This is a genomic window from Nocardia sp. NBC_01329, from assembly GCF_035956715.1.
Lineage (GTDB): Bacteria > Actinomycetota > Actinomycetes > Mycobacteriales > Mycobacteriaceae > Nocardia.
Genome location: NZ_CP108381.1, coordinates 3,860,848 through 3,918,518, shown reverse-complemented (window position 1 = coordinate 3,918,518; position 57,671 = coordinate 3,860,848). Strand labels below are relative to the sequence as shown.

At 68.1% G+C, this 57,671-nt stretch carries 51 protein-coding genes (2 of these 51 only partly in view); 37 read left to right on the top strand and 14 right to left on the bottom strand.

Going from position 1 to position 57,671, the window contains the following annotated elements; all coding sequences use genetic code 11:
• Both OG405_RS17800 and OG405_RS17795 read left to right on the top strand, forming a co-directional pair.
• Positions 1 to 18: the final stretch of a DEDD exonuclease domain-containing protein gene (locus OG405_RS17800; RefSeq protein WP_327147600.1), read on the top strand. The gene continues 1,779 nt to the left of window position 1, outside the view; 18 of the gene's 1,797 nt are visible here — the last part of the coding sequence; its start codon lies beyond the left edge, outside the window; its stop codon occupies positions 16 to 18.
• Positions 19 to 87: 69 nt separating this feature from the next.
• Positions 88 to 363, top strand: a complete 276-nt coding sequence (locus OG405_RS17795; protein WP_327147599.1) for an Lrp/AsnC family transcriptional regulator — start codon at positions 88 to 90, stop codon at positions 361 to 363.
• Between the two features lie 14 nt (positions 364 to 377).
• Here OG405_RS17795 and trpD read toward each other — a convergent pair whose 3' ends face one another.
• Positions 378 to 1,436: an anthranilate phosphoribosyltransferase gene (trpD, locus tag OG405_RS17790; protein WP_327147598.1), complete on the bottom strand. Its 1,059-nt coding sequence runs from the start codon at positions 1,434 to 1,436 to the stop codon at positions 378 to 380.
• 238 nt (positions 1,437 to 1,674) lie between these two features.
• On the opposite strand from trpD, the gene ctaE reads away from it, so the two are divergent.
• Genes ctaE through qcrB form a run of 4 tightly spaced genes read left to right on the top strand, consistent with a single transcriptional unit; the run spans position 1,675 to position 6,018 of the window.
• The gene (ctaE, locus tag OG405_RS17785; RefSeq protein ID WP_327147597.1) at positions 1,675 to 2,283 is read left to right on the top strand and encodes an aa3-type cytochrome oxidase subunit III; all 609 of its coding nucleotides are present in this window, start codon (positions 1,675 to 1,677) and stop codon (positions 2,281 to 2,283) included.
• Positions 2,284 to 2,335: 52 nt separating this feature from the next.
• Entirely contained in the window at positions 2,336 to 3,199 is an 864-nt protein-coding gene (qcrC, locus tag OG405_RS17780; protein WP_327147596.1) for a cytochrome bc1 complex diheme cytochrome c subunit, read from the top strand.
• 27 nt (positions 3,200 to 3,226) lie between these two features.
• A complete protein-coding gene (gene qcrA, locus OG405_RS17775; protein ID WP_327152386.1) occupies positions 3,227 to 4,375 on the top strand; it encodes a cytochrome bc1 complex Rieske iron-sulfur subunit in 1,149 nt (382 codons plus the stop codon).
• Complete coding sequence (gene qcrB, locus OG405_RS17770; protein ID WP_327147595.1) at positions 4,372 to 6,018, top strand: cytochrome bc1 complex cytochrome b subunit; 1,647 nt, start codon at positions 4,372 to 4,374, stop codon at positions 6,016 to 6,018. Before qcrA ends, qcrB begins: the two co-directional genes overlap by 4 nt.
• A 93-nt stretch (positions 6,019 to 6,111) precedes the next feature.
• On the opposite strand, the gene OG405_RS17765 is transcribed toward qcrB, so the two are convergent.
• Positions 6,112 to 6,606, bottom strand: coding sequence for a polyadenylate-specific 3'-exoribonuclease AS (locus tag OG405_RS17765; protein ID WP_327147594.1), 495 nt, complete (start codon positions 6,604 to 6,606; stop codon positions 6,112 to 6,114).
• A 270-nt stretch (positions 6,607 to 6,876) separates the two neighbouring features.
• Between OG405_RS17765 and OG405_RS17760 the strand changes: the two genes are divergently transcribed.
• Positions 6,877 to 8,262 carry a class II 3-deoxy-7-phosphoheptulonate synthase gene (locus OG405_RS17760; RefSeq protein ID WP_327147593.1) on the top strand — a complete coding sequence of 462 codons (1,386 nt, stop codon included), beginning with the start codon at positions 6,877 to 6,879 and terminating at the stop codon, positions 8,260 to 8,262.
• A gap of 896 nt (positions 8,263 to 9,158) precedes the next feature.
• On the opposite strand, the gene pknB is transcribed toward OG405_RS17760, so the two are convergent.
• Positions 9,159 to 11,072 (bottom strand): Stk1 family PASTA domain-containing Ser/Thr kinase, encoded by a 1,914-nt coding sequence (pknB, locus tag OG405_RS17755; protein WP_442790766.1) that lies wholly within the window; start codon positions 11,070 to 11,072, stop codon positions 9,159 to 9,161.
• 144 nt (positions 11,073 to 11,216) lie between these two features.
• Between pknB and OG405_RS17750 the strand changes: the two genes are divergently transcribed.
• Positions 11,217 to 11,585 (top strand): Rv2175c family DNA-binding protein, encoded by a 369-nt coding sequence (locus tag OG405_RS17750; protein WP_327147591.1) that lies wholly within the window; start codon positions 11,217 to 11,219, stop codon positions 11,583 to 11,585.
• A gap of 5 nt (positions 11,586 to 11,590) precedes the next feature.
• On the opposite strand, the gene OG405_RS17745 is transcribed toward OG405_RS17750, so the two are convergent.
• From OG405_RS17745 to OG405_RS17730, 4 genes are read right to left on the bottom strand one after another with little or no spacing between them, the layout of a single operon-like run.
• A complete protein-coding gene (locus OG405_RS17745) occupies positions 11,591 to 12,577 on the bottom strand; it encodes a phytoene/squalene synthase family protein (RefSeq protein ID WP_327147590.1) in 987 nt (328 codons plus the stop codon).
• The gene (locus OG405_RS17740) at positions 12,574 to 14,262 is read right to left on the bottom strand and encodes an alpha-(1->6)-mannopyranosyltransferase A (RefSeq protein ID WP_327147589.1); all 1,689 of its coding nucleotides are present in this window, start codon (positions 14,260 to 14,262) and stop codon (positions 12,574 to 12,576) included. The genes OG405_RS17745 and OG405_RS17740 overlap by 4 nt, the downstream gene beginning before the upstream one ends.
• A gap of 59 nt (positions 14,263 to 14,321) precedes the next feature.
• Positions 14,322 to 15,953: a phytoene desaturase family protein gene (crtI, locus tag OG405_RS17735; RefSeq protein WP_327147588.1), complete on the bottom strand. Its 1,632-nt coding sequence runs from the start codon at positions 15,951 to 15,953 to the stop codon at positions 14,322 to 14,324.
• A gap of 19 nt (positions 15,954 to 15,972) precedes the next feature.
• Entirely contained in the window at positions 15,973 to 17,058 is a 1,086-nt protein-coding gene (locus tag OG405_RS17730; RefSeq protein WP_327152385.1) for a polyprenyl synthetase family protein, read from the bottom strand.
• Positions 17,059 to 17,301: 243 nt separating this feature from the next.
• On the opposite strand from OG405_RS17730, the gene OG405_RS17725 reads away from it, so the two are divergent.
• Positions 17,302 to 18,303 carry a methylenetetrahydrofolate reductase gene (locus tag OG405_RS17725; protein ID WP_442790577.1) on the top strand — a complete coding sequence of 334 codons (1,002 nt, stop codon included), beginning with the start codon at positions 17,302 to 17,304 and terminating at the stop codon, positions 18,301 to 18,303.
• 16 nt (positions 18,304 to 18,319) lie between these two features.
• On the opposite strand, the gene OG405_RS17720 is transcribed toward OG405_RS17725, so the two are convergent.
• From OG405_RS17720 to OG405_RS17695, 6 genes are all read right to left on the bottom strand, one after another.
• Positions 18,320 to 18,679 carry a hypothetical protein gene (locus OG405_RS17720; protein ID WP_327147587.1) on the bottom strand — a complete coding sequence of 120 codons (360 nt, stop codon included), beginning with the start codon at positions 18,677 to 18,679 and terminating at the stop codon, positions 18,320 to 18,322.
• A 101-nt stretch (positions 18,680 to 18,780) separates the two neighbouring features.
• Complete coding sequence (locus OG405_RS17715; RefSeq protein WP_327147586.1) at positions 18,781 to 19,983, bottom strand: glycosyltransferase; 1,203 nt, start codon at positions 19,981 to 19,983, stop codon at positions 18,781 to 18,783.
• Positions 19,980 to 20,759 (bottom strand): LppM family (lipo)protein, encoded by a 780-nt coding sequence (locus OG405_RS17710; protein ID WP_442790576.1) that lies wholly within the window; start codon positions 20,757 to 20,759, stop codon positions 19,980 to 19,982. The genes OG405_RS17715 and OG405_RS17710 overlap by 4 nt, the downstream gene beginning before the upstream one ends.
• A gap of 16 nt (positions 20,760 to 20,775) precedes the next feature.
• A complete protein-coding gene (locus OG405_RS17705; protein ID WP_327147585.1) occupies positions 20,776 to 21,624 on the bottom strand; it encodes a carotenoid biosynthesis protein in 849 nt (282 codons plus the stop codon).
• Positions 21,609 to 23,174, bottom strand: a complete 1,566-nt coding sequence (locus tag OG405_RS17700; RefSeq protein ID WP_327147584.1) for a phytoene desaturase family protein — start codon at positions 23,172 to 23,174, stop codon at positions 21,609 to 21,611. Before OG405_RS17700 ends, OG405_RS17705 begins: the two co-directional genes overlap by 16 nt.
• Complete coding sequence (locus OG405_RS17695; RefSeq protein WP_327147583.1) at positions 23,171 to 23,785, bottom strand: GNAT family N-acetyltransferase; 615 nt, start codon at positions 23,783 to 23,785, stop codon at positions 23,171 to 23,173. The genes OG405_RS17700 and OG405_RS17695 overlap by 4 nt, the downstream gene beginning before the upstream one ends.
• Positions 23,786 to 24,028: 243 nt before the next feature.
• On the opposite strand from OG405_RS17695, the gene OG405_RS17690 reads away from it, so the two are divergent.
• From OG405_RS17690 to OG405_RS17570, 25 genes are all read left to right on the top strand, one after another.
• Positions 24,029 to 24,421, top strand: a complete 393-nt coding sequence (locus tag OG405_RS17690) for an SAV_6107 family HEPN domain-containing protein (protein ID WP_442790765.1) — start codon at positions 24,029 to 24,031, stop codon at positions 24,419 to 24,421.
• A gap of 194 nt (positions 24,422 to 24,615) precedes the next feature.
• The gene (locus OG405_RS17685) at positions 24,616 to 25,044 is read left to right on the top strand and encodes a DUF3040 domain-containing protein (RefSeq protein ID WP_327147581.1); all 429 of its coding nucleotides are present in this window, start codon (positions 24,616 to 24,618) and stop codon (positions 25,042 to 25,044) included.
• A gap of 483 nt (positions 25,045 to 25,527) precedes the next feature.
• Positions 25,528 to 25,959: a division/cell wall cluster transcriptional repressor MraZ gene (gene mraZ / locus OG405_RS17680; protein WP_327147580.1), complete on the top strand. Its 432-nt coding sequence runs from the start codon at positions 25,528 to 25,530 to the stop codon at positions 25,957 to 25,959.
• A gap of 283 nt (positions 25,960 to 26,242) precedes the next feature.
• Positions 26,243 to 27,235, top strand: coding sequence for a 16S rRNA (cytosine(1402)-N(4))-methyltransferase RsmH (rsmH, locus tag OG405_RS17675; protein WP_442790763.1), 993 nt, complete (start codon positions 26,243 to 26,245; stop codon positions 27,233 to 27,235).
• A 220-nt stretch (positions 27,236 to 27,455) separates the two neighbouring features.
• A complete protein-coding gene (locus tag OG405_RS17670) occupies positions 27,456 to 28,346 on the top strand; it encodes a hypothetical protein (RefSeq protein WP_327147578.1) in 891 nt (296 codons plus the stop codon).
• A complete protein-coding gene (locus OG405_RS17665) occupies positions 28,343 to 30,307 on the top strand; it encodes a peptidoglycan D,D-transpeptidase FtsI family protein (protein WP_442790575.1) in 1,965 nt (654 codons plus the stop codon). Before OG405_RS17670 ends, OG405_RS17665 begins: the two co-directional genes overlap by 4 nt.
• Positions 30,308 to 30,396: 89 nt before the next feature.
• Positions 30,397 to 32,013, top strand: coding sequence for a UDP-N-acetylmuramoyl-L-alanyl-D-glutamate--2,6-diaminopimelate ligase (locus OG405_RS17660; protein ID WP_327147577.1), 1,617 nt, complete (start codon positions 30,397 to 30,399; stop codon positions 32,011 to 32,013).
• Positions 32,010 to 33,560 carry a UDP-N-acetylmuramoyl-tripeptide--D-alanyl-D-alanine ligase gene (locus OG405_RS17655; RefSeq protein WP_327147576.1) on the top strand — a complete coding sequence of 517 codons (1,551 nt, stop codon included), beginning with the start codon at positions 32,010 to 32,012 and terminating at the stop codon, positions 33,558 to 33,560. Before OG405_RS17660 ends, OG405_RS17655 begins: the two co-directional genes overlap by 4 nt.
• The gene (mraY, locus tag OG405_RS17650) at positions 33,557 to 34,633 is read left to right on the top strand and encodes a phospho-N-acetylmuramoyl-pentapeptide-transferase (protein WP_030523849.1); all 1,077 of its coding nucleotides are present in this window, start codon (positions 33,557 to 33,559) and stop codon (positions 34,631 to 34,633) included. Before OG405_RS17655 ends, mraY begins: the two co-directional genes overlap by 4 nt.
• Positions 34,634 to 34,682: 49 nt before the next feature.
• A complete protein-coding gene (gene murD, locus OG405_RS17645) occupies positions 34,683 to 36,149 on the top strand; it encodes a UDP-N-acetylmuramoyl-L-alanine--D-glutamate ligase (RefSeq protein ID WP_327152381.1) in 1,467 nt (488 codons plus the stop codon).
• The gene (gene ftsW / locus OG405_RS17640) at positions 36,146 to 37,582 is read left to right on the top strand and encodes a putative lipid II flippase FtsW (RefSeq protein ID WP_327147575.1); all 1,437 of its coding nucleotides are present in this window, start codon (positions 36,146 to 36,148) and stop codon (positions 37,580 to 37,582) included. Before murD ends, ftsW begins: the two co-directional genes overlap by 4 nt.
• On the top strand, positions 37,579 to 38,724 hold the full coding sequence (murG, locus tag OG405_RS17635) for an undecaprenyldiphospho-muramoylpentapeptide beta-N-acetylglucosaminyltransferase (protein ID WP_327147574.1): 1,146 nt from the start codon (positions 37,579 to 37,581) through the stop codon (positions 38,722 to 38,724). Before ftsW ends, murG begins: the two co-directional genes overlap by 4 nt.
• Before the next feature lie 11 nt (positions 38,725 to 38,735).
• Entirely contained in the window at positions 38,736 to 40,232 is a 1,497-nt protein-coding gene (gene murC, locus OG405_RS17630) for a UDP-N-acetylmuramate--L-alanine ligase (protein WP_327152380.1), read from the top strand.
• Positions 40,233 to 40,265: 33 nt separating this feature from the next.
• On the top strand, positions 40,266 to 40,931 hold the full coding sequence (locus tag OG405_RS17625; protein WP_327147573.1) for a cell division protein FtsQ/DivIB: 666 nt from the start codon (positions 40,266 to 40,268) through the stop codon (positions 40,929 to 40,931).
• A 385-nt stretch (positions 40,932 to 41,316) separates the two neighbouring features.
• Entirely contained in the window at positions 41,317 to 42,612 is a 1,296-nt protein-coding gene (gene ftsZ, locus OG405_RS17620) for a cell division protein FtsZ (RefSeq protein ID WP_327147572.1), read from the top strand.
• A 226-nt stretch (positions 42,613 to 42,838) separates the two neighbouring features.
• Positions 42,839 to 43,570 carry a peptidoglycan editing factor PgeF gene (pgeF, locus tag OG405_RS17615; RefSeq protein ID WP_327147571.1) on the top strand — a complete coding sequence of 244 codons (732 nt, stop codon included), beginning with the start codon at positions 42,839 to 42,841 and terminating at the stop codon, positions 43,568 to 43,570.
• 234 nt (positions 43,571 to 43,804) lie between these two features.
• On the top strand, positions 43,805 to 44,560 hold the full coding sequence (locus tag OG405_RS17610) for a YggS family pyridoxal phosphate-dependent enzyme (RefSeq protein WP_442790762.1): 756 nt from the start codon (positions 43,805 to 43,807) through the stop codon (positions 44,558 to 44,560).
• A gap of 107 nt (positions 44,561 to 44,667) precedes the next feature.
• Entirely contained in the window at positions 44,668 to 44,832 is a 165-nt protein-coding gene (locus tag OG405_RS17605; RefSeq protein ID WP_327147570.1) for a hypothetical protein, read from the top strand.
• Positions 44,829 to 45,605 carry a cell division protein SepF gene (locus OG405_RS17600; RefSeq protein ID WP_327147569.1) on the top strand — a complete coding sequence of 259 codons (777 nt, stop codon included), beginning with the start codon at positions 44,829 to 44,831 and terminating at the stop codon, positions 45,603 to 45,605. The genes OG405_RS17605 and OG405_RS17600 overlap by 4 nt, the downstream gene beginning before the upstream one ends.
• A gap of 90 nt (positions 45,606 to 45,695) precedes the next feature.
• Positions 45,696 to 45,998: a YggT family protein gene (locus OG405_RS17595; RefSeq protein WP_327147568.1), complete on the top strand. Its 303-nt coding sequence runs from the start codon at positions 45,696 to 45,698 to the stop codon at positions 45,996 to 45,998.
• 63 nt (positions 45,999 to 46,061) lie between these two features.
• Entirely contained in the window at positions 46,062 to 46,907 is an 846-nt protein-coding gene (wag31, locus tag OG405_RS17590) for a DivIVA-like cell division protein Wag31 (RefSeq protein WP_327147567.1), read from the top strand.
• A 56-nt stretch (positions 46,908 to 46,963) separates the two neighbouring features.
• The gene (locus tag OG405_RS17585) at positions 46,964 to 47,161 is read left to right on the top strand and encodes a hypothetical protein (RefSeq protein ID WP_327147566.1); all 198 of its coding nucleotides are present in this window, start codon (positions 46,964 to 46,966) and stop codon (positions 47,159 to 47,161) included.
• A 361-nt stretch (positions 47,162 to 47,522) separates the two neighbouring features.
• The gene (gene ileS, locus OG405_RS17580) at positions 47,523 to 50,657 is read left to right on the top strand and encodes an isoleucine--tRNA ligase (protein ID WP_327147565.1); all 3,135 of its coding nucleotides are present in this window, start codon (positions 47,523 to 47,525) and stop codon (positions 50,655 to 50,657) included.
• A 210-nt stretch (positions 50,658 to 50,867) separates the two neighbouring features.
• On the top strand, positions 50,868 to 51,812 hold the full coding sequence (locus OG405_RS17575) for a hypothetical protein (protein ID WP_327147564.1): 945 nt from the start codon (positions 50,868 to 50,870) through the stop codon (positions 51,810 to 51,812).
• Between the two features lie 316 nt (positions 51,813 to 52,128).
• Entirely contained in the window at positions 52,129 to 52,608 is a 480-nt protein-coding gene (locus OG405_RS17570) for an NlpC/P60 family protein (protein WP_327152378.1), read from the top strand.
• A gap of 34 nt (positions 52,609 to 52,642) precedes the next feature.
• On the opposite strand, the gene OG405_RS17565 is transcribed toward OG405_RS17570, so the two are convergent.
• Positions 52,643 to 53,518, bottom strand: coding sequence for a UTP--glucose-1-phosphate uridylyltransferase (locus OG405_RS17565; RefSeq protein ID WP_327147563.1), 876 nt, complete (start codon positions 53,516 to 53,518; stop codon positions 52,643 to 52,645).
• 393 nt (positions 53,519 to 53,911) lie between these two features.
• Here OG405_RS17565 and OG405_RS17560 point away from each other — a divergent pair, with 393 nt between their 5' ends.
• From OG405_RS17560 to OG405_RS17550, 3 genes are all read left to right on the top strand, one after another.
• Positions 53,912 to 55,366: a DNA polymerase IV gene (locus tag OG405_RS17560; protein WP_327152377.1), complete on the top strand. Its 1,455-nt coding sequence runs from the start codon at positions 53,912 to 53,914 to the stop codon at positions 55,364 to 55,366.
• 96 nt (positions 55,367 to 55,462) lie between these two features.
• Positions 55,463 to 55,972: a hypothetical protein gene (locus tag OG405_RS17555; RefSeq protein WP_327147562.1), complete on the top strand. Its 510-nt coding sequence runs from the start codon at positions 55,463 to 55,465 to the stop codon at positions 55,970 to 55,972.
• Between the two features lie 135 nt (positions 55,973 to 56,107).
• Positions 56,108 to 57,671: the start of an arabinosyltransferase domain-containing protein gene (locus OG405_RS17550; protein WP_442790761.1), read on the top strand. The gene runs 1,649 nt beyond the window's last position; 1,564 of the gene's 3,213 nt are visible here — the first part of the coding sequence; it begins with the start codon at positions 56,108 to 56,110; the stop codon falls past the right edge of the window.

Genomic DNA, 57,671 nt, shown 5'->3' with positions numbered 1-57,671 from the left:
GACGAACAACGCGGCTGAGCGCCCGGTCACCGGACCGGACCGCGTGGGCCCACGATCCGGGGGCGTGCAGATGCTTAGGCTGTCCCCATGATTACCGCCATCGTTCTGATCCAGGCCGACAACGGGCGCATTCCGGAGACCGCCCAGGGGGTGGCCGATACCCAGGGCGTCGCCGAGGTCTATTCGTGTGCCGGGGACGTCGACCTGATCGCGCTGGTGCGCGTCCGCGACCACGAGGAGGTCGCCGAGGTCGTGACGGGACGAATCGACAAGGTCGCCGGTGTGCAGCGCACAGTCACGCATATCGCGTTCAAATCGTATTCGCGTGCCGACGTGGAGGCCGGGTTCTCCATCGGCGAATGAACCCGCCCCGGGGGTCAGTCGTCGCCGAGTGTCCGGGTGAGTGCGGCCCAGCGGTCCAGCAGGGCGGCGGCCGCACCGCTGTCGATCGCGGCGGCCGCGCGTTCGATCCCGGCCACCAGATGATCGTCCAGATCGGCCGCGCCGTCCGCGCCACGGGACAAATCGTAAGCCGTGATGGCGGCGGCGGAGTTCACCAATACAGCGTCGCGCACCGCCCCGGGATTGCCCGCGAATACGTCCAAGGCCACCTGTGCGTTCACCCGGGCATCGCCGCCGCGCAATTCGTCCAGATCGACGCGGGGGATACCGAGCCGCGTCGGATCGATCACCGTTTTGCGGACCACGCCGTCGGCGACCACATGGACATCGGTGACATCGGAGGTGGTGATCTCGTCCAGGCCGTCGCGGCCACGCACCACCAGTGCGCCGGCGCCCCGGTCGGCGAACACTCCGGCGATGGTTTCCAGCAGATCCTCGAACGCGCACCCCACCAGGCCCGCCCGCGGCTGGGCCGGATTTGTGAGCGGACCCAGCACATTGAAAACCGTCGGGATCCCGATCTCCTTACGGGCCGGCCCGGCGAAACGCAGGCCGGAATGGAACAGCGGAGCGAAGCAGAATCCGATACCCATCTCGCGTACACAGCGCGCCACCGATGCGGGTCCGAGCGCGAGTTCCACGCCCAGCGCCTCGAGAACATCCGCCCCGCCGGCCTTGGAGGAAGCAGCCCGGTTACCGTGCTTGACGACAGGCACGCCGGCTGCCGCGACCACGATCGAGGACATGGTGGAGATGTTCACCGATCCCGAGCGGTCGCCGCCGGTGCCGACGATGTCCACCGCGTCACCGTCGACCTTCACCAGCCGCGCGTGTCCGAGCATGCCGCGGGCCATCCCCGCCAGTTCGGCCGGAGTGGGGCCCTTGATCTTCATCGCGACCCCGAAAGCGGCGATCTGCGCCGAGGTGGAGTTGTCGGTGAAGATCTCGTCGATCACCCAGGCCGTATCATCCGCGGTGAGGTCCTGTCCGTCGGCGAGCGCCCCGAGCATCAGGGGCCAGCTGCGCACGCTCATCTCAAACTCCTCGTCGCACCGATATCTGTGACCGAACGGTTGTGCACACCCTAAACCGCGCGCCGTCGCGGGCGCGGCACCACGTCATCCGCGCTGTTCGCGGGGGCTGCTCACGAGGGGGTCGGCCGACACGCCGAACCGCTGCGAGAGACGTACGGCGCGGGTCGATCACGACACGAGTGATCGAGTTTGGAACCCGACTTCGACTGTCGTACTACGAAGAGTCATACTTACCCCCGTGACGACCGCAGTAGGGACCTCAGGATCGGCCATAACCCAGCGTGTGCATTCGCTGAACCGGCCCAACATGGTCAGCGTCGGTACCATCATCTGGCTGTCCAGCGAGCTGATGTTCTTCGCCGGCCTGTTCGCGATGTACTTCGTCGCGCGAAGTCAGGCGCCCGAGTGGCCGATGCCGCCGACCGAGCTGAACATGACGCTGGCCATCCCGGTCACCGCGGTACTGATCGCCTCGTCGTTCACCTGCCAGATGGGTGTGTTCGCGGCCGAGCGCGGTGATGTGTTCGGGCTGCGCCGCTGGTACGTCGTCACCTTCCTCATGGGCACGTTCTTCGTGTTCGGGCAGGGTTACGAGTACTACCACCTGGTGGCGGAGGGGACCTCGATCTCCGGCAGCTCCTATGGGTCGGTGTTCTACATCACCACCGGTTTCCACGGTCTGCACGTCATCGGTGGTCTGATCGCCTTCCTGTTCCTGCTCGCGCGGACCGCGATGAGCAAGTTCACCCCTGCCCAGGCGACCGCCGCGATCGTCGTCTCCTACTACTGGCACTTCGTCGACATCGTCTGGGTCGGGCTCTTCGCCACGATCTATTTCGTCCGGTGACACCGGAGCCCAATACAGCCCACCAGGTTCCGTCTACTCCAAAGGGACACAGATGAGTTCATCGCCCCCGACAGCGCCAGCGCCCGCCAGCGGTGGGCACGGCGAGGCCAGCAAGAAGCGCAGGCAGCGGCGGCTACGCCGACGGATAGCAGGCGGCCTCGCACTCATGGTGGGTCTCGTCGGAGCCGGTTTCCTGGCCTCGGCGCTCACCCCTGAGCCGCAGATCGCTACGGCGAACGAGGATTCGGTGGCGCTGATCCGCGAGGGTCAGCAGCTCTACGAGACCTCCTGCGTCACCTGCCACGGCGCGAACCTGCAGGGTGTCACCGACCGCGGTCCCAGCCTGATCGGCGTCGGTGAGGCGGCCGTGTACTTCCAGGTGTCCTCCGGGCGTATGCCGATGACCCGCAACGAAGCGCAGGCCGAGCGCAAACCCGCGAAGTTCGACGCGCACCAGACCGACGCCCTCGGCGCCTATGTGGCCGCCAACGGCGGTGGCCCGACGGTGCCGCGCGACGCGAACGGCGAGGTCGCGGCGGCATCGCTGCGCGGTGGTGACATCGGCCGCGGTAGCGAGCTGTTCCGCATGAACTGCGCGTCCTGCCACAACTTCACCGGCCGCGGCGGCGCGCTGTCCTCGGGCAAGTTCGCTCCGCCGCTGGAGCCGGCCACCGAGGCGCAGATCTGGACCGCCATGGTCACCGGCCCGCAGAACATGCCGAAATTCTCCGACCGGCAGCTCTCGGCGGAGGAGAAGAGCGACATCATCGCCTACGTCAAGGACTCGGCCGAGGCGAAATCGCCGGGCGGCTGGGGTCTGGGTGGTTTCGGTCCCGCCACCGAAGGCCTGGCCATATGGACCATCGGCATCGTGGCGGTTGTGGGTGCGGCGATCTGGATCGGTTCGAGGACCTAAGTCATGAGCGAACAGGAGCAAAACGAGATGGGTGGCCTGGACAAGCATTCCGCGGCCGCGACCCCGGCTGAACCGACCGAGGCCGAACTGGACGCGATGTCGCGGGAAGAGCTGGTCGCGCTCGGTACCGCCCGTGACGGTGTGGATGTGGCCTACCGGCGCGAACGCTGGCCGGTGCCGGGCACCCGGGCGGAGAAACGCGCCGAACGGCAGGTCGCACTGTGGTTCGCGATCTCCGGGCTGGCCGCGGCCGCCCTGGTGGGCGTGTTCCTGTTCTGGCCCTGGGAGTACAAGGGCAAGGACGACGACGGGCACGGCCTGTACTCGCTCACCACCCCGCTCTACGGTCTGACCTTCGGTATCTCGATTCTGGCCATCGGCATCGCCGTGGTACTGATCCGCAAGAAGTTCATCCCCGCGGAACTGTCGGTCCAGGACCGTCACGACGGTAAGTCCAGCGAGGTCGACCGGCGCACGCTGGTAGCCCAGCTGAGTGACGCCGGGGAAACCTCCACCCTGGGCCGCCGCAAGCTCATCACCCGCACCGCGGGCGCGGGTATCGGCCTGCTCGGCATCGGCGCACTGCTGGTGTTCGTGGGCGGCATGGTGAAGAACCCGTGGGCCCAGCGCGAGAAGTCGCCGCTGTGGGTATCGGGCTGGACTCCGGACTATCAGGGCGAGACCATCTACATCCGCCGCGATACCGGCCGCCCGCAGGACATCGTCCTGGTCCGTCCGGAAGACCTGGACGCGGGCGCCATGGAGACCGTCTTCCCGTGGAAGGAATCCTGGCGCGGGGACGAGCACGCCACCCTCCAGTCGCTGCGCGGCATCCGCAATTCCGTGATGCTCATCCGGCTGCGGTCCGAGGACGCGAAGAACGCGATCAAACGCAAGGGTCAGGAAAGCTTCAACTTCGGCGACTACTTCGCCTACTCGAAGATCTGCACCCACCTCGGTTGCCCGACCTCGCTGTTCGAACAGCAGACCAACCGGATCCTGTGCCCCTGCCATCAGTCGCAGTTCTCCGCGACCGAATGGGGTAAGCCGATCTTCGGTCCTGCCGCCCGAGCGCTGCCGCAGCTGCCGATCACCGTAAACTCAGAGGGGTACCTGGTCGCCAACGGTGACTTCATCGAACCCCTCGGCCCCGCCTTCTGGGAGCGTCGATCATGAGTTCTGGAGCTGTAGGCCGCAAAGTCGCGGCACAATTCAACGAAATGGACGAGCGGTATCGCGGCGCCGCCTTCGTGAAACGATCGATCAACAAGGTGTTCCCCACCCATTGGTCGTTCCTGCTGGGTGAGATCGCGCTCTACGCGTTCATCATCCTGCTGCTGTCGGGCGTGTACCTGACGCTGTACTTCGACCCGTCGATGACGCACGTCACCTACGACGGCGCCTACCAGCCGCTCCGCGGCGTCGGTATGTCGCGGGCCTACGAGACCGCCCTCAACATCTCCTTCGAGGTGCGCGGCGGCCTGTTCGTCCGGCAGGTGCACCACTGGGCGGCGCTGCTGTTCGCGGCATCGATCATCATCCACCTGTTCCGCATCTTCTTCACCGGCGCGTTCCGCAAGCCGCGTGAGGCGAACTGGGTGATCGGCTCACTGCTGCTGATCCTGGCCATGTTCGAGGGCTTCTTCGGGTACTCGCTGCCCGACGACCTGCTCTCCGGCACCGGTCTGCGAGCCGCTTTCGGTGGTATCACCATGGGCATCCCGGTGATCGGCACCTGGATGCACTGGCTGCTGTTCGGCGGCGACTTCCCCGGCGACATCATCATCCCGCGCCTCTACATCGCGCATGTGCTGCTGTTCCCGGGCATCATGCTGGCGCTCATCGCCGCCCACGTCGCCATCGTCTGGTACCAGAAGCACACCCAGTTCCCCGGCCCGGGCCGCACCGAGAACAATGTGGTCGGCTCCCGGATCGTCCCGGTGTTCGCCGCCGACCAGGGCGCGTTCTTCGCGTTCACCCTCGGCTTCGTGGCCATCATGGGTGGCGTACTCCAGATCAACCCGATCTGGAACCTGGGCCCGTACAACCCGTCGCAGGTATCGGCCGGCTCCCAGCCCGACTTCTACATGATGTGGACCGACGGCCTGGCGCGTCTGATGCCGCCGTGGGAGCTGTACCTGGGCCGGTACACCGTGCCCGCGGTGTTCTGGGTCGCGCTGATCATGGGCCTGGTGTTCATGGTGCTGATCGCCTACCCGTGGATCGAGAAGAGGCTCACCGGCGATTACGCGCGGCACAACCTGCTGCAGCGTCCGCGCGATGTCCCGGTGCGTACCGCGATCGGTGCGATGGCCATCACCTTCTACGTGGTGTTGACGCTGTCCTGCGTCAACGACATCCTGGCGCTCAAGTTCGACATCTCGTTGAACGCGACCACCTGGATCGGCCGGATCGGCCTGCTCGTCGGGCCGCCGGTGGCGTACTTCCTCGCCTACCGGTTCTGCATCGGGCTGCAGCGCAGCGATCGCGCCGTACTCGAGCACGGTATCGAAACGGGTGTGATCAAGCGGCTGCCGCACGGTGAGTACATCGAGGTGCACCAGCCGCTGGGGCCGGTGGACAGCCACGGCCACCCGATCCCGCTGGAGTACCAGGGCGCTGTGGTGCCCAAGAAGATGAACCAGCTCGGTTCGGCGGGACAGCCGGGCACCGGCAGCTTCCTGCGGCCCGATCCGCGCGCGGAGAGCGAACAGCATTTCGCGGCCGAACTGGAAGAGGAACACCGGCAGCTGGCCGTACTCAAGCGGGTACAGGACGAAGCCGGTTCCAACGGACAGAACGGACGCGGCGGGCACTGACCCGTCCCGCACCAACGACAGGCCCCCTGGTCATCGGACCGGGGGGCCTGTTCGTGTTCCGGCCGATGATCGATCACCCGCCGCGGCGCACCGTCAGTGCGCGCGCCGGCGCGCGACTTCGATGGCCTCGAACTTGGCGAGATTGTGCCGCGCATCGGCCAGCGCGTTGTGCGCGTCGCGCGGCGGTGGCGGCAGATCCGGCCGGCCGTGCGCATCCCAGTGCTGCCGCAACTCGTTGGTGTAGCGGGGCAGCGTCGGCGGCAGGTCCACCATCGAACCCCACAGTTGGCACAGCACCACATGGTCGTAGGCGCTCACCCACGCCCACAGCTCCGGTTGCACAGTGGGCCGGGGGACCAGGAATCGATACAGATCGTCCCGGATCTGTTCCCGGGTCCGCCACAGCGGAGAAGTCCTCGGGGGCAGCTTCGGCAGCACGTTCTTGCATACCCAAGGCCCCGCGCGGCCCGCGTCGAACTCCGTGGACACGGCATAGAACTCACGCCCGTCCTCGCAGACGACGCCCATCGACACCAGGTCGATCACATGGCCGTCCTCGATGAACTCCGCATCGTAGAAATATCTCAAAAGGTGGGTCTCCTCGGCCGCGAACAGAACGCGCTGAGTTTATTGGCGCCGCCTCCGGCGCCGCGGGGCCGGGCCCTCTTAACCCCGAGTCTTCACCCCGACGCTCCAGAACCGGGCGGGCCCGACTTTCGGGTGGTGACCACCCGTAGTAACTCGTACGGATGAACCTACCGGCCCGGTCGACGACTCCGACAGCGCCCGATGGTTTCCCTTATCCTGGTCCGCCCCGCCGGAGACGTGGCCGGAACCGCAGCAACGTATCCTGAAAGGGTGAACTGGACCGTCGACGTTCCCATCGACCGTTTGCCCGAACTCCCGCCGTTGCCCAATGACCTGCGGAAACGGCTCGACGACGCGCTGTCGCGCCCGGCGCTGCAGCAGCCGTCCTGGGATCCCGAGCAGGCGGAGAACATGCGCACGGTGCTGGAGAGCGTGCCGCCGATCTGTGTTCCCGCCGAGGTCGACGAACTGCGGGCGCGGCTCGCCGAGGTCGCGCGCGGTGAGGCGTTCCTCATGCAAGGAGGCGACTGCGCGGAAACATTCGCAGACAACACCGAACCGCATATTCGCGGCAACATCCGCACCCTTCTGCAGATGGCCGTGGTCCTCACCTACGGTGCCAGCCTGCCGGTGGTGAAGGTCGCACGGATCGCGGGCCAGTACGCGAAACCGCGGTCCTCGGATACCGACGCGCTCGGATTGAAGTCCTACCGCGGCGATATGGTCAACTCCCTGGTCGCCGATGCCGCCCTGCGTCAGCACGACCCGTCCCGACTGGTTCGCGCCTACGCGAACGCCAGCGCCGCCATGAACCTGGTCCGGGCGCTGACCAACGCCGGAATGGCCGATCTGCACAAGGTGCACGACTGGAACCGAGACTTCGTCGCCCAATCCCCGGCCGGAGCGCGCTATGAAGCACTCGCCGGGGAGATCGACCGCGGGTTGCGGTTCATGACCGCCTGCCGGGTCAACGACCCCAGCCTCCAGTCCGCCCGGATCTACGCTTCCCACGAAGCGCTGGTCCTGGACTACGAACGCGCCATGCTGCGGCTCGCGCACAACTCGGCCGGCGACCCCGCCCTCTACGATCTGTCCGCGCACTTCCTGTGGATCGGGGAACGCACCCGGCAGCTGGACGGCGCGCACATCGCCTTCGCCGAACTGCTGGCCAACCCGATCGGCCTCAAGATCGGGCCCTCGACCACCCCGGAACAGGCGGTGGAATATGTGGAGCGGCTCGATCCGAACAACGAACCCGGCCGACTGACTCTGGTTTCCCGGATGGGCAACACCAAAGTCCGCGAGACCCTCCCGGCGATCGTGCAGAAGGTCCAGTCCACCGGGCACCAGGTCATCTGGCAGTGCGACCCGATGCACGGCAACACCCACGAATCCTCGACCGGATTCAAAACCCGGCACTTCGACCGCATCGTCGACGAGGTCCAGGGCTTCTTCGAGGTCCACCACGCACTGGGCACCCACCCGGGCGGGCTACACATCGAACTCACCGGTGAAGATGTCACGGAATGCCTGGGTGGGGCCCAGGACATCTCCGACCTGGACCTCTCCGGCCGGTACGAGACGGCCTGTGATCCCCGGTTGAACACACAACAGTCGCTGGAGCTGTCGTTCCTGGTCGCGGAGATGCTGCGGTAGCGCGGGTTCCGGACGAATCGAACTGCTGGCTGGTGAGGGTGGGAAGTGAGCTGGCTGGTGAGGGTGGGAAGTGAGCTGGCTGGTGAAGGTGGGAAGTGAGCTGGCTGGTGAAGGTGGGAAGTGAGCTGGCTGGTGAAGGTGGGAAGTGAGCTGGCTGGTGAAGGTGAGAGGTGAGCTGGCTGGTGAAGGTGAGAGGTGAGCTGGCTGGTGAAGGTGAGAGGTGAGCTGGCTGGTGAAGGTGAGAGGTGAGCTGGCTGGTGAAGGTGAGAGGTGAGAGGTGAGCTTGCTCGTGAAGGTGCTGTGTTTTTCGGCGCGCTGGCGCGCGCGGGGGTTGAGGCCCTGAAGTCTCGCCGTTCAGGCCTCGAGACTCGCGCCTTCGGCGCATGCGCTTCGAGGCCTGAACGGCGAGACGGCCTCAACCCATTGGGTGTCTCGTAAAACTCGACTCATGCGGTTGCGCCGGGATTCGCGGTCGCGGTCGGCATGCGGACCCGGAGCATTGCGCGGGTCGGTGGAGGGTGCCCGTGCCTCAGTCGGTCGCACGATGCTGGTCGGGGTTGTGTCTGTGTGTTTGTCTGTCACTCGGTTTTGGTGGCTGTTCGCCGGTGAGCTCGCCTTTGTTCCGGCGGGTTCCTCGGTTTCGTATCGCCGGCAACCTCGTGTGTCGCTTTCGTGGACGGTCGCGCTCGCCCGGTGCCGAGTTTTACGAGGCCCACGAAGGTCGAGGCCCGTCCCGCCCTTGGCCGGAGGTGCTCAGCAGGTCACATTCCACGGATGGCCGACCGCACGTCGCATGCGCCGAAGGCGCGAGTCTCGAGGGCGCAGCGGCGGGACTTCCAGGGGCCTCGACCCGCGGCGCCGCAGGCGCCGCAAATAAACACAGCTCAGGTGAGCTGTCAGGGGAAGGCCACGATAGTGACCGTCGCCCCCGGTTCGACATTGGCGTTCGCCGGAGGGTTCTGGGATACCACCGCCGAGGAATCCAGGGGGGCCAGCTGCCGCACCTGAACCGTCAGTCCCAGCGATTCCAGGGTCCGGCGGGCTTCGGACACTTTTTTGCCCATGACCGACGGCATGGTGACGGCTTCGCAGACCAGCAGGGTGACCGAGGATCCGGCGTCGACGGTGGTGCCGACGGTCGGATCCGTGCCGACCACGCGGCCTACTTCGACGAGTTTGTCGTAGACGGGGCTTTCGCCACCGACCGTGAGGCCGAGGTCGGTGAGTTTCTGCCTGGCTTGCTCGGGTGTCGCGGCACGCAGGTCCGGGAGCTGGACGGGTTTGGATCCGTTGCTCTTCCAGATCTGTACGCGGCCGCCCGCGGGCAGGACGGTGCCCGGGCCGGGATCGATCCGAGCCAGGGTTCCTTCGGGGGCTGTGCTCGCTACTTCGCCGCCGTCGACCGGTTGCAGACCCTGATCGCGGATCAACTGCTGGACCTCGTCCCAGTTGTCGCCGGGAGCGGCTGCGGGTACCTGAGGTTTCCCGCTGGAGACCAGGACGGCGATCGTGGAGCCCTTGGTTTCACGGGCGCCCGGTCCGGGGTCGGTACCCACCACGCCGCCGACGGGGACGGTATCGGAGGCCTTGTCCCGGGTGCCGGTCTCGAACCCGGTCTCCTGCAGTTCGGCGGTGGCGTTCTCCAGTGTCATACCGGCGACCGAGGGGACTGTGGCGTAGCGGCCCATCCCGAGCCACCAGCCTCCGATTCCGACGAGCAGTGTCAGCACTACGACCAGGGCCGCCCAGATCATGCCGTTGCGCCGGTGGTTGGCCCGGCTCTCCTGATAGGCGCTGTACTGGGTGGGTTGCTGCGGCGGAATGTAGGCGGGGGGCGGTGGTTCGTTTCGGGGGTGGGCGGTGGTCACCATCCGCGTAGCCTGCGGTCCGGCTACAGCGGCGGATTCGGGAGCGGGCCGGGTGATCGGATGCCGGGCACTGGTGTGTTCGGCCGATTCGCTGGGTGCGGGCACCCGGTAGGCGGGCAGATCCAGGCGTGCGGCGATGGCCCGCAATTCGGCGACCATTTCGCCGGCGTCGGCGAATCGGTGCCCGGGTTCCCGGGCGGTGGCGCGGGCGACCAGCCGATCGAATTCGGGCGGCACCCCGGCGATGAACTCGCTGGGGCTCGGTACGTCGTTCTCCACCCGCTGGTAGGCCACCGACAGCGAGTTGTCGCCGGTGAACGGCACCCGCCCGGTGAGCAGTTCGAAGATCAGGATCCCGAACGCGTACACATCGCTGCGGGCGTCGGCGCTTCCGGAGGTCACCTGTTCCGGTGACAGGTAGGCCGCGGTACCCAGGATGACGCTGGCCGACGTGGTGTTGGCGGCCGCGACCGCGCGAACCAGTCCGAAGTCGGCGATCTTGACGTCCCCGGAGTCGGAGATGAGCACGTTCTCCGGTTTCACGTCACGATGTACCAGTCCGGCGGCGTGCGCGACGCCGATCGCGGCCAGTACCGGTTCGGCTACCGCGCGCACCGCGTGCGGGGGCATGGGGCCGCGCTCGCGCAGCAGCTCGCGCAGTGTGCCGCCCTGGACCAGTTCCATGACGAGGAACGGGTACTCACCGTCTATACCCTGGTCGTAGACCTCGACCAGGGAGGAGTGTTTGAGTCCGGCGACCGCGCGGGCCTCGAATTCGAACCGGCTCAGGAACTGAGGGTCGCCCGCGAACTTCGGGTCCATGACCTTGATGGCGACCTGACGGCCCAGGCGGGTGTCCACGCCGCGGAATACCATCGACATTCCACCGCGGGCGATCGGTGCGTCGATCCGGTAGCGCCGGTCGAGTACGGCACCGATCAATTCTGTTCCGGCTGTCACGAACCTCTCCACTTTCTCACCGCGTCCACATGGTGGCCGCCCCGCGCGGCTGGTGTCGATGGTATCGGCCGGGTCGAAGTGGGTGTGTCACGGCGGGGATGTGGGCAGCGTCTACGGTTGTCTTCCGTGAGTGCCTTTCCCTGTAGTGCCGATGTCCTGCCCGCCTCGGTACCCCTGCTCGCGCTGCCCGAAGTCGCGAAACAATTGGGCATCGTGGTGACCCGGGTGCATCAGATGCTGCGCGACAACCAGCTGCTGGCCCTCCGGCGTGACGGTGTGGTCGGGGTCCCGGAGATCTTCTTCGACGAGACGGGTGCCGTGCTGAGATGGTTGCCCGGGTTGATCACGGTGATGCGCGACGCGAAGTACACCGACGAGGAGATCCTGGAATGGATTTTCACCGACGACGACACGCTGCCGGGTAAGCCGGTGGAAGCGCTGCACGGGCCGCTGGCGCGTGAGGTGCTGCGCCGCGCCGCGGCCGACCCGATCTGATCGGCTCAGCTACCCAGTACCGCGCCGGCGGCGAGTCGCAGTCGAGCGCGCCGCGGTACCACGGCGCGCTGCGCGAACACGGCGTAGCCGCTGTCCTCTATGCGGTCGAGGATGGCCGCGTAGAGGACAGCGGCCGTGCGGATGGCGGGGCGCACCCGGGGGTTCAGCATGTCGATACCCGGCTGCGCGCCTCGGTACAGATCGCGGTTGATCGCGATCAGATGTGCCAGTGCCCGGCGCAGCCGCCGGTCGGTACGTCCGGTGCGCCGGCCGGTGGCGAGCAGGTCCTCGTCCACTCCGAACGCGGCGAGGTCGGCCGCCGGTAGATAGATCCGGTCGCGGTCGAGGTCCTCACCGATATCGCGCAGGAAATTGGTGAGCTGGAAGGCGTTGCCGAGCGCGGCCGCCGCAGGTTCGGCTTCGGTCAACGGGCAGACGGTGCCGAGTACGGGCAGGAGTTGCAGACCGATGGCCGCGGCCGACCCGCGCATGTACTCGTGCAGGGCCGCCATCGTCGGATATCGGTTGCGGAACAGGGGAGAGCCCGGAATGTCCATGCGCATGGAGTCCAAGAAGGTCCAGAAATGCCGCGACTCGATCGCGAATCGGGTGACGGTATCGGTGAGTGGTGGCACGACCCGGTCGAACTCCAGGGGGAGTTCGGCACCCGGGGCCGGTGACGGCGGAGCGAGCGTGGGCCGGGACCAAGCGGCCCGGAGCCGAGATTCGACGGTGTCCAGTGCGGCCACTGCGTTGTGTGGACTGTGGTCAGGGCGGCGCGGATCATCGACGATATCGTCCACCGTCCGCGCGAAGGCGTACAGCGCGTGCACCGCCGGTCGGCGGTCGGCCGACAGGAGCCGGGTCGCCAGATGGTACGTGCGACCGTGCGCCGCGGCGATCCGGCGGCAGTGCCGGTAGTCGACCCGCAGCGCATCGTGACCGGCCGGCGGGGTGTATCCGCCGCGACCGCCACCACTCGGGTCGTTCACCGACCGCCGGTGACCGCGGGCGTGGGAACGGGGACCGCCGCGCGGGGAGTGCCGCGCAGCCGTAGCGGGTCGATGGTGCGCAGCGAGAGCGCGGCGACAACAGAGGCGAAGGTCGCGGCCGCGACATGCCAGAAGTTGTACAGGCCGATCGAACCGTCGGGCTGGAATACCAGCATCAGCCAGGTACAGACACCGACCAGCGTCATGAGTGTGGTGGTGGACAGCGCGAAGCCGGCGGCGAGCGCCAGCGGCCACGAGTAATACCAGGGCAGCGCGGCCGGCGACAGGATCACGATCGCGACGAAGGCGATCAGGATACCCAGTACCGCATCGCGTTCGGTGAGCTTGAACCGCCACCATGTCCACACCAGCAGCACCACCAGGGCCAGCATGCACAGCCAGCGGGTCACTTCGAGCGCCGAGTCCAGGCCGAACGGGGTGATCCAGGTGACGACGTGCGCCATAACGGTGGGCAGCGACAACCAATTGATGATCTTGCGTGACCCCGACAGCGCGGTGAGCCAGCCGATTCCGACACCGGCGATCGCCGAGGCCGCCACGAAAACCGCCGCGAACACCGCGAGACCGAGACCTGCGATCTTGGCGAACATCTTCCAGTGGTGGGCCAGGAACTCCCGGCTACTGGTGGACAGGGCGGCGCGCTGGCCGTCCTCGGCGCGGCGATCGCGTTCGTGCAGCATCCAGATCCACACCAGGAAAGGCAGCGCTACGCCGGCGGTCGCCTTGATGGCGACCCCGATCGCCACCACCACGATGCCCGCCACGTGATGGCGTTCCAGGACCAGGGCGATTCCGGCGCACATCAGCCCGACCATCAGCATTTCGTTGTGCACGCCGCCGATCAGGTGGATCAGGACCAGCGGGTTGAGCACCGCCAGCCACAGAGCGACGGCGGGGCGACCGCCGAGGTGTTTGGTCAGGTACGGCACCGCCCACATCATCAGCACCAGGCCGGGCAGCATGACGAAGCGCAACGCGATCGTGCCGCCGACCACACTGTCCCCGGTGACCGCCGTGATCGCACGGCCCATCAGCAGGAACACCGGACCATAGGGTGCGGTGGTGGTTGTCCAGACGGTGCTCACGTTGTCCAGCAGGATGCCGGGATTGGCGACCGGGCCCACCTGATACGGGTCGAAGCCGTCGCGCAGCAGCGCGCCCTGGGCGAGATAGGAGTAGGCGTCGCGGCTGAACATGGGCACCGCGAACATCAACGGGGCGATCCAGATACCGACGATGGCGCGCAGTTCGTTGAGCCGTACCTCACCGGTGTGGCCGCCGAATCCGAGAGTTATCCGGCCCAGCCGCACCCAGCCGGCCACCATCATCAGCACCCCGGCCCAGACGCAGATCATCGACAACGCGTAGCCGTGCCCGAATCGGAGCCAGGACAGGTGCACCGCCTCGAGCAGCGGATCGCGTTTCCGCACACCACCGGCGCCGAAACCGCCGAAGGTGATCATCACGGCGCCGGCGAAGCCGAACAGTGCCGCATGACCTTCCGGGCTGCGCAGGAAGTCGCCGCAGAAACGCAGCCAGCCCCAGAACCCGGGCGCGAATCCGGCACGTCCTGCCGTCCGCGCGGTCAGCGGGTCCGAGATGGCCGCGCCGGGGTCGGCGACGGGAACAGTGGTGGTCGTGGTGTGCATATGGGGGGCTGGCATCCGGTGTCGGTCCCCCCTGGATGGTCGGCGGTCGCAACCGCGGGCGAATAGGTCGGCGCTCAGTTTACGGCTTCCGTCCCGGAAGGCCGCCGGACGGTGGCGGGGGCGCGCGTCCGGACCCCGCGATTCTCGCCCACAACGCGCTGTGCCGCGAGTTTTCCCGACAGCAGCGCGGTCGGCACACCGACCCCGGGGGTGGTACCGCATCCGGCCAGGACCACGTTCTCCCTGCCACGTACGAGATTACGGGTGCGGAAGGGTCCGGTCTGACGGAACAGGTGCGCGGCGGAGAACGGAGTCCCGGCGAGCATGCCCTGATCCAGCCATGTCGCGGGCGTGTCGAGCCGGTCGACGGTGAACTGCGCGGCGACGCCGTGATATCCGCGCTCCTCGAGCACCGCGAGCAGTTCCCGCAGGTAGGCCGAGCCGAGCCGGTCCCAGTCCAGCGGAGCCGAATCCAGGTTGGGGCAGGGCGCCAGCAGGGAGAACGGTTCGTACCGGGTCTCGCCGCGGGTGAGGTAGAGGCCGGGATCGCTCAGCGCCGGCCGGGTCAGCAGCAGCGATGGATCGCTCATGAGGCGACCGCCGCGCCACGGAGTGATCTCGGCGAAGGTCCGGTCCCAGGCCTCGCCGAAATCGATGGTGTGATGTGCCTGCACCGGCCAACTCTGGGCGATCTCGGCGGGTACGGTGCCGTGGGCCACGACCGCGGACGGGGAGGCCCGCAGGCCTCGGCGCGGGCGCGCGCCGAATCGATCCAGCGAACCCAGATCGGCGGTGAGGACCACCGCATCGCAGGGCAGGGCCCTACCGTCGGCCAGCAGCACCCGGCGGGCCCGGTTACGGCGATAGTCGAGCCCGGTGACCTCGGTTCCGAGTTCGAGGCGACCACCCGCGTCGGTGAAAGCGCCCGCCAGGGTTTCGGCGACGGACCGCATTCCGCCGTCGGGGAAGTAGACGCCCAGCGCGGTATCCATGTAGGGGATCGCCCCGTACACGCCCAGCGCTTGCTCGGGTGCTGTCCCCGCGTACAGTGCCTGGAAGGTGAACAGCCGGGTCAGCCGGGGATCGCGCAGCGTCCGGGTGACCCGGGTACCGAGGCGGCCGAAGGCGCCGAGCCGGATCAGTTCGATCAGGGCGGCTCGTTTGTCCCGGTACCGCACCATATCCAGCGGTGAATCGAAGTTCGCGGCCAGGAACTCGTCGTATTCGGCCCGGAACACACGACCCAGCCAGTCCCGCAGCCGCCGGTACCGCACGGCTGCGTCCGGTCCGCAGGCCCGGGCCACCTCCGCGCTCATCCGGTCGGCGTCGGCGAACACCCGGAGTTCGGATCCGTCTGCGAAGCGAGCGTGGTACGCCGGATCCAGCGGCCGGATCCGCAGCGGCGGCGTGGTGTTCGAGGCGTCGGCCCCCACGGCAGCCAGCGCGTCGTCGATGAGCGCGGGCAAGGTGAGCACGGTCGCCCCGGAATCGATCTCGTAGTCGGCGAACCGGTACCGTCCGACCCGGCCACCGACGTCGTCGGCGCGTTCCACCAGCGTGACCGAACATCCGGCGCCGGTCAGGTACAGCGCGGCCGCAAGCCCGGACAATCCGGCGCCTACCACGACCACCTCTTCCGCAGGCCCGGTCACCGATTTCACGAGCGGCCCGCCCGTACATCCCGGCCCGCCGGGGCGGTGGCCCATCCGTCGCGGTCGTCGCGCGTCATGCCGCGCGCCGTGTGGCAGCCAGGGCCATTTCACGAAGTCGTGTCTTGGCTTCCGGTGCGGCGGAACTCGCGTCGACAGCGGTGAGACCCTGATCGGTCAGTGTGGTGATCCGGGCCTCCACCGCGTCGACCGCGCCGAGTTCGATGAGCAGGGCGCGCAATTCACCCACCTGCGCGTCGGTGAGGTCGGTGCCGATCGTGGTACGCAGTGTCCGGGCTGCGGCCGGATCGGTCTCGCCGGCACGCTGCAGCGCCTCGGCGACCAGGACGGTGCGCTTACCTTCACGCAGATCGTCGCCGGACGGTTTTCCGGTCACCGCTGGATCGCCGAACACCCCCAGCAGATCGTCGCGGAGCTGGAAAGCGATACCGATGTCGGTGCCGTACGTTCGGTAGGCGGCGATGAGTCCGGGGTCGGCGCCGGCCAGTGCGGCGCCGAGATGCAGCGGGCGTTCCACGGTGTAGGCGGCGGTCTTGTATCGGTTGATGCGCAGCGCCGCGGCCACTGATTCGTCGCCGCTGGCCTCGCCGTGTACGTCGAGCAACTGGCCGCCCAGCACCTCGGTGCGCATCCGGGCCCATACCGGAGCGAACCGGGCCAGTGCTGCCGGCTCCAGTCCGGCGTCGTGCACCATATCGTCGGCCCAGGCCAGTGCCAGATCACCGAGCAGGATCGCCACCGACTCGCCGTAGTGCGCGGAATCGCCGGACCATGCGGCGCGGTGGTGCCGCTGCTCGAAGTCCACGTGCACGGTCGGGAACCGGCGCCGGGTGCGGGAGCAGTCGATGATGTCGTCGTGGATCAGCGCGCATGCCTGGACGAGTTCCAGCGCCGAACATGCGCGCAGCACCGCCGCCGCCGCCGCGCTCGCGGGATCGCCGCCGGCGCCGAGCCAGCCCATCCACGCGAAACCCGGCCGAGTGCGTTTACCGCCACGTAGCGTGAACGATTCGAGCGCCTCGACGTTCTCGGCGAACACCGGCCCCAATTCGGCGACCGGATCGCGGCGGGTGCCGAAGAAATCGGTCAGTGCCTGTTCCACGGCCGTCCCGAAAGCCGCTGTCCCGGGAACGACCGAGATGGGACCCGACCGGGTCGGAGTACCGGTTCCGGCGGACAGGGTGACCTCCCAGTTCGTTGGATTCGCGGGCGAGCGGCCGCCGGAGCCGGCGGAACCGGCGCTGCGGGAGCGACCCACGTTCGCCCGCCGCTGCGGCGGGACCTGATCGCAGAATACGCGCGCGCGGGAGCTGGTCGGGATCGGGTCGTGGGCCGAGTGGGAGACAGTCGGGGCAGGTGCCGAGGCCGGCTCTAGACTGAGCCGGTGACTTTCGACAACGCGCGGGGACTCCCGACCCCTGGCCGGCCGTCTCCCACGTCACCGGCCGTCTCCGCGACGCCTTCGGTCGTGCAGAGTCTGGGCCGGCACGCCGACGGCGCTGTGCCCTTCTCCGTGGAGTTCTCCCCGCCCCGCGACGAGGCCGGTGAACAGCGGTTGTGGCGCGCGGTACGCACCTTCGAGCGGATGCATCCGGCGTTCGTCTCGATGACCTACGGCGCCGGCGGCAGCACCCGCGACCGCACGGTACGCGTCACCGGCGAGCTCGCCCTGCAGACCACCTTGTTACCGGTCGGTCATCTCACCGCGGTCGGGCACAGTGTCGCCGAGCTGCGGTCGATCGTCGGGGCCTACGCCGATTCCGGGATCAGCAATATCCTCGTGCTGCGCGGTGATCCGCCGGGCGATCCGCTCGGTGAATGGCACCGGCACCCCGGTGGGGTGGAGTACGCCGAGGAATTGGTCCGGATCGTGCGTGACCTCGGTGATTTCCATGTCGGAGTGGCCTCGTTCCCACAGGGCCACCATCGTTCGATCGACCTCGACCACGATACGAGACACCTCGCGGCGAAACTGCGTGCGGGCGCCGAGTATTCGATCACCCAGATGTTCTTCGACGTCGACGACTACCTGCGGCTGCGCGATCGGGTCGCGGCACTGGACCCGGTGGAGGGGGCCAAACCGATCATTCCGGAGTTGATGCCGATCACCTCGCTGCGCACGGTGGAACGGGCCGAAGAGCTGTGTGGCCGGCCGCTACCGGACCGTGTGTTGGAGCGATTGCGTCTGGCTGCCGGTTCGGGACCGGAGGAGGATCGCGCCGCCGTTCGTGCCGCCGGGATCGAGATCGCGACCGAGATGGGCGAGCGGTTGATCGCCGAAGGCGCCCCGTGCCTGCACTTCATCACCCTGAACTTCGCCAAGGCGACCGGCGAGGTGCTCACCAACCTGGGTTACGGCGTCACCGCGGCGCCACTCAGCGCCTGAGCGGCGGGTTTCGGCTTCAGTCGGCCGGGCCGTAGACGTTGACCGCGATGAGGTCGCCCCGGCGGACCACCTCGAGCGCGCGGTCGTCCTGACGCAGGATGAGTCCCGGCGCGCCGTCGATCGGATCGATGATCTCGATACCGGCGATCCGCTCACCGGCGTGATCGAGCCGGTCGCCGGGTTTGGCCGCGATGAAGACACGGCCGTCGATCACCCACCACGTACCGGGCAGGCCCGGTAGCTGTTCCGGTGCTTCGCCGAGCCGATGCCGGGCGATCGGGTCGCTGGTGTTGTGCGGGCTGCGCAGCCGGATCGAGCACCGCTCGAGCCATTGCGTCCAGGTGGTATCGACGCTGGTGTGGCCGACGATGGTCATGGTGGCGCCTCCTCGAAACCCGGGCCGTGACGGCCCTGCCCGCCGGTCGTGCCGGGCGGATTCATCATCGGCCGGGCACAGGGCGGGCACAAGGCCAAGAATCAGCGAGAATCCAGCTCTTGGCGGGACATCAGAGGGCGCCCTCGCCAGGTCAGAGCGTTGCGCCGGTGAGCGCGGTGTGAGTGTTGCCACAGTGCGAGGTAGGTGGCGACCGACACCGGATGTGCCAGAGCGTCGACGAGGTCGTGCGGGCCCGGCCGTCGTCCGGTTTCCAGAGCGCTGGCCAGCAGCCGCCCCGCGACGGCGGCGGTGTAGCCGATCAGGCCGGTCCGGCGGAGGCTGCCGTGACCCACGACGGCAGCCAGCGGGGGCACCCAGTACGCCCAGACAGCGACAGCGCCCACGGCCACGCCACCGGTGGCCGAACCGCCGTAAGCCGACCAGAGCCAGCGGCTGTAACCGGCCGCCAGTTCGCCCGCGCTCCGGTACATCCGGGTCTGCGCCCGCTCACCCGCCATCACCACCGCGCTCCGGTGGCCGGTGCGCCGCAGCGTCCGTGCGATATCGAGATCTTCGGTCACACTGCCGGCCACCGGCCGGTGCCCGCCGATCGCTCGGTAGCTCGCCGCGTCGAATACCAGGAACTGGCCACAGGCGACCACGGTCGAGGTCCGGGAACCGCGATCGGCCCAGGCCACCGGCAGGGTGGACGCCCACGACCAGCACAGCAGCGGTTGTACCAGGCGCTCGGCCACGGTTTCGGCTCGCTGTCGCGGCCATGGCGCCAGCAACGCGAGACCGTCCCGGCGAAGCTGTCCCACGGCTGCGGCCAGCGCGTTCGGCGCGAGCCGGATATCGGCGTCGAGGAAAACCAGCACCCCGTCCCCGCCGCCGGTGCGCCCGGCGTGTTCGGCCAGCGCGGCGCAGGCGGCCGCTTTGCCCGTCCATCCCGGTGGCGGTCCGGTCGTGCCACGAAGCAGTTCGCATCGCGGGTCGCCCTCCATCGCCCGGACGGCGGTTGCGGCGGTGCCGTCGGTGGAGACATCGTCGAGGACGAGGATGCGCAATCGCTGGATGCCGGTTTGGGCGCGCAGGTCACCGATCAGGCCGGGCAGCAGCGCGGCCTCGTCGCGTGCGGGCACACAGACCGTGACGGCTTCGGTGACCGGAGCGGGGTCGGGGGGCAAGCGAGGCACGGTGAGCCGGTTCCAGGCGGTGAGCGCGGCACCGCCCACAGCGAAACCGGTGCCCACGCTCACCACGCGCCGGATCGAGGCCCGCGGAACTCGCACGGCCGGTCTCACGCGTCGGATTTGACCTGGTCCCACCAACGTCGCAGGGAGAACCCGGCCGGTCCGCCCGGCGCCGGTGGATTGCGGTCCACATAGGCGAGCGCGATCACCACGGCCGCGACCGCGAGCGTGAGACCGCCGACGATCCCGGCCCAGCCCGCGAAGGAGCGGGTGTTCGGATCGGCGTAACCCACTTCGGCGCGGACAGTGCTGACCTCGCCGGCGGGAAGTTTCCAGGAGACCACCGAATCACCCTCGCGGTTGCCGTTGGTCTTGGCGACCCGGGCCGGGAACGCCACACTCAACTGCACATCCGACCCGTGCGGGGCCAGCGTTTCCAGATCCACCCGGCCGTTGAGGCTGACCAGGTCGCCGTTGCGCTGGAATTTCAGGTCGAACAGGCCCTGTGCCTGCTCCGACATCTGCGACAGCTGTTCCACCTCGCCGAAGTTCAGATCGTCGAAGTACACCTCGCTGCCGATGTATCCGTCCTGGTTGTACGGCTCGATGCGGACCTTGGCGGCCAGCGCTTCCGGGGCCGTGAGCTGCGGACCCTTGTCCTCACTGTTCTCCGGTACGACCGCGGCGACGATCCGGCCCGAGACCCGGTCGTTGGACGACAGGCCCATCGATGCCTGGACCCGGAGGCAGCCGGCCAGCGCGGGTGTGAGCAGAGCGGCCAGGACGACGGCCGCGGCTATCCGCGACCGCAGACGGTGGCGCGAGCGCGGAGCGGGGACCGGGGAGCCGGGTTTCGCGGTAACGGGACTCGGAGGCACGGATGACATGGTGCCAGGCCGGAACTCACCCACGCCATGCGACGGGCCCGACGGTTCGCCGATCGTGCCCGGTTGCGCGGTCGGCGGCGTCGCGCACCAGCCGGACCAGCAGAGCGACCCCGAGAATTCCGAGGACGAGACCGCCGTAGACCGCCGAGTACGGCAGTCCGAGGAACACCGCGTGCGCCAGTGCCGAGCCGAGCCAGGTCCACAGGAACATCAGCACGGGCACCCCGATCCGCTCGGATCGGGCGGCGGATCGCTCCCACACCGTGAGCGCGACGGCCATCACCGTCGCCACCCCCAGCCAGCCGAGGTAGTTCGTCCAGGGGATCTCCGCGATCCCCGGCAGCCCGGAATCGGTGGCCACCCAGCGCCACTGCCCGTCGGCCACCATCTGCGGATCCAGGAACAGGTCCCAGCCCACCGCGCTCACCGCGGTGGCAGCGATCCGGGCCGCGGCTACCGGGCACACCAGGCCCGCGACCACCCAGATCGGATACAGTCCGCCGGTCCAGGCGAGAGGGACCGCCAGCGGCACCCCGAACAGTTCCGGTCCGATCCGTCCGTCCGCGTAGTCGTAGGCCCCGAACGGTATCCCGGTCGCCGTGCCGACGGCCTCGGCCAGCAACCCGATCCCGGACACGATCACCGCGAACCCGGCCGCGTAACGGATGCCGCGGGTCACCGCCGCGTGCAGCAGGGCCGTACCGGCGGACAGCAGGACCACGGCCACCGTCACCGCATCACGGGCCGTGTCGTCGGTGAGCGGGTAGGCGATCTGTGTTCCGATCAGCACGACCAGCAGACCGGCCGGCAGCAGATCGCGGCGCCGCACAGTGCGCGACCCCGGGCCGGTCAGCGGCGTATCCACGCGCGCATTCCGCGACTGTCCCGGAGCACCAGGTGCGCGGCGGTGCGGCCGCTCGCTCCGGACACGCCGCCGCCGGGGTGCGTAGACGCGCCGGTCAGGTAGAGACCCGGCGCGCCGGGTACCCGCTGCCCGGAGAGTTCCGGGAGCGGCCGCCACAGCATCATCTGATCGAGGCTCATCTCCACATGCATGACGTTGCCTCCGCGCAGTCCCATCTCACGTTCCAGGTCGAGCGGGGTCTGGATGTGCCGGTCCAGTACCGACTCGGCGAAACCCGGTGCGTAGTGGTCCAACTCGGCGATGATCCGGTCCGCTTCGGGTTCGCGGTGCCGGGGCCAGCCGCCCTCGTCGGTGAGTCGATAGGGATGCCACTGCGACCACAGGGACAGCTGATGTTGCCCGGCGGGCGCGATACTCGGATCCAGTGCGCTGAAGCTCATGGCGAGTACGACCGGCCGCGGCGGGAGCCGACCGCCGAGGGCACTACCGTGCGCCAGTGCCAACCGGCGACGATCCGCCACCAGCAGTTGGAGCCCCGGCCCCGATTCGGCGGTCGTCGCGCCCGCGTACTGCGGAAGGGCGCTGGACGCGACCCGCACCACCATGCCGATTCCGGGCCCGACCCGGATCCGCCGCCGCCACCGCTCGAGCGGTTCCGGATCGAATCCGCCGGCTCGCAGCAGGTCGAGTGTGGTGAGGATATGGGTCCCCGCGATCACGGTCTCGGCGTCGTATTCGCGTCCCGACGCGGTGCCGGCTCGCCAGCCGTCCCTGCGACGGGTCAGCGCGGTGACGGCGTCGCCGGCCACGATCTCCCCGCCGTCGCTGCGCAATCGTGCCACCAGCGCCTCGGTGAGAGCGCCGCTACCGCCTATCGCCCGGCCCGGCGGCAGCGTGTGCATCAGGGCCGCGAACGCCACCATCGGCGCGGTACCCGGTTCCGACATCGGGGGTCCCGACTGGGCGCCGAACCAGGCCAGTGCTGCCTTCAGCCGCTCGTCGTCGAACCATGTGTCCAGGAGTGTGTCACCGGACTGCAGGAATTCCCGCGACAGCGCGCTTCCACCGTCACGGGCATCGAGGCCCCAGAACGACCGCAGCAGCCGGCCCGGTGTCGGTGCCCCGCCGAACGAGCGCATCACCCGCCGTGCCCGGGGTTCCCACACCCCCACGAAGCGCCGGTACGCGGCGGCGTCGCGCTCCCCGCAGGCGGCGGCCACCGAGGCACAGGTCCGATTGAGGTCGCGATGGAACACGATCGGGGGTGCCCCGGTTTCCGTGCAGGCCGGGGCGAACGCCCAGGGATCGCAGTCGAGGTAGCGCAGTCCGAACCGGTCCAGTTCGAGTTCCTCGAGGATCCCGGTGTGGCGGACCATGAGATGTGCCGAGGACCCTCGGTCGACGCGGTGGCCCGGGAACCGCTCCACGGTCGAGACCGCCCCGCCCAGGACGGTATCGCTTTCCAGCACCCGGACCCGGCGACCCTTCCGCGCCAGATAGCAGGCTGCCACCAGCGCGTTGTGGCCGGAGCCGATGATCACCACACTCATGGCAGCGGCAGCGACCGGCCGAGGATCCCGAAGCGGCGGGTGTCACCGGCGAAGACGAAATCACGCAGTACATCCCGGAAGCCCATCCGCCGGTACAGGCGCCAGGCCCGGTTGTCCTCCTCGCCCACCTCCGGAGTGGACAACAGGACCGCGTGTTCGGGGCGGTCCCGCAGTAGGCGCTGCAACAGGGTCGCGCCGATACCGCGGCCCTGCGCGCTCGGGTGCACATGGAGTTCGGTGAGTTCGAAATAGTCGCCGAGCAGCTGCTGGGCGGCCGGTTCCGGCCAGCCGGCCCGGCGCATACCCGCGTGTACCTGCTGTTGCCACCATTGATGTGGTCCACCGCGGTATCCGTAGGCGATGGCCACGATGGGGGAGCGGCGCAGGTCGATTTCGCCGCTGTCCTCGGGGACCAACGCGGCGACCGCCTGCCAGCCGGCGCGGTGGGTGTGCTCGGTCCACATCGGTGCGCGATGGTGCTCGGTACCGCGCGGATAGTCCATGGCTGCGACGTACACGGCCAGTGCGTCGTGCAGGCGGGCGCGTAGCGCGGTTACCGAGAGGTCGACGACGACCGGAGCTGGGAGATGGTTCGACTTGACGGCGGTCATTGCGGTATCGGTGGGCTCTTTCGCGGTCGGTGGGGGCGGAGCTGCGGGTTCGGGCACACGAACATGTCGGTGGTCGTCTCTATATTCAAGCTCGAGCCAAACGTTCGAATGCCTGTTCGGCCCCCCACGGTGCACGCTCAGCCTGCCATACCGGTGGACCGCCGCGGGGTGTGACGGGCGAGATATGGAGGGACGGCCATGTCGGATCGAAGCGTTCACCCGGTGCAACCGGGACGGGCGGGGATGCTGCTGCGGCGCGCCGACGGGCTGCTCATGGAGGCGGCGGGGGAGCGGGATCCACGGGAGCGGTTCCGCGTCGCCTATCTGGCGGCCCTGCGCGGTGCCGGAGCGGTGTTGGCACTCACCGGCGCAGACACCGCGCCGCGGGCACGATCGCGTAACGCGTGGGTCATGTTGCAGCGCGCCGCACCCGAATTCGTGATGTGGGCGGACTATTTCAGCGGCCATTCCGCGACGAGGGCGGCCCTGGAGGCCGGATTGCCCCGGGAGGTCGACGAAGAGTGGGCCGACGAGTTCGCTTCGCGGGTCGGCGCCTTCCTGCACGACGTCGAGGATCTCATCGCACCGGCCGCCCGGCTGCGCGCCGCCGGTGACGACCACGACACGCCCCGCTAGACGCCGCCATCGGCCGCCGGACCTCAGCATTCGGCTCCGGTCGGATTCGATCCGGCGACGAACTTCGCTCGGCTGCACCCATATGGTGGTACCGCTCTTGGCGAACTCGTATCATTGATGACAGATAGCCGCCAAGGGGTTATCTGTCGCCTACCCGGAGGCGACAGCCACGTCCTAGTGCCGGGGGAGGTACCGTGCCACTCTCCGAGCACGAGCAGCGCATGCTCGAACAGATCGAGAGCGCTCTCTATGCTGAGGATCCGAAGTTCGCGTCGTCAGTCCGCGGCGGACGTCTTCGTACGACCTCGAGTCGTCGTCGACTCCAGGCCGCGGCCTTGTTCGTACTCGGCCTTGTCCTACTCGTCGCGGGTATCGCCCTTCCGGTGAGACCCGGCGGCTTCCCGATCATCAGTCTGATCGGATTCATCGTGATGTTCGGTGCGGGAGTGCTCCTCCTGCTCGGTGGCGCCAAGGGCGCCTCGCCGGGTCGCGGCGGCGGTTCGCCGGGCGATCCGCCGGAAGCCGGATCGTCGGAGCGGGCCGGTGGGCGCGGCCGCCCGCGGCGCTCGGGTGGGTTCACCGAGCGGATGGAAGATCGCTTCCGCAGAAGGTTCGAGGAGTAACCGCTCCGCCGATCGAACCGGCTGTACAGCAGACAGCGGTGCCGCACCGGATTACCGGTGCGGCACCGCTGTCTGCTGTATGTGCCGAGCCGGTGCTGCGGCTGGGGGTGTGAGCTTTCCCGGGTCTCCGGACGCGCCTCGGTCACGTTTTCCCACTCCGCTCCACCGGGATTCCCCACCGTGCCCCACTTGCCCTCCCGAAGGGGTGTGAACAGTGGGTTTGCTGGAAGTTGACGGAGTCCGCCGGACTCGGCAGCCGAGGACGCGCGCAAGGAGGCAGGACCCGTGAAAAGTGCGCCCAGCCGGTGATAGCTGGAATGACCTGCGAAATCGATTGGCCGGGGAGGCACATCACCCCGTGTTTCGATTGAAAGTGGGGGAAAGTGGGGTAATGTGGAGCGCGCACTACAGGAGAGGCCGTAAGGCACTCGACCGGCGTAGCCGGTCAACACCATTCGAGGTGGTCCGGTAGGAGGTATCGGGTTGTTTCTCGGTACTTACACACCTCGTCTGGACGACAAAGGGCGGCTCACGTTGCCCGCGAAGTTTCGAGACGATCTGGCGGGAGGGTTGATGGTCACCAAAGGACAGGACCACAGCCTTGCCGTCTATCCGAAGGACGAGTTCAGTGCGCTCGCCCGGCGCGCCGCGTCGGCGTCCCGGAGCAACCCGCAGGCGCGGGCGTTCGTCCGGGCGCTGGCAGCGGGTACGGACGAACAGAGCCTGGATTCGCAGGGCCGGATCGTTTTGTCGGCCGAACATCGCCGGTATGCCGGCCTCACCCGCGACTGTACGGTCATCGGTTCGGTCGACTTCCTGGAGATATGGGACAAGCAGGCGTGGGAGACCTACCTCGCCGAGCACGAGGAGGACTACGCGCAAGCGAGAGACGAGGCACTGGGCGGAATCTTCTAGCCCGCGCGAGTGCCACGCGGCCTCTGCCCGGATGCGGACCCTGACGTACTTCCCCGACGCCAGGTGCCGCTTCGGTCAGAGACCCCGCGGCATTCGTAACGTCACCGATTTCCTTCTGTCGCGCACGCTATGAGCGCGGCGGATCAAGTGGCGGCGCGGCCACATCATCATCATCATCATCATCATCTCGCGCAATCAATTGTTCGCCCGCTTCGGCGCCGGTGATCCGAATCCATACGGTCGCGGCGCGACCCGAATCGGGTCGTCACGGAGCGAGGCACGGATCCGGGAGGCCGAATTGAACCGTGAGCAACACGGCACCCGACATGTCCCGGTTCTGCTCACCCGCGCAGCCGAATTGCTCGATCCGGTACTCGACGCGCCGTCGGCTGTCTACCTCGACGCGACACTCGGGCTCGGCGGGCACGCCGAATATTTCCTGCGCACCCACGCCGATCTCCGGCTCGTAGGTCTCGATCGTGATACTCGCGCGCTCGCCCTCGCCACCGAACGTCTCCGGCCTTATACCGACCGGATCACACTGGTGCACACCCGATACGACGGGATCGCCGAGGCACTCGGGGAGGCCGGTCTACCCGCCACGGGTTCGGTGAGTGGCATTCTGATGGATCTCGGTGTCTCGTCCATGCAGTTGGACGAGGCCGAACGAGGCTTCGCCTATTCCGTGGACGCTCCGCTGGATATGCGAATGGACGCGACGACCGGCCCGACCGCGGCCGATGTGCTCAACACCTACGGCCAGGGTGAGATCGCCCGGGTCCTGAAGGTCTACGGCGAGGAACGCTTCGCGAACAAGATCGCGGCCGAGATCGTGCGCCGGCGCGCCCGGCAACCCTTGCGCACCAGTGCCGAACTGGTGAGCCTGCTCTACGACACCATCCCCGCTCCCGCTCGCCGAACCGGTGGACATCCGGCCAAGCGGACCTTCCAAGCGCTGCGGGTGGAGGTCAACGGCGAACTCGATTCGCTGCGCGCGGCGCTGCCGGCCGCCCTGGCGGCGCTGCGGCCGGGTGGTCGGATCGTGGTCATGTCCTATCAATCGCTCGAGGACCGGGTCGTCAAACACGAACTGGCCGACCGTGCGAAATCCCGTACGCCGGTCGGTCTTCCGGTCGAACTTCCGGGGATGGGCCCGGAGTTCCGCATCCTGACCCGGGGCGCCGAGCAGGCCGGCCCGGCCGAGATCGAGGAGAACCCGCGCGCCACGCCGGTACGGATGCGCGCGGCCGAGAAGATCGTGCAGGAGGCGGGATGAACCCCGGCACCGGCCGTACCGCAGCAGCCCGCGGAGCAGCGAATTCGCTTGTCCGCGTGCGGCGACTGCGGTACGACGGTGTGGATGCGGTATCCGATCACCGCATCCGGGTTCGCGAAGTCGTGGTGTCAGGGGGGCACCGGGTGGGCATTACGGACCACAGCACAGGCGCGCGCGGACCGATACCGCGGGCGATCACACCGATACGGGGGTGTCAGGTATGAGCGTGAGCACACGTACCGAGACCGGGCGGCCGGCTCGGCGGGTACACGACGCGGAACGGGTGAAATCCGGTGCGGCGCAGCGCGCATACGCCCGGCGCCGGCAGCGCGCCGGTGGGCCCGGTGCGGTACAGGTGGCCGCGCCGCGGACGGAACTGGCGGGCCGAGGCCCCTTCGTGGCCGCGATCCTGGCCATGTTCGGCTGTGGGCTCGCCCTCACTCTGGTGCTGACGACCCGTGCCGCCGAGGACAGCTATCAGCTCAGTGACGCACGCGAAACCAACCGGGTGCTCTCCGACGAACGCGCCGCCCTGCAGCGGGAGGTCGCCGCCGCCGATTCGGCACCCGAACTCGCCACCCGGGCAAGGGAGCTCGGCATGATCCCGGCGCAGGACCCGGCACGGCTCGTGGTCGCCCCGGATGGGACCGTCACTGTTGTCGGTGAGCCGAAGCCCGCGCAGGGTCCGCCGGCCCCGCCGCTCAACGCCCCGCCTCGCGGCGGCGGGCCTCGCAACGGTGCCGACCCGGGGGAGCGGATCGTGCCGGTGCCGGCCCTGCCGCGGTCGGATTCCGCCGCGCCGAGCTCGGGTGAGGTTCTCGCGGCACCGGGTTCCGATCCCACACCGGCACCGCAGCAGGCCGAGAATGTTCCGGTGCCGAGTGTTCCGGCTCCGGACCCGGCGACGAACCCGGAAGGCGCACCGCCCGGCGGCGACATACCACCACCGGACCCGGCCGAGGGCGCTGCTCCGGCCGGGGCTCCCGCTCCGATCGAAGGCGTGGCCGTGGCGCCCGCCCCGGTCGATGCCCCGGAGGACGCACCGGGCTCCGTCGAACCCACCTCGGTCGCGCCGCTGCCGCCCGTTACGGCGGGTGAGGAGATGCGATGAACCGGCGCGGGTCGGGGCGCGGCCGCGATTCCGCGCCGAGACCCCGGGCCGCGGCCGACCGCGGGAAATCGAAGCGGAAATCCGCCGAGGTGGCGAGGTCGGCTCCTGCCCGGCCCCGTCCGTCCGGGCGGCAGCGTCCGGGCGGACGATCCGCGCCGAACGGCCCGGTGCGGGTCCGGCTCGGCGTGGGCCGGTTGATCATGCTGGTGGCGCTTACCGTGGTGGCGCTGCAACTGCTGTGGATCCAGACCATTGCCGCGCCCACGCTCTCGGCACAGGCCGCCGGTCAGCGTGCCGCCTACCAGGACCTGCCCGCCACCCGCGGAACCATCACCGACCGCAACGGCAAATCCCTGGCCTTCACCATCACCGCCCAATCGCTGAACTTCCAGCCCATCCGGGTGCGCAAAGATCTCGCCGACGCCCGGGCGAAGGATGATACGGCGCCCGATCCCGATCGGCGGCTCGAGGATATCGCCCGCACCGTGCATCAGGTGCTCGGTGCCGAGGGGCCCAAGGAATCCGAACTACTGGACAAGCTGCGCAGTGACCAGACCTTCGTGTACCTGGCGCGCAATGTCGACCCGCGCAAAGCCGACGAGATCACGGCGGAGTTCCCCGAGATCGGGACGGAACGACAGGACCCGCGCGACTATCCGGGCGGGTCGCTGGCGGCCAATATCGTCGGCGCCACCGGTTGGGACGGCCACGGCCGCGTCGGGCTGGAGGCTTCTCTGGATTCGGCACTCGCCGGCACCGACGGTTCCTACACCTACGATCGCGGTTCCGACGGCGCGGTGATCCCCGGCAGTGTCCGTGACCGCCAGCCCGCGGTCGACGGAAACAATGTCGAGCTCACCTTGGACTCCTACCTGCAGAATCATGTGCAGCAGCAGATACAGCAGGCCAAGGACCGCTCGGGCGCGAAATCGGCCTCCGCGGTGGTCCTGGACGCCAAAACCGGCCAGGTGCTGGCCATGGCCAACGACAACACGTTCAATCCGGCGCTCGGTCCACAGCACTGGGATCCCGCCGGGCTGGACAATCCGTCGGTGACCCAGCCTTTCGAACCCGGTTCGGTCAACAAGGTGGTCACCGCGGCCGCGGCCATCGAGTACGGGCTCACCACACCCGACGAGGTACATCAGGTACCGGGCCGTATCGATATGTCCGGAGTGACCGTCGGCGACGCTTGGGAACACGGTGTCGCCCCCTACACCACCACCGGGATCTTCGGTAAATCCTCGAATGTGGGCACCCTCATGCTGGCGCAGCGGGTCGGGGAGGACAGATTCGCCGATATGCTCGAACGCTTCGGTCTGGGCCGGCGTACCGAGGTGGGCCTGCCCGGCGAGAGCTCCGGCCTGTTGCCCGCCCGGGACCAGTGGTCCGGTGGTACCTTCGCCAACCTGCCCATCGGGCAGGGGCTTTCGATGACCACTCTGCAGATGGCCGGGATGTACCAGGCCATCGCCAACGACGGCGTCCGGATGCCGCCCCGGATCGTGCGTGCCACCGTCGCGCCCGATGGAACTCGCGCCGAGGAACCGGCCCCCGAAGGGGTGCGGGTGGTGAGCCCGCAGACTTCGCGCACACTCCGCACCATGTTCCAGTCGGTGGTGCAGAACGACCCGACCGGCGTCCAGATGGGGACCGGTTCCGCCGCTGCGGTCGACGGGTACCGGATCGCGGGGAAAACCGGCACGGCGCAGCAGGTCGATCCGAACTGCGGTTGTTATTCGAGTTCCTCGTACTGGATCACCTTCGCCGGTATCGCGCCCGCGGACAATCCTCGCTACGTCATCGGCATGATGCTCGACGCGCCGGTCCGCAGTTCCGACGGCAGCGGTGGTCAGTCGGCGGCACCGCTGTTCCACAACATCGCCTCCTGGGCCCTGCAGCGGGATCGGATAGCGCCGTCGAGCGAACCGGAACGGCAGTTCGTCCTGCAGGCGTCGTGATTCGGTGAACCGGCTTACCGGACCGTGACGTGGCGTCGGTAACCTGACTCGTCGTCGTATCCGCGCTTCATCATGCAGAGAGGAATCCTGTGCCCGCGCAGTCCAGCCAGCACGCGCTGCGGCCGGCCCGGCCGCTGTCGACACCGCTGCCCGACCTGCTGGATCTGATCGACGCCGAACTTCGGCCACCGGTCGCCACCGAGCTGCTCGTCACCGGCATCGAACAGCGTTCCGACGCGGTTCTACCCGGTGATCTGTTCACGGCGTTACCAGGCTCCCGGGCGCACGGCGCCCGGTTCGCCGCAGACGCGGTGGCCCGTGGCGCGGTCGCCGTACTCACCGACGCCGCCGGTGCGGAACTGGCCGGCGAACTAGCGGTGCCGGTCGTGGTGCGTGAGAATCCGCGCGCGATCCTGGGTGAACTTTCGGCGGCGATCTACGGACATCCGTCGCAGCGGTTGCGGATCATCGGGATCACCGGTACCTCCGGCAAGACCACCACTTCCTACCTGGTGGAGGCCGGTTTGGCTGCTGGGGGGCTGTCCACCGCACTGATCGGCACCATCGAGACCAGGATCGGCGGTCGCCGGATCCCCAGTGCGCTCACCACGCCCGAAGCACCGCAACTGCACGCCATGTTCGCGCTGATGGTGGAACAGGGCGTGGACGCGGTGGTGATGGAGGTATCCAGCCACGCGCTGGCACTGGGCCGGGTCGACGGGGTGCGGTTCGCGGTAGGTGCGTTCACCAACCTGTCGCAGGACCATCTGGATTTCCACGCCGACTTCGAGGACTATTTCGCCGCCAAGCGCCGGCTGTTCGAACCGGAATCGCCGGTTGCCGCCCGCACTGCCGTGGTGTGTGTGGACGATGCGTGGGGTCGGCGTCTCGCCGATGGCCTGGACGCGCCGATCCGGGTCTCGACCACCGAATCTGCGGATTGGTCGTCGGCCGGTCCCGCCCGCATCCACGGCGGTGAACAGGAGTTCACCGCAACGGGCCCGAACGGCGAGATCCCGGTGCGGTTGCGGCTGCCCGGTGATTACAACGTCGCCAACGGACTGCTCGCTGTCGCGGTGTGTGCCGCCGCCGGGGTCGATCCGGCGACGGCCGTGCCCGCGCTGGCCACTGTCGACGTGCCGGGCCGGATGCAGCGGGTGGAACGTGGACAGGAGTTCCTTGCCCTGGTGGACTACGCCCACAAACCGGCCGCCGTGGAATCGGTGATCGCGACCCTGCGCACCCATCTGGCCACGGCCGGGAGCGGGGGTCGGTTGGCCGTGGTGGTCGGTGCCGGCGGCGACCGGGACACCGGGAAACGCGGGCCGATGGGGGCGGCCGCGGCCCGTGGCGCCGATCTGCTCATCGTCACCGACGACAACCCGCGCACCGAGGACCCGTCCGTGATCAGGGCGTCACTGGTCGCCGGCGCGCGGAGCGTCTCCGACGACCAGCGCGGCGAAGTCCGCGATATCGGTGACCGGACCGCGGCCATCGAGGCGGCCGTCGGCTGGGCACACGCCGGTGACGTGGTGCTGGTGGCGGGGAAGGGCCATGAAGTAGGTCAGGAGATCAACGGGGTGAAATATCGGTTCGATGACCGCGAGGTGCTCGCGGCGGCGATCGATTCGGCACAGCGACACAGTTCCGGGGGCGCGGACAACGGTTCGTGGCCGACGGGCGCGGAGGACTTGACGGTTTCATGATCGAAATGACACTGCGGGATATCGCCGAGGTCGTGGGCGCAACGCTGCACGACGTCGGTGACCCGGAGGTGAGGGTGACCGGTTCGGTCGAATTCGACTCGCGTCGAGTCGGTCCCGGCGACATCTTCCTGGCCCTGCCCGGTGAGCGCGTCGACGGTCACGACTATGCCGCCGCCGCGATCGAGGCCGGCGCCGTCGCCGTGCTCGCGGCCCGGCCGGTGGGGGTTCCCGCCCTCGTCGTAACCCCTGCGACCGGGTCGGTACCGTCGAGTGCGCTTGCGCTGTCCCATGATTCGACCGGTGCGGGCGCCGCGGTGCTGGCCGCGCTGGCCGCGCTGGCCCGGGAGAGCGTTTCGCGTCTCGTCGCGGCCGGTGGGCTGACGGTCGTCGGCGTCACCGGTTCCTCGGGTAAGACCTCCACCAAGGATCTGCTGGCGGCGGTGCTCTCCCCGCTGGGACCGGTGGTGGCCCCACCTGGTTCCTTCAACAACGAACTCGGGCATCCGTGGACCGCCCTGCGCGCCGGTCCGGATACCCGGTTCCTGGTGCTGGAGATGTCGGCGCGCGGACCCGGCCATATCGCCGCACTGGCGCGGGTGGCGCCACCGAATATCGGGGTCGTGCTGAATGTGGGTACCGCGCATCTCGGCGAATTCGGTAGTCGCGAGGCCATCGCGCAGGCCAAGGGCGAACTCGTGGAGGCGCTGCCGGAAAACGGTCTGGCCGTACTCAACGCCGATGATCCGAAGGTCGCCGCCATGGCTTCGCGTACGGTGGCTCGGGTGGTGACGGCCGGACATTCCGCGGGCGCGCGGATCCGTGCCACCGCAACAACTCTCGACGATCAGGCCCGGGCTTCGTTCACCCTGCACACACCGGCCGGCGACCGCACGGTGGCCTTGGCCGTGCACGGGGAACATCAGGTCGGCAACGCCTTGTCGGCAGCCGCTGTGGCTCTGGAATGCGGCGCCGACCTCGACACTCTGGTGACCGCGCTGTCCGGCGCCCGCGCGGCGTCGGCGCGGCGGATGGATGTGCGTACCAGCGCCGCCGGGGTCACCGTGATCAACGATTCCTACAACGCCAACCCGGATTCCATGCGGGCCGCGCTCAAAGCGCTGGTCACCATGGCTCGGTCGGGCGACACCCCACGGCGCAGCTGGGCGGTGCTCGGCGAAATGGCCGAACTCGGCCCGGAAGCGGTGGTGGAACACGACGGGATCGGCCGTCTCGCGGTGCGCTTGGATGTGGACCGGCTCATCGTCGTCGGAACCGGACGACCCTCCCGGGGCATGCACCAGGGAGCGGTCATGGAAGGCTCATGGGGTGAGGAATCGGTGCTCGTCCCGGATATCGAAGCAGCCGTGGAGTTGCTCGCCGCCGAAGTCGGCGCGGGTGATGTGGTGCTGGTGAAGGCATCGCAATCGGTCGGCCTGTGGGCGGTGGCCGAACAGCTGCTGGCCGAGGGTGAGAAGAACACGGGTGCCGGTACACCGGCGCCGGGCGGCGCCGCCGCCGACGGGGTGAGCGCGGAGGCAGTGCGATGAGACAGATCTTGTTCGCGGCGGCGATCGCGCTGACGGTGTCTATCCTGTTGACCCCGCTGCTGATCCGGATATTCGCCCGGCAGGGCTTCGGCCAGGAGATCCGGGTAGACGGTCCGGCCAGCCATCAGTCCAAACGCGGTACGCCCACCATGGGCGGGGTGGCGATCATCATCGGCATGTGGGCCGGGTATCTCGGTTCCCATCTGATCGGGATCGGTTACGAAGCAGAAGGTCCGACAGCCTCGGCGCTGCTGGTCCTGGGCTTGGCCACCGCACTGGGTGTCGTCGGATTCATCGACGATTTCATCAAGATCCGTAAGGGCCGCAATCTGGGGCTCACGGCCGCGGGTAAATACCTGGGTCAGATCACCGCGGCGGTCGTCTTCGGTGTGCTGGCGTTGCAGTTCCCCGGCGGCAGCGGGCTTTCCCCGGCCAGCCGGCAGCTGTCCTATGTCCGTGATATCAACACCGTGTCGATGAGTGTGGTGGTGTTCCTGGCCTTCGTCTGCCTCATCGTGGTGGCGTGGTCGAACGCGGTGAACCTCACCGACGGTCTGGACGGTCTGGCCGCGGGGTCGATGAGCTTGGTGCTCGGCGGCTATGTGGTCATCACCTTCTGGCAGTACTACCACTCGTGTGAGACCAAACCCGAGACCGGCTGCTACAACGTGCGCGACCCGCTGGATCTGGCGCTGGTCTGCGCGGCCGGTACGGCGGCGTGTATCGGGTTCCTGTGGTGGAACGCCGCGCCCGCCAAGATATTCATGGGTGATACCGGCTCGCTGGCCCTCGGTGGTCTGCTCGCCGGGCTCTCCATCACCACCCGGACCGAACTGCTGATGGTGGTCATCGGCGCGCTGTTCGTCGCGGAGGCGGCCTCGGTGGTGCTGCAGGTGGCTGTTTTTCGGACCACCCGGAACCGGTTGTTCAAGATGGCGCCGTTCCACCATCATTTCGAACTGAGTAAATGGGCGGAGACCACGGTGATCATCAGGTTCTGGTTGCTGGCCGCCATGGCCTCGGCAGCCGGACTCTCTCTGTTCTACAGCGAATATCTCTCCGCGGTCGGGTGAGTTGACGATGGAGGAACATACGCCGCGGGCCCTGCGTTCGCCGGGCCCGATGCTGGAATTCCTGCGCGGCCGTGAGGTGCTGGTCGCCGGCTGGGGTGTCTCGGGTCGTTCGCTGATCACACCGCTGCGCGATATCGGGGCCCGGCCGGTGGTCACCGACAGCGGGGCCGCGGCCCTGGCGGAGGCTGCCGAACTGGGACTGGATATCGCGCCCCCGCCCGAATTGGAGCGGACCGACTGGTCGCGGTTCGCGCTGGTGATCACCAGCCCGGGCTGGCGGCCGGACTCGCCGGTCCTGGCCTCGGCGGTATCCGAGGGCATCCCGGTCTGGGGCGATGTCGAGTTCGCCTGGTGGGTGGATCAGGCCCGGATCTACGGTCCGGTCCGCAAATGGCTGGTGGTGACCGGTACCAACGGTAAGACCACGACCACGTCCATGACCCATTCCATCCTGCGGGCCGCCGGAATCCCCAGTGTCGCCTGCGGGAACATCGGCCTGCCGATCCTGGACGCCCTGCGCCGCAATCCGGGGCCACAGGTGCTGGCCGTCGAACTGTCTTCGTTCCAGCTGCACTGGGCACCGTCGGTGCGACCGGAGGCGGGGGTCGTATTGAATGTGGCCGAGGACCATCTGGACTGGCATGGTGGCCTGGACGCGTACGCGGCCGCGAAATCGCGGGCCCTGCTCGGCCGCGTCGGAGTGGTCGGGCTCGACGACCCGGTGGCCGCGCGGCTGGCCCGCCGTTCGAAGGCCCGCCGCACCATCGGCTTCCGGATCGGGGTACCCGCCGACGGCGAGCTCGGCGTGGTCGACGGCAAACTGCTGGATCGCGCCTTCACCAAGGCGGCCATCCTGGCCGAAGCCAAGGAGATCAGCCCGCCCGGACCGGCCGGTATCGCCGACGCCCTGGCTGCCGCGGCGCTGACCCGGGCCATCGATGTGGCGCCGCAGTTCGTTCGGGAGGGCCTGATCGAGCACAAGGTCGGCCCGCACCGGTCGGCGCTGGTCCGGGAAATGGGCGGCGTCGAATTCATCGATGACTCCAAAGCCACCAACCCGCATGCCGCGCGGTCGTCGATCCTGGCCCATCAGCATGTCGTCTGGCTGGCCGGCGGTCAGCTCAAGGGCGCCGGGGTCGAGGATCTGGTGGAAGAGGTCGCCGAGCGCCTCGTCGCGGTTGTGCTGTTCGGTGCGGACGCCCCGGTGATCGCGGCCGCGCTGGCGCGACACGCGCCGGAAGTCCCCGTGGTCGAGTTGGATACGCGGGATCATGCCGGTATGGGTCAGGCGGTCATGGACGAAGCGATCACCGGGACCCGCAACGCCGAGATCGCCGACGCGATCATGCAACGGGCGGTGCGGGAGGCGGCGGCGTTCGCCGGATCCGGCGATACCGTGCTGCTGGCGCCCGCGGCGGCGTCGCTGGACATGTTCACCGACTACACCCATCGCGGCCGCAGTTTCGCCGGTGCGGTCGGGGACCTGAAGGACGAGGACCTCGGGCGGCGGTTATGAGGCCGCGCGGCACGCGGCAGGTCCAGGTGAGCCGGTTCGGTGCCTGGCTGGCGCGGCCGCTGGCCTCGTTCCATCTGGTCGTCACCATCGCTACCCTGCTCACGCTGCTGGGGCTGGTGATGGTGTTGTCGGCCTCCAGTGTGGAGTCCTACGCCGACGGCGGATCGGCCTATTCGCTGTTCATCCAGCAGATGATGTATGCGCTGGTCGGTGCGGTGCTGTTCTATCTCGCGCTGCGGATCCCGTTGCGTCGGCTGCGGCAGCTCTCCTTCCCGGTGTTCGCGGGGTCGGTACTGCTGCTGGTGCTCGTGCTGATCCCCGGGGTCGGTAGTACCGTCAACGGCGCCCGCCGCTGGATCGATCTGGGGGTCTTCTCGGTCCAGCCCTCGGAACTGGTGAAGGTGACTTTCGTGGTGTGGGGGGCGCACCTGCTGATCTCGCGGCGAGCCGCGGGCCGGGCGGCCAACGACCCGGGTGGTCTGAAGAATCTGCTGGTGCCACTGGTCCCGGCCGGTCTGTTGGTGTGTCTGCTGATCGTGCTGCAGCCGAACCTGTCGACCACCATCGCGCTCGGTATCGTGCTGTTGGCGCTGCTGTGGTTCGGTGGCCTGCCGGTGCGATTGTTCGTCGCCATTCTCGCCTCGGGGGCGATCGCCGCCCTCGCCCTCGCATTGTCGGCCGGTTACCGCTCCGACCGGATGCGTGCCTTCTTCAGCCCCGCCGACGATCCACAGGGCATCAACTACCAGGCCAGGCAGGCGATGTACTCGCTGGCCGACGGCGGGCTGTGGGGCCGCGGACTCGGACAGAGTCGGGCCAAATGGAGCTATCTGCCCAACTCGCACAACGATTTCATCTTCGCCATCATCGGCGAGGAACTCGGCTTCCTCGGGTGCGCCCTCGTCCTGGGCCTCTTCGCGCTCTTCGTCTATACAGGTCTGCGGATCGCCGCCCGCTCGGTGGACCCCTTCCTGCGCCTGCTCACCGCGACCGCCACCACCTGGATCACCGGGCAGGCCTTGATCAACATCGGTTATGTGGTGGGTCTCCTCCCGGTGACCGGGTTGCAGTTGCCGCTGGTGTCGGCGGGTGGTTCGTCGCTGGCGCTGACACTGCTCATGTTCGGCATCATCGCCAACGCTGCCCGGCACGAACCCGAGGCGGTGGCTGCCCTGCACGCCGGCCAGGACGGGCGGGTGAGCCGCCTGCTGCGGCTCCCGAAACCGGAGATCTACCATCCCGTCCGGGCCCGCGCCGCCGCGCCGGCCCGCGAGCCGGGCCCGGCTCGCCGCCCGGCCCGTAACGAGCCGGACGAGCCGCCACGTACCCGCCAGCGCGCCAACAGCCGGGGTACCGACACCCTGCGGGCGACCCGGGCCTGGGAACCCAGCTATTCGGTGACACACGCACGAGAACGGGGAAGAAACAGGTGAGCGCACCTCAGTCCGCAGGCGAGCACACGACACCGCGCGCGGACGGGATATCGGTGATCGTCGCGGGTGGCGGTACGGCCGGGCATATCGAACCGGCCCTGGCGGTCGCCGATGCGCTGCGCCGGCTGGATCCCGGGATCCGGGTGACCGCGCTCGGCACCCAGCGTGGCCTGGAGACCACTCTGGTGCCCGAACGGGGGTATTCCCTCGAACTGATCCCGCCGGTGCCGTTGCCGCGTAAACCCAGCGCCGATCTGCTGCGGTTGCCGAGCCGGGTCCGAGCCTCGGTATCACGGACCCGCGAGATCATCGACGCCGTAGAGGCCGATGTGATCGTCGGATTCGGTGGCTACGTCGCGCTACCCGCCTATCTCGCCGCGGGCCGGGGACTGCTGCGGCGTCGCCGCGCCGTGCCGGTGGTGGTGCACGAGGCGAATGCCAAGGCCGGAATCTCGAACAAGGTCGGCGCGCGGCAGGCGACCCGGGTGCTGGCCGCGGTGCCGGGTTCCGGGCTCGACGCCGAGGTCGTCGGTATCCCGGTGCGCTCAGCGATCACCTCGCTCGACCGGGCCGGACTGCGTGCGCAGGCGCGGGAGCATTTCGGACTGCCGGCGGAGGGCCCGGTCCTACTGGTGTTCGGTGGTTCTCAGGGTGCGCGCTCACTCAACGAGGCGATTTCCGGTGCGGCGCCACAACTCGCCGCGGCCGGGATCTCGGTGCTGCACGCCCACGGCCCGAAGAACACGCTCGATATCGAGTCGGTGGACCCCGCCGCGCCCTACGTGGCGGTGCCCTACCTTTCGCGGATGGATCTCGCCTACGCCGCCGCCGACGCGGTGGTCTGCCGATCCGGGGCGATGACTGTCGCCGAGGTGTCGGCGGTCGGGCTGCCCGCGGTGTACGTACCGCTGCCGCACGGAAACGGTGAACAGGAACTCAATGCCCGGCCCGTTGTCGCGGCCGGTGGTGGCAGAATCGTTGCCGACCCCGAACTTTCCCCCGAATATGTGATCGACGAGGTGATACCGCTGCTCACGGATCCAGCACGCATAGCCGAGATGGGTCGGGCCGCCGCCGGCGCCGGCCATCGCGATGCCGCCGACGAGGTCGCCCGGATCGTGCTGCGGGTGGCGGGCCGGTGAGCGGGGCGCAGATGGCCGCTCCCGAAACCGGTCCCGGCGCTCTGCCGCCGGAACTGGCCCGGGTCCACATGGTCGGGATCGGTGGCGCCGGAATGTCCGGTATCGCCAGAATCCTGCTGTCGCGCGGTGGTGAGGTGTCCGGGTCCGACGCCAAGGAGAGCCGTGGTGTGCTCGCCCTGCGGGCACGCGGCGCCCAGGTGCGGATCGGTCACGACGCCGGGGCGTTGGACCTGCTGCCCGGCGGCCCGACGGTGGTGGTGACGACCTACGCCGCTATCCCCAAGACCAATCCGGAGCTGGTGGAAGCGCATCGCCGCGATATCCCGGTGCTGCTGCGGCCGACTGTTCTGGCGGCCCTGATGAGCGGGCATCGCACGCTACTCGTATCGGGGACGCACGGGAAGACCTCCACCACCTCGATGCTCATCGTCTCCCTGCAGCATTGCGGGCTGGACCCGTCGTTCGCGGTGGGTGGTGAACTCAACGAGGCGGGTACCAACGCCCATCACGGCAGCGGCGATATCTTCGTCGCCGAAGCCGACGAGAGCGACGGCTCACTGCTGCAGTACGACCCGGACGTCGCGGTGGTCACCAATATCGAATCCGACCATCTCGACTTCTTCGGCTCCGACGCCGCCTATGTACAGGTATTCGACGATTTCACCGACCGCCTCGCCGACGGCGGCCTGCTGGTGGTGTGCCTGGACGATCCCGGAGCGCGCGCGCTGGCCGAGCGGACCGGGCAACGGCTGGCCGCCCGCGGTGTCCGGGTGCTCGGCTACGGCTCCGGAGAGCTGCCCGACGCACCGGTTCCGGTGGGGGTGCGCCTGCACAGCTGGGAACCGCGTGACGTCGGCGGTATCGCCCAGTTCCAGCTCGCCGACGAACCCGCGCCCCGGACGCTGCGCCTGTCGGTGCCCGGGCGGCATATGGCACTCAACGCGCTGGCCGCAGTCTTGACCGCGCGGGCCGCGGGCGCGGATGTGGACGAGATCATCCAGGGACTGGAGAGTTTCGGCGGTGTGCACCGCCGTTTCCAGTTCGTGGGCCGGGAGAACCGCGTCCGGGTCTTCGACGACTACGCACACCATCCCACCGAGGTTCGGGCGGTGCTCGGAGCCGCAGCCGAACTGGTCGAGCAGGAGGCGCGCGACGGTGCCCTGTCCCGCCGAGGCCGGGTGATCGTGGTCTTCCAGCCACACCTCTACAGCCGCACCGCGACATTCGCCGCCGAATTCGGTGCCGCGCTCGATCTGGCCGACGAGGTGGTGGTGCTCGATGTCTACGGAGCACGTGAGGAGCCGCTGCCGGGTGTCAACGGCGCGCTGGTGGCCCAGGCCGTGCACAAACTCGTGCACTACCAACCCGATATGTCACGGGTGGGCCGCCAGGTCGCGGGCCTGGCCCAACCCGGTGATGTCGTGATCACCATGGGTGCCGGTGATGTCACCATGCTCGGCAGCCAGATTCTGGACGGACTACGCGCGCGTCCGCAGTACGGGCGGTGAGGCGGCGTGCGGGGCGGGGCGCGTCGATTCGGAGTGGGCGGATTGCGGCGTTTCCGGCTGTGGGCGCTGCCCGCGCTCGCCTTAGTTATCACGCTGGCCGCGCTTGCCTGGTTCTCCCCGCTGCTCTCGGTACGCGAGGTGCGCATTGTCGGGGCGGGCGAGATTCCGGAGGAACAGATCCGGGAGTTGCTGCAGGTGCCGGAGACCGGTTCGATCCTGCGGATCGATACGGCGGCGATGGCGGCGCGGGTGGCGACCGTTCCGAAGGTTCGCAGCGCTCGGGTCCAGCGGGTTCTGCCGTCGACAGTGCGGGTTCGGATCGAGGCGCGAACCCCGGTGCTGTACTACGACTCTCCCGAGGGTGCGCATCTGCTGGACGCCGACGGTATCGAGTACGCCATCGAGCCGGCGCCGATCGGGGTGCCGCGGTTGGTGACCGCCCGGCCGGGCGGCGCGGACGCGCTGACCCGCGCCGCGGTCGCGGTGGCCCGGGTGCTGTCGCCGGCGTTGGAGGTGCAGGTGGAAACCGTACGTGCCGAGGGCGCGTCGGAGATTTCCCTGACACTGCGCGACGGTCGCACTGTACTCTGGGGCAGCAGCGAGGATGGCGAACGCAAATCGGCGGTGGTACTGCCGCTGCTCACCCAGCCGGGAACCGTGTTCGACGTCTCGAGTCCCAGTCTGGTCACGGTAAAATGATTCCCAGCAATCTTGTTCGGTTCGACCCTGTTCGGTTCGAAGCTCCACCTCGGTCCCGGGCGATCACCCGGAGACCGTATGGTGCGGGAGCCGGGGGCGTCCCACGATGTGGGCGCGAGCCGCTGGGCAACCGTTCACGATACGTCGCGTACCGCCCGGGTAGTAGCAAGTTCGCCGAAGAAACTGGTTATCGTCTCGGCGCGCCTGCGAGCGGATCGAGACGGCGGCGAATAGCGTTCCGCACCAGTCGGATACTTGACATAACTCCAACCCTATGGTTGAGGTTCAGGGTTTGCCCGGATCGTGGTCCGCAGATCGTGGTCGCGCGGATCGGTTCCGGGCATCCGAAAACGACAGACTTTGAGTCGAAGGAAGGCGAGAGCTCATGACGCCCCCGCACAACTACCTTGCCGTGATCAAGGTCGTCGGTATCGGCGGCGGCGGCGTGAACGCCGTCAACCGAATGATCGAGCAGGGTCTGAAGGGTGTCGAGTTCATCGCGGTGAACACCGACGCCCAGGCACTGCTGATGAGCGATGCCGACGTGAAGCTCGATGTCGGGCGAGAGCTCACCCGGGGGCTCGGCGCCGGCGCCGACCCCGAGGTAGGCCGTAAGGCCGCCGAGGACCACAAGGACGAGATCGAAGAGGTACTCAAGGGTGCCGACATGGTCTTCGTGACCGCGGGCGAGGGCGGCGGTACGGGTACCGGCGGCGCACCCGTCGTGGCGAGTATCGCGCGCAAGCTGGGCGCGCTGACCATAGGTGTGGTCACCCGGCCCTTCTCCTTCGAGGGAAAGCGGCGCGGCAATCAGGCCGAAGTCGGGATCAACCTGCTGCGCGAATCCTGCGACACCCTGATCGTCATTCCCAACGATCGGCTCCTGCAGCTCGGTGACGCCGCGGTGAGTCTGATGGACGCGTTCCGCTCCGCCGACGAGGTGCTGCTCAACGGTGTGCAGGGCATCACCGACCTGATCACCACGCCGGGTCTGATCAACGTCGACTTCGCCGACGTCAAGAGCGTGATGTCGGGCGCCGGTAGCGCGCTCATGGGTATCGGTTCGTCCCGAGGGGAAGGCAGGTCGGTCAAAGCGGCCGAAGCGGCGATCAACTCACCGCTGCTGGAAGCCTCCATGGACGGTGCGCACGGGGTGCTGCTCTCGATCGCCGGCGGCTCGGATCTGGGCCTGTTCGAGATCAACGAGGCCGCTTCGCTGGTGCAGGAGGCCGCGCATATCGAGGCCAACATCATCTTCGGTACGGTCATCGACGATTCGCTCGGCGACGAGGTGCGCGTCACCGTGATCGCCGCCGGATTCGACGGCGGCGGCCCGGCGCGCCGCACCTTCGACCCCGCTACCACGCGGGGATCGCTGGGGTCCGGGCGCACCGCGGAGATATCCGCGCAATCGCGGACCGCCGAACTCGGCCAGTCCCGGACCGCGGAACTAGGCTCGGCCCGCGGGCATTCCGAGGAGCCTGCTCCTACTCGGGCGTCGGAGAGCCCCGGTTCCGCTGTCGCCCGCGGTCCGGCACCGAGCTACCGCGATACCGAACGCACCCGTCCGCCGGTGGATTCGACCCTCGGCCACAGCAGCCGGTCCCACATCCAGCCGCCGCCGGATCTGCCCGACGATGACGACGACGATGTGGATGTCCCGGATTTCATGCGTCGCTGATACCGGAGCCACTGCACGTCTGTCGGTGGTCGCTCGCGGTGGTCTCGTGACCGAATCGGTCGTGTGGCACCCGGGTTGTCCGCGTATCGGTGGATTCGACCGAAGCGATGCCGGGTGCCGGGCCCGGCCCGGGCGGGCTGCCGGATCGCCGGTTCACGCACCGGACCGATAGCGCGGACCTGCGGGAAGGCAGGTCCCACCCGGAAGTACTACTAGGCTCGGTGCCATGACAGCGGCACCGGTACTCACCGTTCGACGGGTCGTCACCACGCGCGCGGGGGGTTTCTCCGCGCCGCCCTACGACTCGTTCAACCTCGGCGATCACGTCGGCGACGATCCGGAGGCGGTGCGACGCAACCGCGTCCGGCTCGCCGAGACTCTCGGGTTGCCGGACGATCATGTGATCTGGATGGAACAGATCCACGGCCGGACGGTGGCGACGGTGGACGGGCCCCGCACCGAACCGTTTCTCGGGACCGATGCCCTGGTCACCACGCGGCCGGGTCTGGCGCTGGTGGTGTTGACCGCCGATTGCGTACCGATACTGCTGTCGGACGACGAGGCGGGGGTCGTGGCCGCTGTGCACGCCGGCCGGGTGGGCGCCCGGATCGGTATCGTGCCGCGGGTTCTGGACGCGATGGTCGCCGCCGGTGCCCGGACGGACCGGATCGGTGCGCTGCTGGGCCCGGCTGCCAGTGGCCGGCAGTACGAGGTGCCCGCCGCGATGCGGGCCGATGTGGAAGCGCGCCTTCCCGGTAGCGCCACCACCACTGTTCACGGCACTCCCGGTCTGGACCTGCGTGCGGGGATTCGGCGTCAGCTCACCGCCGCCGGGGTTTCGGCGATTGCCGAGGATCCGCGCTGCACCATCGAGGACAAGGCTCTGTTCAGCCATCGTCGCGGTGCGCCGACCGGACGATTGGGCAGTGTCATCTGGATTGATTCGGGTACAGCGTGACAGGCCCGATGGTCCGCGGCGCGGCCTTCGGCCGTCGCGGTGGCGCGGCCGAGGCGAGTCGTGGACTCGCGCGAGGTGTTCGACGAATGGCCGATGATCGGCTCAGGAAACAGGGAGATCGATGACCGACCGGAGATCGCGGCACAACGACGGGCCGCGATGAGCGGACCGAGTTCGAGGAACCGGATCGATGCCGAATCCACACCGCGGCCGTCGGATTCCGATGACGATAACGTGCAGACTGTCCCGGACACCGACGGTGCCGAGAACGGGAACGACTTTCGCGCGGCGGAACTGGCCACCAACCTCGAGGGGGTGCTCGCGCGTATCGACGCAGCTTGCGCGGCCGCCGGTCGAGATCCGGCGGAAGTACGTCTGCTGCCCGTGACGAAATATTTTCCCGCATCCGATATCGCCGCGTTGTATCGTCTGGGCCGCAGGGACTTCGGCGAGAACCGCCCGCAGGAGGCCGATGTGAAGGCCGCGGAACTGGGCGCTCTCGGGGTGCGCTGGCATCTGGTCGGCCAGTTGCAGCGGAACAAGGTGCGCCAGGTGGTGCGGTGGGCCCACGCGGTGCATTCGGTGGACAGCGAACGTCTGGCGACCGCGCTCGCCACGGCCACGGGGGCCGCACTGGATTCGGGTGAACGGGGTACCGCGCTGGAGGTGCTGATCCAGGTGAGTTTGGACGACGATCCCGCGCGCGGTGGGGTGACGCCCGACGCCGTCCCGGCGCTGGCCGATCATATCGCCGAGTCTGCCGAACTGCGTTTAGCAGGCATTATGGCCATTCCGCCGCGGGCCGCCGATCCGGATGCGGAATTCGCCCGCCTGGCCGAAGTCTGTACCCGCCTGCGTACCGGACACCCCGGTGCGACAGAACTGTCCGCCGGGATGTCCAACGATCTTGAAAGAGCTATTGCCCATGGATCCACGTGTGTGCGTGTCGGTACCGCTCTCATGGGCGGCCGACCGATAACCTCGGCGTAGCAAACAAACCTCATCAGTCACATTCGACACATATGCTGGGACACGACGAGGGCTGAGCAAGACTTCAACACCCGGCCGCCACCGGGGCCGAAGGAAGGTCGACCAGAATGAGCGAGCGCAGCGAGCGAGTAATCGACGCAGCCACAATCGTGGTCATGACGGAGCCGAGCGACAGCGAGGCGCGGTCGTTGAGTGAGCGCAGCGAGCGAATTGTGGGCGCAGCCACGAGCGTGCTCGTGACGGGGCCGAGCGACAGCGAGGCGCGGTCATGAGCACGCTGCACAAGTTCAAGGCGTACTTCGGCATGGTTCCGCTCGAGGATTACGAAGACGACTACGTCGACGATCGCACCCCCCGAGGGGTCGAGGATCGCGGCGCGCGCCGGCCGCGTGACTACGCCGACCGCGCTCCCCGCGATTACGACGATCGTCCGGACTACGACCGGTACCCCGAGGACCGCTACGACGGTCCCGACTACCGCGAGTCGCCGTACAAGTCGTCCTACCAGCCCAGCTACCCCGCACCGCGCCGTGACGATTACCCGGGCGACGCCTACGACGAGGACTACGAGGGGCCGCGCCGTCCTACCCGGATCGACGCCGCCGCTTCCGGCCGGTATCGTCCGGGCGGCGGTGCCTCCCTGCGCGGCGCGACCAGGGGGGCGCTGGCAGTCGATCCTGATGCCGAGGAGCGGCGGCTGGCCGAGCGGGTCCGTCCCGAACCGGTCGCCGCCCGCCGTCCCGCGATCTTCGAGGACGGAGGTCCCTTGTCCAAGATCACCACGCTGCGTCCGCGTGATTACAGCGAAGCCGCGATCATCGGGGAGCGGTTCCGTGAGGGCAACCCGGTGATCATGGATCTGGTCGACCTCAGCAATGCCGATGCCAAACGCCTGGTGGATTTCGCCGCCGGGCTGGCCTTCGCCCTGCGCGGTTCCTTCGACAAGGTCGCGACCAAGGTGTTCCTGCTCTCTCCGGCCGATGTGGACGTATCGGCGGAGGAACGTCGCCGGATCGCGGAAACCGGGTTCTACAACCAGAAATAGCGGCCGGTGCGCCGAGCCGGGCGCCGCGTGGTACGAACAAGATCGGCGCGGGCATTTTGCACCGCGCCGATTTTGCGGCAGAGTGAGGTCGTGGCCTTGTTCGCGGTGCTGTACTTCGTACTGTTCATCTTCTGGCTGTTGCTCATCAGCCGGGTGATCGTCGAGTTCATCCGGAGCTTCGCCCGCGACTGGCGTCCCACCGGGGTGGTCGTCATCGTCCTCGAGGTGATCTTCACCATCACCGATCCTCCCGTAAAGTTGCTGCGGCGGTTGATACCACCGGTCTCCCTGGGCGGAATTCGGCTCGATTTGTCGATTATGGTTCTGCTGTTCCTGGTCTTCATCCTGATGTCGGTCGTGAGCCGGCTCGGCCAGCCGGTAGCTCCGGTGTGACAGAATGGGCCGTGAAGACTTGCCAGAGCCGCTAGATCTGCCAACGCGCGAAGGGATCCTTCCATGCCGCTGACCCCAGCCGATGTGCACAACGTCGCGTTCAGCAAACCGCCTATCGGGAAACGCGGCTACAACGAGGACGAAGTCGATGCCTTCCTGGATCTGGTGGAGCAGGAACTTTCCCGGCTGATCGAGGAGAACGCCGACCTTCGCCAGCGGGTTGCCGAGCTCGATGCGGAACTGGCCGATGTCAAGAGCAGCCGGGGCCCGGGCGGGCCCGGCCTCGGTAAACCGGTGCAGCAGGCCCCGCCGCCGGAACCGATCAAACCTCCGATCCAGGCGCCGCCCTCGGCTCCCATTCCCGTGGTGCCTCCCGCGCCGTCGGCCGCAGACGCCGCCGCCGACGCGAATATGCAGGCCGCCAAGGTACTGAGTCTGGCGCAGGAGATGGCCGATCGGCTCACCACCGACGCCAAGACCGAAGCCGAGAATTTGCTGGCCAACGCGCGGGCCAATTCGGAGCGACTGGTCAATGATGCGCGGGCGCGCTCGGAAGACATGATCGCCGACGCACGGCACAAGTCCGACGCCATGCTCTCCGATGCGCAGACCCGCTCGGACAGCCAGCTGCGCCAGGCCAAGGAGAAGGCCGACGCGCTGCAGGCGGACGCCGAGCGCAAGCACACCGAGATCATGGGCACCATCACCCAGCAGCGCAATGTGCTGGAGAGCCGGATCCAGACCCTCAAGACCTTCGAACGCGAGTATCGGGTGCGACTCAAGTCGTATCTGGAATCGCAGCTCGAAGAGTTGGAGAACCGCGGTTCGGCTGTACCGGTCGACGAGGGTGACTCCTTCGATACCGGGGCCAACCAGCTTGCCCCCGCGTCCTTCGGTAAAGGCGACTGAACGCCCGATAACGCTGGGAGCGAACGGGCACCCGGCCTGCTGTTCTGGGGGTCATCATGCTTGTCTTGACACTGGCGCTGGCCGGGATCGGCCTGGCGCTGCTGATCCTGTCCCTGGCCACCGGCTCGGTCATGTGGGCCTGGGGTTGCATTGTCGTATGCGTTATCGGTGCTGTGGTGTTGCTGGTGAGTGCGCTGTCGATACGCGCACCGGATGAGGAATTGCCGCCACGGAATCAGCACGCGAAGCGCTGACGAGCAGAACAGGCGAGAACCAAAACGTCCTTCCGGGGTTGCGGGGCCGCGGCTCCGCGGGCGGATGTATAAGTGTTTGACCGTCCTGGTTAGAATCAAACCTGTAAGTCGGCGACGATCCGGTCATCACCGGGGAGCTTTCGGAAGAACGGCACTGCGCAGCACTTACTGGATTGCGCAGGCTCAGTAGAACCGAACGGGTGAGCCCGTCACAGCTCGCAACGAGAGGTCCGTCCGGTTCGCCGGGCCGGGCAAGCGGGGTGGTACCGCGGTTCCGGCGCACCCGTTGCGCCGCCGATCGTCCCCGTGCCGAGATACCGCGCCCCTGGGCGCGCCGGGCACGAGGAGACGTGTATCCGCCATGGCGGACGAGAATTCCAGTAGCAGCGCATACCCCCGCGTCGATCTCGGCGGAAAGTCCGGTGTGTTCCCCGAGTTGGAGCAGGCAGTACTGGATGCCTGGGCCGCCGACGGGACCTTCCGCGCCAGCATCGACAACCGCGCCGACGCCGAGGAGTTCGTTTTCTACGACGGCCCCCCGTTTGCCAACGGTCTGCCACATTACGGTCATCTGCTCACCGGCTACGTCAAAGATGTCATCCCGAGATTTCAGACCATGCGCGGTAAACGGGTCGAGCGGCGTTTCGGATGGGACACCCACGGGCTGCCGGCGGAAATCGAAGCGGAAAAGCAGCTCGGTATCACGGACAAATCACAGATCGACTCGATGGGGCTCGCGGAATTCAATGCCGCGTGCAAGTCGTCTGTACTCCGCTATACCGGGGAATGGCGCGATTATGTGACCAGGCAAGCACGCTGGGTGGATTTCGACAACGACTACAAGACACTCGATCTCGACTTCATGGAGTCGGTGATGTGGGCGTTCAAGTCGCTCTACGACAAGGGTCTGATCTACCAGGGCTTCCGGGTGCTCCCGTACAGCTGGTACGAGCAGACACCGCTGTCGAACCAGGAGGCCCGGCTCGACGACGCCTACCGGATGCGCCAGGACCCGGCGGTGACGGTGGATATGGTGCTGTCGGTCCCGCGGGATCACCCGCTGCACGAATTGGACGGCGCCAACGCGCTGATCTGGACCACCACCCCGTGGACGTTGCCCTCCAACCTCGCCGTGGCGGTGCACCCGGATATCCGCTACGTGCAGGTGCGCGGGGCGGACGGCAAGCGCTATGTGCTCGCGGCCGAGCGGGTAGCGCATTATGTGCGTGAACTCGGCGATCAGCCCGAAGTGGTCGGAGAGTACGACGGCGCCGCACTGGTCGATCTGTGCTACACACCGCCGTTCGACTTCTTCGTCGGACACCCCAACGCGCACCGGGTGCTCGCGGCCGACTACGTCACCACCGACTCCGGTACCGGCATCGTGCATATGGCGCCCGCCTTCGGTGAGGAGGACATGGATGTCTGCAGCGCGAATGGCATCGACCTGGTGCAGCCGCTCGATCCGGGCGGCAAATTCACCTCCATGGTCCCGCCGTACGAGGGCCTGATGGTGTTCGACGCCAACCCGGTGATCATCAAAGATCTCAAGACCGCCGGAAAACTGCTGCGGCAGGAGACCATCGACCACTCGTACCCGCACAGCTGGCGCTCCGGGCAGCCACTGATCTATATGGCTGTGCCCTCGTGGTTCGTTGCGGTGACCCAGTTCCGTGAGCGGATGGTGGAGCTGAACAAGCAGATCAGGTGGGTGCCCGAGCATATCCGGGACGGCCAGTTCGGCAAATGGCTCGAGAACGCCCGGGACTGGAATATCAGCCGGAACCGTTACTGGGGCAGCCCGATCCCGGTCTGGGTATCCGACGATCCGGCGTATCCGCGTATCGATGTCTACGGTTCGCTCGACGAGCTCGAACGTGATTTCGGTGTGCGACCCACAGATCTGCACCGTCCCGCGATCGATGAATTGACCCGGCCGAACCCGGACGACCCATCCGGGCAGTCGACCATGCGCCGAGTGCCGGAGGTGCTGGACTGCTGGTTCGAGTCGGGGTCCATGCCCTACGCGCAGGTCCATTTCCCGTTCGAGAACGAGGAGTGGTTCGACTCGCACTTCCCGGGCGATTTCATCGTCGAATACAACGGGCAGACTCGCGGGTGGTTCTACAACCTGCACGTGCTGTCGACCGCGCTGTTCGACAGCCCGGCGTTCGAGAACGTGGTCGCGCACGGGATCGTCCTCGGCGACGACGGGCTGAAGATGAGCAAGTCCAAGCGCAACTACCCGGATGTGAACGAGGTGTTCGACCGGGACGGATCCGATGCCATGCGCTGGTTTCTGATGAGTTCGCCGATCCTGCGCGGTGGCAACCTCATCGTCACCGAGCGCGGTATCCGCGAAGGCGTGAGCCATGCGCTGCGGCCGCTGTGGAACGCGTGGACCTTCCTGCAGCTCTACGCCGCCGAACCCGGTGTGTGGCGTACGGATTCACCCAATGTGCTGGATCGCTACATCCTGGCGAAACTGGCGCAGACTCGCGATGTCATGACCGCCGCGCTGGAGGAGTTCGATATCGCGGGTGCCTGTGAGGAGCTGCGCACCTTCGCCGATGCGCTCACCAACTGGTACGTGCGCCGGTCGCGTTCGCGGTTCTGGTCCGAGGATCGCGATGGCGTCGACACTCTGCATACGGTGCTGGAGGTGGTGACCCGATTGGCGGCTCCGCTGCTACCGCTGGTCACCGAGGTGATCTGGCGGGGGCTCACCGGTGAGCGGTCGGTGCATCTGACCGACTGGCCGGCCGCCGACACCCTCCCGCGGGATCCGGAGCTGGTCGCGGCGATGGACGAGGCACGCAGCGTGTGCTCCACGGTGCTGAGCCTGCGCAAGGCACAGAAGCTGCGCGTCCGGCTGCCGTTGGCGGAAGTGACGATCGCCGCGCCGGACGCGGAACGGCTGGCGCCTTATGCCGGCATCATCGCCGACGAGGTGAATGTCAAGAAGGTCGACCTGACCACCGATATCGCCACCCACGGCCGGTTCGAATTGGCAGTCAACGCGCGTGCCGCCGGGCCCCGGCTGGGCAAGAAGGTGCAGCGGGTGATCCAAGCGGTCAAGGCGGGTGACTGGTCGGAGAACGCCGACGGTGTGGTCAGCGCGGCCGGGATCGAACTGCTGCCCGAGGAGTACACCCAGCGACTGGTCGCAGCCGAACCGGAATCCACTGCCGCGCTGCCCGGTAACGCGGGTCTGGTGGTGCTGGACTCGGTGGTCACCGAGGAGCTGGAGGCCGAGGGCTGGGCTCGTGATGTCATCCGGGACCTGCAGGAGACCCGGAAATCACTGGGCCTCGACGTCTCGGATCGCGTCACAGCGACACTCGAGGTGCCGGCGGAACGACGGGAGTGGGCAAGCACCCACCGCGGGTTGATCGCGGGGGAGATCCTGGCGGTAGAGCTGGAATTCGGGCCGGCCGGTCCGGGAGCCGCGGAGCTCACCGGCGGAGTGCGGGCCCGGGTCGTCAAGGCGGGCTGAGTCGCTGCCGGCCGGACCACGGGTCCGGCCGGCGGTCTCGCCGGGTGCGGGTGAATCCGGCGGCTCGCGGCTCGGCTGAGTGTGGTACCGGCTCGGCCGAGTGTGGTATCGGCAGGGGCCCCTGCGGTTTCCGCGGGTGGCGGCCGGCGCCGCCGAGCCCCGGACTTATGGCCATGACCGGGTCGGCACCGCACATTAGGGTGAGATCTTATGGCTTCGGACAATCCCGACGAGTGGTGGCGCCATTCCCCAGCGGGACAGCAGAAGAACACCCCGGCGGAGCAGCGGCAGCAGGGCTACCGACCACCACCGGCCGGGCAGCCGGACTCGGGCGTGCAGTGGGGGCAGTCCGCAGGACACGGCCCGCAACCCGTCCCGCCGAAGGGCGCCTGGGAGGTTCCGCCGTTGGGTGCCGGTGGTTATGGGGACCCGCCCCCGAAGAGCAACGGCCCGTTGATCGCGGTGCTCGTCACCGTGGTGGTGCTGGTACTGGTCGGGGTGATCGGCCTGGTGGTGCTGCAGTCGCGGGGCTCGGCGGAGAACACCGCGTCCGCGACCTCCTCGGCGGTAACCGATTCCGCACAGTCCTCCGAGCCGGCGTCCGCCACCTCGACCACCGCGACGACCAGTGCGCTGCCCTCCTCGGACGAACCCGTCCTGCGCGAGGGTCTGGCGCCGGTGGCGGTGTTGGGCCCGACCTGGCAGGCCGGTGAGAGCACCTACACGATGGCATTCAAGGGCTGGCCGTTCGCTTTTCGGGCGCCCGGCTCCTGGGGATGTATGAAGGGGTCGATCGAGAACATCCCGGATGCGCAGGCGTGGGGCTGCGTGGACGAGGGCAATTCCGCTGCGGGACAGCGGGTAAACCTGGCCATCCGCAAATGTCCAGCGACCTGTGATGCCGCCACGCGGGTCGGGTTCGACGCCGATTGGTTCACCGAGCCGGACAAGGCGCGCACATTCGACGACCGGACGTCCTACGTGGAGACGGCGGTCAACGACAAGGGTAAGTATTCGGTCGAGTTCAGCCGCTATTTCGCGGCCGATCCGGGTGGTGAGCCGGTGTGGCAGGTGGGTGTATTCGTGGAGTCGCCGACCGCCGCGAAGGACACCGTCCTCAAGACGCTGAACGATGTGGCGACCCAAACGCAATAAACATCTTTGTGATGTTCATCACACGCTAGATATTTGCCAGAAGCTTGTCGGCCCCCTGCTGGCCGGGCAAAATCAATCCCCGATACCGCTGAGTCCGGACCTCCGGACGACCGGGAACGGTGATCATTTCGTTCGGTTCTACCTGAGTGAAGTTGCGCCGGAGCCTGTTCACCCGGCGTGACCCCTGTGGTTGCGGTATCCCCACCCCCTGTGGCGGGTCCCGCGAGAAAACCCGGACGCCGTACGGCGTCCGGGCACCGACGGGCAGAAGGGTGGGCACGTGTTCGGAATCGCACTGCGCCGGGGTATCGCCGGCATGCTTCTCGCGACGGCGGTAGGCGCCGTCGCCGCCGCCCCAGGGTGGGCGCAATCCGGGAGTGCCGGCAGTGGATCGGCCTCCGGCTCCGGATCGCTCAGCGCCAGTGGATCGGCGGCTCTGCCGGTCTCCAGTAGTAACGGTCTGGGCGCGCTGGCCGCGGCCACCTCCCAGACCGGCAAGATGTACGAATGGGGAGCGACCGGCCCCGATACCTGGGACTGCTCCGGTCTGGTGCAATGGGCCTTCCGTCAGGTCGGCGTCGTGCTGCCGCGCACCACCTGGGAACAGGCGGACGTCGGCGCTTCGGTGCCGCGATACGCGCTCTCCCCCGGTGACGTCATCATCATCAACCAGGATGCCTCACACGTGGGGATCTACGCCGGGTTCGGACAGGTGCTCAATGCCTACGCCGCCGGGTTCCCGGTGGGGCTCACGCCCCTCGACCAGTTCTACATCTACAGCATCCGTCGTTTCTGACGCGGGTGGCGGCAACGACGCCGCCGAACGGCGGTCAGTCGACCTGACGGCGTAGCAGCGGCCCATAGTCGGGGTGGGCCAGCGCCGAGGCGAACTGGGCGATGAGATAGTCGCCGGGGTTTCCGGTGTCGTACCAGCGGCCCTGGATGACCTGCCCGTATACCGCGTGGTTCGCGGCATAGGCGTTGATGGAATCGGTCAGGTAGACCTCGCCGGTGTGATGGGCATACCAGCTCTCCGTCTGCGCCCGCAGTTCGTCGATGATCCCGGGCGTCACCACATAGCCGCCGATCGCGGCGAAGGCCGAGGGCGCGTCCTCGGGTTTGGGTTTCTCCACCAGTCCGGATATGCGCAGCAAGCCGTCGTCCAGGTCTTCCCGGACCACCGGGACGCCGTAGCGCTGCGATTCGTTCGGATTCATCGGCATCAGTGCCAGCACCGGGCACCCGGTCGATTCATAGGCGCGGATCAACTGCTGGGCCCGCGGTTCCTCGGCGACGAAGACGTCGTCGGGCCACAGCACCAGCATGGGCTCGTCGGCAGCGGTGCGGGCCGCGTTGAGGACCGGGGTGCCGTTTCCGTACGGGCCGTGCTGATCCAGATAGGTGATATGGCCCAGTCGGGACAGTTCACCGACTTCCTCCACCGCGTCCGCGTAGGCGGTCTTACCGTCGGCGCGTAACTGGGCCACGAGTGCGGGGTTGGGCCGGAAATGGTCCTGGATCAGCGACTTCCCACCGCTCACCACGATGGTGATATCGGTGATCCCGGAGGTCACCAGCTCACGTACCGTATGCTCGATCACCGGCTTGTCGCCGACCGGCAGCATCTCCTTGGGGATCGCTTTGGTCAGCGGCAGCAGTCGGGAACCGATACCGGCAGCGGGGATCACGGCCTTGCGGATCTTCATCGTCCGATCATCACATATCCGTCACCCGGGACGCGGTATCCCGAGCCGGTCCAGTGCTCCTGGAAACGCCCTGTGGCCGGGTCGATCACTGCGCGACCGCGGTCGGCGGGTAATGCCCAGTGCCGGGTGGCCGGGCCAGGGAACTCCCGGCAACCCGGCAGTGACTTGTCCGCATACTCTGTTCTGTCGGTACCGCCGCGTAGATTCTGCGCCCATGGACCCCACGCTCACCGCCACCGGCGCCGGCCTGTGCGATCGCCGGATGCGGGGGTGGCGTCCGGCCGGTGAACCCCGAGCCGACCCGTGGTGAGCGGCGGGCATCCGGAGCCCGGGGCCGGACCGGGTCTTCGCCCGCCGGGCGAGACTTCCCGGCGCTGGGTGCTGCACATCGATATGGACGCGTTCTTCGCATCCTGCGAACAGCTCACCCGACCGACCTTGCGCGGGCGCCCGGTACTGGTCGGTGGGACCGGCGCGCGCGGGGTGGTCGCCGGGGCGAGCTACGAGGCGCGGGTCTTCGGTGCCCGCTCGGCCATGCCGATGCATCAAGCGCGGCGGCTGATCGGAGTGTCCGCGGTGGTGGTTCCACCGCGAGGTCCGCTCTACAGCGTGTTGAGCGGCCGGGTCTTCGATACGTTGCGCGCTCGGGTCCCGGTACTGGAGACCTTGTCGTTCGACGAGGCGTTCGCGGAGCCATCCGAACTGGCCGGGGCGAGCGCGGCCGAGGTGGTCGAGTTCTGTGCCGGATTGCGGGCGGCGATCCGGGAGCGCACCGGGTTGGTGGCCTCGGTCGGCGCCGGGAGCGGGAAACAGCTGGCCAAGATCGCGTCCGGGATGGCCAAACCCGATGGGATCCGGGTGATCGCGCCCGGGGAGCAACAGGCGCTGCTGTCCGCGCTTCCGGTGCGCAAGCTGTGGGGTATCGGACCGGTGGCCGAGGGTCGGTTACGTACCCTCGGAATCGAAACCGTCGGGGCCTTCGCGGCATTGCCCGAGACCGAGGCGGTATCGATCCTGGGCGGAAGTATCGGCGCGGCGCTGCACCGCCTCGCGCGCGGTATCGACGACCGGCCGGTCACCGAACGCGCCGAGGCCAAACAGATCAGCGCCGAAACCACCTACGAACACGACATCGTCACCCTCGAACGATTGCGTCCGGCGATCAGCGAGATGGCCGCCGCCGCCCACCGTCGGCTCACCCGCGACGGCCGCGCCGCACGTACGGTGGTGCTGAAATTGCGTCGGGCCGATATGAGCATCACCACTCGCTCCACCACACTGGCCTATGCGACCGAGGATCTGCCCACGCTCGCCGCCGCCGCGCAGCGGGCAGCCGTGGACCCGCAGGAACTGGGACCGATCCGGTTGGTCGGTGTCGGCTACGCCGGGCTGTCCACGATCCGGCAGGAATCCCTTTTCCCGGAACTGGATCGGCGAGGTGGCGATCCGGCCGGATTCTCCGGTGGCGCCGGACCGGCGGAAACCGGCGTTCCGGTCCCGGATTCTCTGGCGGCCGCCGAAGAGACCTCTGTGGATTCGGTAAGAGCTTCGGTGGTTGCGGCGAGTTCGGTGGACACGGCACCGGGCCGGTCGTCGGGGGAAAGTGACGCCGGCGAAAACCGTACCGTACCGACGGATTCCGTTGTCTCCGCTGGTGAAGGCCCGCTGTGGCGGCCGGGTTCGGATGTGCGGCATCCCGGATTCGGGTTCGGCTGGGTCCAGGGCTCGGGCCACGGACGAGTGACCGTCCGGTTCGAGACCCGCTCGACAGGACCGGGGATCGCGCGTACTTTCGCTGCCGACAATACGGAGTTGTGCTCAGCGGACCCGCTCGACAGCTTGTCGTGAGGACCGCCGGGTAGTTTGGTCCCGGGCAGCGTCGCCGGTTCCGGTGACTCTGTTGTAGCGCACGACACCGAACCCTCGAACGCAAAGGACGAGCAGTTGAAGCTTCGCAAGACCGGACGTATCGCGATCGCCGGCCTGGCCGCCGCGGCCGCGTTGACCCTGACGGCGTGTGGTAGCGATGATTCCGACTCGGACAGCAAAGCCGCGAGCACCACGTCTGCGTCGGCAGAGGTCTCGGAAGAGGCCTCCGCCGATCTGCCGCCGGTGCCCTCCGTCACCGATCTGAACTCTCAACTCCAGCGCGCCCTGGATCCGAGCGTGCCCAACGAGGAGAAGCTGCAGATGGTGCAGGGCGCCGAGGCAGACCCGGAGCTCCCGGCGAAACTGGCTCAGTTCTACACGGATTCGGGCGCCACCATCGAGGTCACCGAGGTGAGCGATTTCGCCGACACCATCAATGCCAAGGCCAACTTCAAACTCGGCGATACCCAGAATGTGGTCGATGTGCCCTTCGTCGCCGAAGACGGTGTGTGGAAGGTCGAGAAGACCTGGACCTGCAATATGCTCGCCCAGGCCCAGGTGCAGTCCCCGGCCTGCGTGGCCTGATTCCGCAGTGCTCGAACCGGCCGGTCCGCAGTGAGCGGACCGGCCGGTCTCGTCCGGTGGTGTGCGGGTGCTCGGTGAGCGCAGCCGCAAGGGTGCGCGCGGCCCCCGCTAGGATTGCGCCCCGTGGCTGACACGATGGTGGTGGCGGCGCCCGAGCCGACAGAGATCTCCGAACGTCCGCGATCCCGATCGGGTGGTGGCTGGGCCCGGCCGGTCGCGCTGGTGTCGGCGCTCATCGGAGCTCTGCTGGCACTATCGGTGCCGCTGCTGCCCATCCGAGTGGACGCCGCCGCACTGTCCTGGCCGCAGGACGGTTCCGCCACCTCGGTCGAGGCCCCACTGGTGGCATACGCGCCGTTGAACTTCACGGCCACCGTGCCGTGCGCGGCGATCCAGCAGCTCGGCTCCGGTGGCGGAGTGCTGACCTCGACCGCGCCCTACGGCGCCCCCGATCTGGAGCGCTACGGTTTCCTGGCCCGGGTCCGGCCCGCGACAGCGGAGGCCGGACCGCAGCTCGATGTCGTCCTGCGCAACCAATCGCTGTTCAGCGTCCCCGTCGCGGAACTTCCGCCGGACTGCGCACTCGTCGTCCACGCCGATATGACCGAAGCCGTCGCCACGCTCACCGGATCCGAACAGGTGGTGCTGGGCGGTGATCTCCGGCCCCAGCTGGTCGGAGTGTTCAGCGATCTCACCGATCCGATGGGTACCGGCGTCACCGCCGATATCGACAGCCGGTTCACATCGAGCCCCACACTGCTGAAACGGATCGCGATCTGGTCGGCGGTTGTCGCGACCCTGATCTCGCTGTTCGCGCTGTACCGGCTCGACAGTCTCGACGGGCGCCGCGCCCGCCGATTCCTGCCGGCCCGCTGGTGGACCTTCCGCCCGGTCGATGTCGTAGTGCTGGGCACCCTGGCGCTCTGGCATTTCATCGGCGCGACCACCTCCGACGACGGCTATCAGTTCGGGATGGGCCGGACCTCGCAGGTCGCCGGCTATATGGCGAACTACTTCCGTTACTTCGGGGTCCCGGAGAATCCGGTCGGCACCCCGTACTACGACCTCATCGGCCGGATGGCCGATCTCAGCACCGCCAGTCCGTGGGTACGGCTGCCGAGTCTGCTGGCCGGCATGCTGGCCTGGCTGGTGATCAGCCGTGAGGTGGTGCCTCGATTCGGGGCCGCGCTGCATCGCAACCGGTTCGTGCCGTGGACCGGTGCGCTGGTGTTCCTCGCCGTCTGGCTGCCCTACAACAATGGACTGCGACCCGAACCCATCGTCGCGCTCGGGGTGCTGCTCACCTGGTGCTCGGTCGAGCGCGGTATCGCCACCCGGCGGTTGCTGCCGTTCGCCGTCGCCCTGCTGATCGCCGCCTTCAGCTGTACCGCCGGCCCGCACGGTGTCATCTGTGTCGCCGCACTGCTGGCCGGGCTCCGGCCGCTGATCAAGATCATCGCGGCCCGCGCCCCGCGCGCCGGCTGGTTGCCGCAGCTGCTGCCGCTGGCCGCCGCGGGAGTGCTGGTGCTGGTGGTGGCGTTCGCCGACCAGCCGCTGAGCGCCATGATGGAGATGCGCCGGGTGCACGAACTGGCCGGCCCGCATGTGCTCTGGTTCGACGAATACCTGCGCTACCAATACCTGTTCATGGGCACGGTGGACGGTTCGGTCGCCCGCCGGTTCGGGATCTTCGTGCTGA

Bases quoted from the DNA above. Each gene is read 5' to 3' on its own strand.
- OG405_RS17795 (WP_327147599.1), top strand. From the start codon at position 88: ATGATTACCGCCATCGTTCTGATCCAGGCCGACAACGGGCGCATTCCG.
- trpD (WP_327147598.1), bottom strand. From the start codon at position 1,436: ATGAGCGTGCGCAGCTGGCCCCTGATGCTCGGGGCGCTCGCCGACGGA.
- qcrC (WP_327147596.1), top strand. From the start codon at position 2,336: ATGAGTTCATCGCCCCCGACAGCGCCAGCGCCCGCCAGCGGTGGGCAC.
- qcrA (WP_327152386.1), top strand. From the start codon at position 3,227: ATGGGTGGCCTGGACAAGCATTCCGCGGCCGCGACCCCGGCTGAACCG.
- qcrB (WP_327147595.1), top strand. From the start codon at position 4,372: ATGAGTTCTGGAGCTGTAGGCCGCAAAGTCGCGGCACAATTCAACGAA.
- OG405_RS17740 (WP_327147589.1), bottom strand. From the start codon at position 14,262: ATGCCAGCCCCCCATATGCACACCACGACCACCACTGTTCCCGTCGCC.
- crtI (WP_327147588.1), bottom strand. From the start codon at position 15,953: ATGGGCCACCGCCCCGGCGGGCCGGGATGTACGGGCGGGCCGCTCGTG.
- OG405_RS17720 (WP_327147587.1), bottom strand. From the start codon at position 18,679: ATGACCATCGTCGGCCACACCAGCGTCGATACCACCTGGACGCAATGG.
- OG405_RS17710 (WP_442790576.1), bottom strand. From the start codon at position 20,759: ATGTCATCCGTGCCTCCGAGTCCCGTTACCGCGAAACCCGGCTCCCCG.
- OG405_RS17700 (WP_327147584.1), bottom strand. From the start codon at position 23,174: ATGAGTGTGGTGATCATCGGCTCCGGCCACAACGCGCTGGTGGCAGCC.
- OG405_RS17695 (WP_327147583.1), bottom strand. From the start codon at position 23,785: ATGACCGCCGTCAAGTCGAACCATCTCCCAGCTCCGGTCGTCGTCGAC.
- OG405_RS17690 (WP_442790765.1), top strand. From the start codon at position 24,029: ATGCTGCTGCGGCGCGCCGACGGGCTGCTCATGGAGGCGGCGGGGGAG.
- OG405_RS17670 (WP_327147578.1), top strand. From the start codon at position 27,456: ATGAGCGTGAGCACACGTACCGAGACCGGGCGGCCGGCTCGGCGGGTA.
- OG405_RS17665 (WP_442790575.1), top strand. From the start codon at position 28,343: ATGAACCGGCGCGGGTCGGGGCGCGGCCGCGATTCCGCGCCGAGACCC.
- OG405_RS17655 (WP_327147576.1), top strand. From the start codon at position 32,010: ATGATCGAAATGACACTGCGGGATATCGCCGAGGTCGTGGGCGCAACG.
- mraY (WP_030523849.1), top strand. From the start codon at position 33,557: ATGAGACAGATCTTGTTCGCGGCGGCGATCGCGCTGACGGTGTCTATC.
- murD (WP_327152381.1), top strand. From the start codon at position 34,683: ATGCTGGAATTCCTGCGCGGCCGTGAGGTGCTGGTCGCCGGCTGGGGT.
- ftsW (WP_327147575.1), top strand. From the start codon at position 36,146: ATGAGGCCGCGCGGCACGCGGCAGGTCCAGGTGAGCCGGTTCGGTGCC.
- murC (WP_327152380.1), top strand. From the start codon at position 38,736: ATGGCCGCTCCCGAAACCGGTCCCGGCGCTCTGCCGCCGGAACTGGCC.
- ftsZ (WP_327147572.1), top strand. From the start codon at position 41,317: ATGACGCCCCCGCACAACTACCTTGCCGTGATCAAGGTCGTCGGTATC.
- pgeF (WP_327147571.1), top strand. From the start codon at position 42,839: ATGACAGCGGCACCGGTACTCACCGTTCGACGGGTCGTCACCACGCGC.
- OG405_RS17605 (WP_327147570.1), top strand. From the start codon at position 44,668: ATGAGCGAGCGCAGCGAGCGAGTAATCGACGCAGCCACAATCGTGGTC.
- OG405_RS17600 (WP_327147569.1), top strand. From the start codon at position 44,829: ATGAGCACGCTGCACAAGTTCAAGGCGTACTTCGGCATGGTTCCGCTC.
- wag31 (WP_327147567.1), top strand. From the start codon at position 46,062: ATGCCGCTGACCCCAGCCGATGTGCACAACGTCGCGTTCAGCAAACCG.
- OG405_RS17585 (WP_327147566.1), top strand. From the start codon at position 46,964: ATGCTTGTCTTGACACTGGCGCTGGCCGGGATCGGCCTGGCGCTGCTG.
- ileS (WP_327147565.1), top strand. From the start codon at position 47,523: ATGGCGGACGAGAATTCCAGTAGCAGCGCATACCCCCGCGTCGATCTC.
- OG405_RS17575 (WP_327147564.1), top strand. From the start codon at position 50,868: ATGGCTTCGGACAATCCCGACGAGTGGTGGCGCCATTCCCCAGCGGGA.
- OG405_RS17570 (WP_327152378.1), top strand. From the start codon at position 52,129: ATGCTTCTCGCGACGGCGGTAGGCGCCGTCGCCGCCGCCCCAGGGTGG.
- OG405_RS17565 (WP_327147563.1), bottom strand. From the start codon at position 53,518: ATGAAGATCCGCAAGGCCGTGATCCCCGCTGCCGGTATCGGTTCCCGA.
- OG405_RS17560 (WP_327152377.1), top strand. From the start codon at position 53,912: ATGGACGCGTTCTTCGCATCCTGCGAACAGCTCACCCGACCGACCTTG.